The organism is Salegentibacter sp. UBA1130, from assembly GCF_002311535.1.
GTDB lineage: Bacteria > Bacteroidota > Bacteroidia > Flavobacteriales > Flavobacteriaceae > Salegentibacter > Salegentibacter agarivorans.
The window spans coordinates 1-57,671 of record NZ_DCAP01000031.1 but is presented as its reverse complement, the minus strand read 5'-3'; the positions used below and the strand labels follow the sequence as shown (position 1 = coordinate 57,671).

Sequence of the window (57,671 nt, the reverse complement as noted above, 5' to 3'; positions counted from 1 at the left end):
TTTTTAGAGGTAAGTAAACAACCTTAAAAACTTAGCTTGTAATTTTATGCAATCTATACTTTTTAAAAATCACTACTATCAATAAACTAGAAGAAGTTTTTAATACTCAAATTTCCCAACCTCACTGTTAATAGTAAGTTTCTTTTCATCTGCAGCTTCCACCCTACCAACAATTTGCGCATCTACATTAAAAGATTTAGAAATAGCGATAATCTCTTCGGCAATTTCAGGATTTACATAAAGCTCCATACGGTGGCCCATATTAAAAACCTGGTACATTTCTTTCCAGTCGGTTTTGCTTTCTTGCTGAATGAGTTTGAAAAGTGGTGGCACCTCAAACATATTGTCTTTAATAATATGCAAATTATCTATAAAGTGAAGAATTTTGGTTTGGGCACCTCCGCTGCAGTGCACCATCCCATTAATTTCATTATTACTGAATTTAGAAAGTATCTTCTTAATAATTGGTGCGTAAGTTCGGGTGGGAGAAAGCACTAATTTCCCAGCGTCTAAAGGTGAATTTTCAACTTTATCAGTTAAAGATTTAGTTCCGGAATAGATCAAATCTTCAGGAATATCGTTATCAAAACTTTCAGGATATTTTTCGGCTAAAACCTTAGAAAAAACGTCGTGGCGTGCAGAAGTAAGTCCGTTACTACCCATTCCGCCGTTATACTCCTTTTCGTAAGAAGCCTGGCCGGAAGAAGATAAACCAACAATTACATTTCCGGGTTTAATATTGGCATTATCAATTACGTCAGACTTTTTCATCCTGGCGGTTACGGTAGAATCCACAATAATAGTTCTTACGAGATCGCCAACATCGGCAGTTTCGCCACCGGTAGAATGAATCTCAACGCCGAAGTCTTTTAACTCGGTAATCAATTCTTCGGTTCCATTAATTATTGCTGAAATTACCTCACCCGGAATTTTATTTTTATTTCGCCCAATTGTGGAAGACAACATAATATTATCTACAGCGCCCACACAAAGCAGATCGTCTATATTCATAATTAGTGCATCTTGCGCAATGCCCTTCCAAACCGAAAGATCTCCGGTTTCTTTCCAATACATATAGGCCAGGGAAGATTTTGTTCCTGCACCATCGGCGTGCATAATTAGGCAATGATCTGCATACCCGGTAAGATAATCGGGCACAATCTTGCAAAATGCTTTAGGAAATAATCCTTTATCTACATTTTTAATTGCATTGTGCACATCTTCTTTACCTGCTGAAACGCCGCGCTGAGCATATCTTTTACTAACTTCCTGACTCATAATTATATTGTTGAAGCCCCAAAGATAAACAGATTAGCTTAGTCGCTGAAAGATTATAAAATAAAAAAAGCGATAGCAAAAAATCCGCTACCGCTTTCCCCCGAAAAGAAAAATCTTTATTCCCAGTCAGGCATCTTTGCATTAGAATATAATTCCTGCCTACTGGATGCTCCCCCGTTTTCAATAAGGGTTTGTTCTATAAACATTTCTGAAATCCCATCGTTAGAAGTATTTACATAAGTAACTTCGGCTTCACTTGGGGAAAACCTTGGATCTAAATCGTTTGTTCCTTCAGGTTTATCATCACTAATATCTGTACTTTGGTTAGTGTTGAAGTTATAAATAAACATCCTGGAATTAAGTTGACGATAGTCGGCACTCTCATAACCTGAAACATCCCGGGTATACAAAAGTTTTTGGTTATCTACCGATAAATTTAAACCACCCAGGGCACCATCGAATCCAGATATTACAGATTTTATAAAATTACCAGACATATCTATAGTATAAATTTCAGCATTATAACCGGTGGCATTATTTACTAACAATGCAATTCGGGTATTGTCATTACTAACATCAACCTCTGTTATAAACTTGCCGTTAGGTTCTTCATAAATTAGGCTTGTTCCGCCGCCGGTTACATTTACCCTGTATAGTTTTTCGAAATTTGGATAAACCAAACTAGCGCCATCGTTAGCCCAGGAAAAGTCTACTTTCTCGAGGTTAAAGCCGTTTACAGGAATGTTGGAAGTGATTTGCGTTTGAGCCGATCCATCTAAATTCATAGTAAAAAGATGGGTTTGATTGCCTACCGTTCTAAGGAAAGCAATTTTATTGGTACGATGATTTTTACGTGGCCTGAAACTGTTTTGACTGGCAGAAGTTAGCTGATATTCATTTCCGTTTAAATCTCGAGCAAATATTACATTATTGTTATTCATCTCCCGCACATACATAAACCTTGTTTTAGGAAATTCTAACGTATTAAAAGAATATACTTCACTTAAAACGGGATCGTTAAGGCTATCTGAAACCTTTACCTGCCAAAAATATTTATATCCATAATTTAATCCCTCAACTGTTTGTACAGTATCACGAAGTTCTGTAAACCGCATTACTTCGTTATTACGATCGTTTCTTATTTCAAGTTCGTAAGTAAGGGTATCGTTATCTGCATCCCGGGATTCCCAGGTAAAATCTACGGTGGTAGGTATTCCTTCGGCATTGTCCTGAGGTGTCAACAAAGTTGGTGCGTCGGGGTTTCTATTATTAGCATTTGCAGGTTGCATTTCAAAAATAACATTTACTTCAGCATTTGCTAAAACTTCAGCGCCTTCAAATTGGGTTAACAATCCTTCTTTCCTGGCCTGCACAGAATATTCATCTACAGGAACGTTTTCAATTATAAATTCCCCGTTCTCATCGGTAAAAACAGTAGAAGTTGCCGGTGTGGTTGAAATGCGTACATTTTCTATTGGTTCAAAATCACCCTCGGTCACTACGGTTCCGGTTATGCTTCCGCTTTGTAAAGCATCAATCGTGTCTTCACTACATCCCACTGAAATGAAAATAAATAACAGCGGAAAAATATATTTTAGATTTTTCATTATTGATTGTTTAAGTTGTTATTTCTTTCACGTTTAGTTTTACCAAGGTGAAAATTAAGACCAATGCTAAAGTTGAAATAATGGTCGTTTCGCTTACCGTGAACAAACCGGTCCAGTTCGTCGTTAAACATAAGATTATGCTCTGCGAAACCTCTTATGCCCAACTTGTCGGTAATCATATACTCAAGCCCCAGGCCGTATTGAAGTTTAAAATGCGTTGAAGACATTCCATCTGGCACCTCATCGCTATCCAAACCAAAAACAACGCCGCCTCCGGCAGATAAATAAGGCCCAAAGGTGTCGTTAGGCAAAACATTATATTGTCCATTCACATCAAGGCCTACAAACTTTTCTGAAAATGCGCCCTGATTTTTAAGATCAAAAGCATTGGCTGCCAGATTCACAGAAAGGGAAGGGAAAATATTATTGGTATAATCTACTCTTAACATTCCACCTGCTTCAGCGTTGGAGAAATCCCCGCTCATTAAAGAAGTCCCTACATTAACTCCAATAGAACTGCCGGTTTTATCTATAAACTTGCGGTCATATAAGCTTTCCATCCCAGCATCTTCTTTTTCGGTATTATAGAGAGCGATTAATTCGTTTGCTAAAGGTTGCTGATCTTCTCTGGGAGTCCATAAATTATCCTGAATTCCCTCCAAAACCAGGGCTTCTACCCCTTTTTCTATAGCTTCGGTAACCGCTAATTGTACAGGCTCGTTTCGGGTAAAGCCGGTTTCAGCTTCCATTAAACGCTGAAAACTCACATATTTAAATAAGCTGGCATCTAAAGCCTGGGAAAGTATAGTTTTAGAAATGTAAACATTCTTTAAAATTCTTCCACTGGAAGTAGAAACAGCTCTTAGATAAATAGTCACCCTGTCCTGTCTATACTGGGAAGAACCACCAACACCAAAATACCTGGCACCTAAACCACCAGTAATAATATTGGTATCGTAAGATACTATACCTCCTTCCAGAATAATTCCTGCGTAAAGCAAAGGTGGAAGTTGCGGTTCATTGGTATTAGAATTAGCTCTGTATTCCTGGCGGGTAGAACGAATTATATTTCTTTCGTTTAAAAGGTTTCCTACGTTTTCTCTTTCTATGGTAGTAAACCATTTAGAGTCTTCAAGAGCTTTAATAAGAATTGAAGTAGCTCCCTGGGTTACGGCTGTACTAAAGGTACTCCCCATTTCTGAGGGTTTATACTGGCCGGTTAAATCTCTAAAATTATAGACTCCTACTACCACCGGTTCTTCGGGTAGAGGGAGATTTTTAAGGGCGGTTGTAGCATTTGTACTCTCCCCTATTCTAGCATCCTGATAGTCTACAGGTTGGTTAAAATAAGATCCGCAAGAACAAAACAGCACCACTACCCCCACTAAAATGGAGTATTGCAAAAATTTCATAAATAGGAGGTTTATTGTGGAACTATTATTTGAGTTTGCTCGCCGGTATTGGTATCAAGAATATTGATTACCAAACCTTCGTTAGAGGGAAAAATATCTATTGCCAAACTGCCAAAAGTATATTTTCCTTCCTGTAAACCTGCTTCGCCAAATTCTTCAGTAAATAACTGCCGGCCTACCTGGCCCAGTAACTGTGAATTTAAACTTTGGGTAAATTGTTCCATTTCAGAAAGTTCCTTGCGTGCAGCATCAGGATCTTCAAAAGAATTTTGTGATTGCGCACTGCTTAAAAGCCACTGGTAGTTAAATGTATCACCACCAAATGCGGGATTTTTAGGTGTATAAACCAATTCTTGAGCAGATATTGGGAGACACCAAAAAAATAATAGAATTAAAACTAATCTTTTCATAATCGGGGGGATTAAAAAATTAATATTGTGAAATCTTTTCGCTTCGGTTTTTTAGGTATTCCATATACCTATTCACCTGTTGTAAGGCCGTAACAGCCTGTTCTTTTAAATAGTCTAATTTTGGTCTGGTAAAAAATTCATAAATCACCTTATCATCTACCTTTACCATTATTTTTGTTGTTCGGCCAAAACTTATCATTTCTTCTATTTCTATCATTTTATTACCTTCTACAGGATTTAAACTGTATTGCTGGTAAAAAAAGTCGTAGAAATCTTTTCCGGGTTTCGTTTTTGTTCTTTGAATAACCATACTGGTTAATTCAATTCCTTCGTTTCTTTTTTCATAAGAGAGTTGGTTTTCTTCTTTTTCCTCTGTTTTCTCTTCAAATACAATTCTACTGGTACCCATAACCTCATCATCTTCGTTATAAATTATTAAAAGAATAATGCTGCGTTGTTGTGGGTTAATTGAAACTGTAGTTGAAGAAAGTTCCCGGGTTTCAAAAGGCTCTAAAGTGAACCGGCCCGTTTGAGAATTTTTGGAAGAATTATTATCTCCAGATGAAGTAATTACCGATAACTCGTAGTGCAAACTATAAGTAGCCTCGGTTAAATTTTTAGAAATTCCCGTAATCTCCAGGAGATTATCCTTATTATCATTGGTTTTAATAGAAGCTTCTACTTCTGAATTAAAATTTTGAGCTTCAGCAGAAACTGAAATTAAAAATATTAGAACCAGTAAATTCAATGGTCCCGATATTATTTTTCTCAATGAAATCATTTAAAATTTCTTACAATTAAAGAGCGTGAATCACCATTCATATGAAATTTCAGATTATTTCCAATAGAATTAGAACCAAATTGTTCAAAATGATGGTTTTTCCCTTGCTGATTAAGCTCTAAACTTATTTCTTCTCCAGGACTGTTCACAAAATTGAAAGCCTTATGCCTGTCTCCATTTTGTACAATTGAAGATGAAAAGGTTGTGGCAATAACATTAGAATAAATATTATTAAAATTTCCATTTTGAATGTAAACAGATTTATTCTCCTGGGCTCTTACCGAAGTATATACCTGGTTTCTATCTCCAATTTGATTTATGAAGACTTCATTATTTACCTGTTTATTCTCCTTTTGCACACTTGCCAAAAGATTTACTACAACCTGATTTTGAATTCGATTATGAGTTAAATTATCCTGGGCAGTTAACTGGAAATTAAAACAAAGCAGTAATAAAAAAGTGCTAAAACCAATACTTCTCATAAGATGAATTTTTAAATAAAAATAACCCGGACGCCTAAAATACATCCGGGTTATTTTCTATTTATTAATTAGTTTGCTGATGGAACTAAGTTACCCTGGTTAACCATTGAAGTGTTATGGTTTCCACTCTGGTTCACTAAGCTCATATGCATGCTACCACCTTGAGTAACAGTGCTGGCATTATGATTTCCAGATTGCATAGACCAGGACATATGGCGATCTCCTTTTTGTTCTACATCACTAGTGTTGTGATCTCCAGTTTGGGTTACGTAAGAATTACTTCCCCATCCGTTTTGGTAAACATCACTCTCATTGTGGTTTCCAGATTGAAAGGTATAAGATTCATGACTTGCACCAGTTTGAAAATCGTCAGCAGAGTTATTATCCCCAGACTGCGTTTGAATAGAAACATGGTTGCTGTTTAATTGCTCGATACTAGCATCGTTGCCGTTTCCAGATTGTATTTGCATAGCCACACCATTTACAGTTCCGCTTCCTGCACCATTTGTATATGGAGAATCTTGAGAAATTACAGCTTCGTTGTGGTTACCACTTTGATATTGCCTAGAGAAATTCGCCGCTGGTCCTTGTAGACCATCATCATTCTGACCTGAAATAGCAGAGTTATGACTTCCGGTTTGAATAACAAAAGCTTCATTATACTCAGCTTTTTGATCTACATCAGCAGAGTTATGATCTCCAGATTGAGAAACAAAAGACAGGTTAGATAATCCTTGTTGATCTACATCAGATTGGTTATGATTACCAGATTGACCAACAAGACTTGAATTACTTTGAGCAAATGCAACTGCCCCAAACATTAGCGCGCTAGCGCAAAAAATCACTTTTTTCATAATAAAAAATTAAGGTTAAAAAAATATTTAAATTAAAAACTTACAATTTCACTTTGGGGCAAAACGAGTCTTCTTCATAACTATAATAAAACTATACTATAGAAATAGAATTAATGTTGGGGGCATAATGTGTAGGGAGTTAGAATTTGACGCAACCTTGGGGGGAAGGTTTAGGGGGGTGTTAAATTCTGATGCTAATATAGGATGGATTTTAGGACGAAAATATACTTTTCGATGAAGAGCTACATTTTTTGACAAGATGTGAAATGAATCTTAAAGGAATAATTATACGGGAAAACCCGTATGCACTTATTTGAATTAGTAGGAATTTTCTTATCCTCTTTATATTTTATATAATTCATTGAAAAGCAGATTCTAAATCTTTAGTTTTCAGTAGATTTATAAAAATTACAGTTATAAAAATTTTAAAAATTTAATAGGAAGAAATAAAATTATAGCCGCGCTCTAAAATCTTTAAAAAAGTTGAATTAATCGATATGGTGTGAAATTTCCTATAAAATTTATCCAAATAATAAGCTCATTTCAAAAGAAGACTAAAACACACATAAAGCACTGATTTATAATAATTTATAGTTATTTTACAAGTCCCCGATAAAAATTGAAGAAATTCTGCGCTAAAAAGCAGTTTAATACACGCTAAAATAAAAATTGTAGGAAATAACTTATAATTCTTAATAATAATAATAAAGGTAGTTTCCGGTACGGGAAAGCTCCAAAAATGCGGAAATCCTCTTAAAAACAGAAAAAGTCTTCTGTAATAGAATTAAAATAATGAAAATAGTACTCAAATTAGGTAATTAAAATTTTTAAAATTAGTTCTGAAACAAAAAAACCACGTGTTTGCACACGTGGTTTTTATAATTATATATTTAAAATTACCTGGTAAAAAGTAACTCTCTGTACTTAGTTAACGGCCATAGCTCATCATCTACCAGAAGTTCCAATTTATCACAGTGGTATCTTATTTCATCAAAATAAGGCTTTACATCATCACAATAAGCGAAGGCTCGTTTTTCAGAATCTTCTATCTTATTAGCTACTTTCCTGGCCTCTATCATAGCTTTAACTCCGCTATTGATCTTAGCAATATGTTCAGAGATCTCTTCAATGAGTTCCAGTTGCTCGTTAGAATGTTTCTTGAAGTCTTCGTTATAAATATGCTTCAGGCCTTCTACATTCTCTATAAGGATATTCTGGTAACGAACTGCAGTTGGGATAACATGATTTCTGGCAATATCTCCAAGGATTCTACCTTCAATCTGGATTCGCATCGCGTAATCTTCAAGTTCAATTTCGTGACGCGCTTCAAGTTCCACTTTGTTCATCACCTTCATTTCTTCATAAAGAGCGATTGTTTTCTCAGAAATTTGAGCTTTTAAGGCTTGTGGAGTCGTTCTATTATTACTTAAGCCACGTTTTTTAGCTTCCTTCTCCCAGGCTTCACCATAACCATCTCCTTCAAAACGAATGTTCTTAGATTGCTTGATGTATTCTCTAAGTACATTAAAGATAGCATCATCCTTCTTCATTTTCTTGCCTTTAATCAACTCATCAACTTCAGATTTAAAGTCATTTAGTTGTTTGGCCATAATGGTATTAATAACCGTCATTGGGTTAGCGCAATTTGCAGTAGAACCAACAGCTCTAAATTCAAATTTATTACCGGTAAAGGCAAAAGATGAAGTACGGTTACGATCGGTATTATCCAGTAAAATTTCCGGAATCTTACCTACTACATTAAGTTTTAGCTCGGTTTTTTCCTGCGGAGATAGTTTTCCGTCGGTTACCTTTTCTAATTCATCCAATACTTCGGTTAACTGAGATCCAATAAATGCTGAAATAATTGCGGGCGGTGCTTCGTTTGCTCCCAACCTATGATCGTTAGATGCACTTGCAATAGCTGCTCTTAACAATTCTTCGTTATCATGTACTGCTTTAATAATATTAATGAAGAAAGTTAAGAATTGAAGGTTCTTCATTGGTGTAGAACCCGGTGCTAATAAGTTTGTCCCGGTATCTGTGGCTAAAGACCAGTTGTTGTGTTTACCACTACCGTTAATACCGGCAAATGGCTTTTCGTGAAGAATTACCTTAAAGTGGTGTTTTTCGGCAATCTTACTCATAATATCCATAATTAATGAATTATGGTCTACGGCAAGGTTACCTTCTTCAAAAATTGGTGCCAGCTCAAACTGGTTTGGTGCAACCTCGTTATGACGTGTTTTCACCGGAATACCAAGTTTCATACACTCAATTTCCAGGTCTCGCATATAGGCCAATACCCTTGAAGGAATTGAACCAAAATAGTGATCGTCTAATTGTTGTCCCTTTGCAGGAGAATGTCCCAACAAAGTACGCCCTGCCAAAGAAAGGTCTGGACGCGTAGCGGCCAAAGCAGAGTCAATAAGAAAGTATTCCTGCTCCCAGCCTAAAGTAGCGGTTACTTTTGTAACATTTTTATCAAAATATTTAGCTACGGATGTTGCTGCCTGGTCTACAGCTTGTAATGCTCTTAAAAGAGGTGTTTTATAATCTAAAGCTTCACCTGTATAAGAAACAAAGATCGTTGGTATACAAAGCGTTGTTCCCCAAAGAAAAGCTGGAGAAGTAGGATCCCATGCAGTATAACCACGGGCTTCAAAAGTATTTCTAATTCCTCCACTTGGGAAACTTGAGGCATCTGGCTCTTGTTGAACCAAAGCTCCGCCACCAAATTTTTCTATTGCAGAACCATCGGCCTGAGTTTCAAAAAAGGCATCGTGTTTTTCAGCCGTTGCGCCGGTTAATGGTTGAAACCAGTGTGTATAATGGGTAGCTCCTTTTGAAATGGCCCATTCTTTCATCCCAGTAGAAATGTGGTCTGACACTCTACGGTCAATTTTCTTACCGGTTTTTATAGCTTCCATCACATTTTCGTAAGCTTCCTTGGTAAGGTATTGCTTCATGGAGGCTTCGTTGAACACATTTGTTCCAAAAAGCTCAGACCTTCTGGCCGGCTCTTTAATCTTAACCGGCTTGCGGTTAAAGGTTTCTTTTAAAGCTTCAAATCGTAAAGTTGACATATTGGTGTGTTTGATAAATTTTAAATTTCAGCTACCAAATGTATGTATTTTTACAGACACCCCGTTAAAAATCAAGCCTCTGATTTAAATTTTTATGTATTTATTAATACACCCCCTTAAAATTAACCCAAAAATGCAAGACCCGTAAAAATTACATAGCTTACGAATAAAATCACACCTTTATACCTGTTGAAAAGAAAGCGTTTTGGTAAAAAAGCTAGCGGAGCAATGGCAAAAGCAATCCCAATCATCCAGAAAATGTCGTTGGTAAGTATTTGATCTGACTGAATATAAATAGGTTGAATCATTGCGGTGATTCCCAAAACCGAAGCAATATTAAAAATATTAGATCCTATAAGATTCCCCAGGGAAAGTGCTTTTTCCTTTTTTAAAGCTGCAATAACCGATGCTGCCAGTTCTGGTACACTTGTTCCAATTGCAATCATAGTCACAGAGATTACTCTTTCACTTACTCCCAACATTGTTGCCAGGTCTACAGCACCATCTACCAGTAATTCTGAACCTCCCCAAAGTGCCACGCCTCCTATTAGTAACCAGATAATCATTTTAAAATTTGAAGTCTCTTTAAGTGAGTCGTCTATTCCCTCAACTGCAATTTCAGTTTTTCTACGAGACCTTCTTATTAATAAAATTAGAAAAACGATAAGACCTATAAATAATAAGAGACCTTCCAATCGCGAAATATGTCCACCGGTATATAAAAAGTAATAAAGTACAATAGAGAAAAGCATCATTGCCGGCCAGTTAAACCGGTAAAACTCCCTGTCTACAGAAATTGAGGTAATTATGGCGGTAATACCCAGTACCAAACCTAAATTGGCAATGTTAGAACCTATCACATTTCCCAGGGAAATATCTGAAAAACCATTTAGTGCAGCCTGTAAACTTACCAGAAGCTCGGGAGCCGATGTAGCAAACGATACCACCGTTAAACCAATTACCATTTTGGAAATATTGAACTTAAAAGATAGCGCTACAGAAGCTCTAACCAAAAATTCTCCACCTACAACCAACAAAACAAGCCCAATAAGAATAAAAACAATACTCATCTAATTTTTTTTGCGAAGATAAAATAATCCTGTGAGCTAAACTTAAAAGCATCATAAATCAAAATGAAACTACTTAATTAGTAATTAAACTATTTTTTTCGTTATATTTGAAATAACCAAACAAAATCAAAATGAAAAGATTAACTAACAAAGAGGAAGAAGTGATGCGTATTCTCTGGCAATTGGAGAAAGCATTTGTTAAAGAAATTATTCCGCACATACAGGATAAAAAATATCATTACAATACAGTCTCAACTATTGTAAGACATTTAGAAGACAAAGGCTTTGTTGGCCATACAGCTTATGGAAATACACATCAATACTATCCCGTAATTTCTAAAGAAGATTACAGAAAACATATTATGAGTCTCACCTCAAAACGTTTTTTTGATAATTCTTATAAGAGTATGGTTTCCTTTTTTGCTAAAGAAGAAAAGATTAGTGCCAGGGAACTTCGGGAAATCCTTGAAATTATAGAAAAGGAGAACAAAGAATAACTTATGGAAGCATTCTTAACCTATCTCTTTAAAAGCGCAGGATTGCTAAGTATTTTTTACCTGGCTTATATTATTTTACTAAGAAAAGAAACCAGTTTCCAGATAAATCGTAAGTTTCTGATGGGTGGAATTTCAACTTCAGCGGTTCTACCGGCAATTTATTTTACCCGGAAAGTGATAGTGGAAGCTAATAACTTTTCTTTCCACGAGTTTCCTGCAAGCACAAATATTACTTCAGAAAATATAGCATCCAATTTTGGCGCCTGGGAAGTCCTGGGTATTGCTTATTTAAGTGTTGCCCTGTTTTTCCTAACAAAAATTTTTGTGCAGCTTTTCAACATTTGGCAACTTATTAAAAAAAGCCAAATTCATAAAATAGATGGTTTTAATTTTCTTACAACCAATACTACGGTAAGTCCGTTTTCATTCTTTAAATTCATTGTTTATAATCCTGCAGCGCATTCAGAAAAAGATTTGCAAATGATTTTGCAACACGAAAAGATACACGCGGCGCAATGGCATTCTATAGATATATTAATAGCAAATCTTACTACCGCCCTACTTTGGTTTAACCCGTTAAGCTGGCTGTATAAAAAAAGCGTTGAACAAAACCTGGAATATATAGCCGACAGGGAAACGGTGGCTATTTCGGGGGCAAAAAAATCTTATCAGCAGGCTTTGGTAAAAGTTTCAATTTCAAATTTACAACCTGCACTTACCAATCATTTTTACCAGTCATTTATCAAAAAACGAATTCTTATGTTGAATAAAAAATCATCTCAAAATACCGGGCTTTGGAAACTAAGCCTTGTTTTTCCATTTGTCCTGGCTTTTATGCTCGCTTTTAATGTAAAGACCAAGGCCCAAACAAAAAAATCTGAAAATCCTGTAGAAACTGTTCAAGTAAATAAATCAGTTTCAGCTACAATTACAAAATTTTCTAAAGAGGAAGGTCTGGAAAAAATTTCTGGAATTTTTCAGAAATTCAATGTTGAACTGGAGTTTTCAGAAATTAAATATTCCAACGAACTACTTACCGGTATAAAAGTTTCCTTCTTAAACAAAGAAACCAACGAAACCGGAACTTTCTCAACCAACGATACAGAAGGAATTGAATCTTTTGAAATCTTTACAGATAAAAAAGAAACCGGTTTTAGGAAAGCCAATACCCTTTTGGAAAAAGGCGCTATATCTTCTAACGGAAGTGCTTTAGGTAAACTAGGGAAACATCCCTTATATATTATAGACAGTAAGAAATATACTTCTAAAGAATTAGACGGGAAACACCTTGATATTTCTAAGCAAGGAATAAGTATTTCTTTAGCTGAGGAAGCAAAGGCAAAATATGGAAATGAAGCCGAAGACGGAGCAATTATTGCCAATAATGCAAGAATCATCGATAATTTACAGAATGAATTAAAGAGAATTGATAAAGAGGATTCTGAAACCAAACGCGAATTCTTACAAATAGAACACGGTAGATCACCGAGTTTAATTTCCCTCCAAACTAATTTTAAGGGGAAGAAAAAAAACAAAAATAAAAAGTTACGCGAAAACTCTAAAAATCTTCAAGAAATCCCCGGCGATCCCCTTTATATATTAAACGGTGAAAAAAGTAAGAAAGAAATTGTTGAGTTAATAGATAAAGATCTTATTAAAAGTGTAAATGTTCTTAAAGGCGAAAACGCAACTTCTCTTTATGGGAAAGACGCCAAAGATGGGGCGGTGATTATTACTACCGGGGTTTTGGATAAATCTAAAAAGAAAACTGAAAAAAAGGTGATAAAAACCCAAGCTCATTCAGTCGGATTTCAAACATTCAAAAAGAAAACAGATTACGAAATAATAACCGGCAAAAGTTTAAGTTTTTCTAATTCCAAAGATATAAACGCTTTTCATAAATATGAAGAAGATAAAAAATCAGATAACTCAACAGGCTATACTGTTAAGGCCAATATTTTCACGAATGGGCATAAGCAAGCTTCGCCTCTAGTTATAATTGATGGAAAAAAGGAAAGTGCAGAGTTTAGGGAAGAAAAACTACAACCCGAAGATGTTGAAAAAATTAATGTTCTTAAAGGTACAGTTGCTTTAGAAAAATATGGAGAAGATGCCGAAGACGGGGTTATTGAAATTACTACTAAAAAAGATAAAAAATAATTTTCTTTTCATTTAAATTTGAATTTAAAGGCAGGCTAATTCCCTGCTTTTTTCTTTTACCTGATTTTCAATATCTTTGAAGTAAACCCCTTTGAGGCAAATTCAGGAAGAATTGAATATATGAATATTGAGGCAAACCTCAGCGCATTTAAATCTCGATTATCGAGTAAACCAACCAAAAATGAAAAAGAAATTTTTTAAAGCACTTTCTAAACTTAACAAGAAGGTTCTGCCCAGCTACACTAAAAAAGAACTGGATCTCAGAAAAGCCAGTAAAGTACAAATGGCAATTATTGGCTGGAAATCTTGGGTTACCAGGAATTCTTTGGACTAAAAAAAGCCCTTAAGACAATTCTTAAGAGCTTCCTGTATATATTCAAGTTTCCCCTACTTACTCATTTTTTTAGCTTTTTCTTCCAGTTTTTTTACATCAGTAGGATACGGATTTTCTTTTAAGGTTTTTGCTAAATACGCCAGGTTGTGAGCCATAAGTAACATCATATTATTGGTGAATTCGTGTTTATTCCCTTCGGCTTCAATATAACTTGGCCCGGGCCCAGCTTCACCCACATAATAGCAAAATCCGTTTACGGGAACAGTAAATCCGTGCTCAGAGAGGTCAAAAACCATACTGGAAATTGCTTTTTTAGCACCGTCTTCATTCCCATCTACCATAACTCCGGCTACCTTATTATAAGTTGGAAATTGCCCGTTTTCTTCGCTTCCCTCTTCCATTATTCCATCAAAACGTTCGGCAACCATTTTAGCCACGGCACCCCGATCTCCACGCCAAATTGGAGTAGCTAGAATTAAAATATCGGCAGCTTTTACCTTCTTTAAAATCTTAGGCCATTCATCTCCATTTTCTTCATCAGAGGTAACTCCAAATTTTACATCATGGTCTACCACACGAACAATTTCGGTAGAAACATCAAGGCCTTTAAAAACCTTTTCAGCTTCTTCAATAAAGGCTTCGGTATTAGATGTTTTGGGAGATTTTTTAAGTGTACAATTCAAAAATAAAGCTTTCAGTTTCATAATTTAGATTTTATGGTTTACTATGCAACTTATTAAAAAGGGAGACTTAAAGCAGTTAAGGCTTGGTTAAACCTACCTTAGTGTTTTGTGAGAAGCCTTATATTTATGATAAAGTATTAATTATGATGAAAAAATACCTTTTACTTAGTATTCTTTGTTTTTCGGTAATTAGCCTTAATTCTCAATCCTGGAAAACTCTTCCTGCAAATGGAGAAGCACAGGAACGCCACGAGAATGCTTTTGTACAGGCAGGAAAGCGGTTTATTTTAATTGGAGGTCGCGGTAATAAACCAATTGATATCTACGAAACCGAAAACCAAAAATGGAAAAAAGGAGCACAACCTCCCCTGGAAATTCACCATACACAGGCCGTAAGCCTGGACGGACTTGTATATATATTAGGCGCATTTACCGGTGGCTGGCCAGATGAAGATCCTATTCCTAATATTTATATTTACGACCCCTTAGAAAATTTATGGGTAAAAGGACCCGAAATTCCTGAAGACCGTAGACGTGGTGCTGCCGGCGTTGCAATAAAAGATAAAAAAATATACCTAATAAACGGAATTACTAATGGGCATACTTCCGGTTGGGTAAATTGGTTTGATGAATATGATGTTTATAAAAATAAATGGAAAATACTTCCAAATTCGCCTAATGAACGGGATCACTTTCAAGCAGTAATAACTGGGGATATACTCTTTGTTGCCGGCGGAAGGAAATCTGGAAGTGTTGAAGGAAACGGATTTGCCGGTACAGTGAAAGCCACAGATATCTACGATTTTAATGCGGGAAAATGGAAAACCATTTCTGAAATTCCTACGCCAAGAGGCGGCACGGCAGTTGGACTTTTAGATAATAAGCCTGTAATTTTGGGAGGTGAAAGTGATGCCCAGGAAAAAGCGCACAATGAAGCTGAAATCTTTAATTTTGCTGATGGAAAATGGGATAGCCTGCCTCCATTAAAACAAGGCCGGCACGGCACCCAGGCAATTACCATTAATAAGCAAATTATTATTGGTGCCGGAAGCGGAAATCGAGGTGGTGGCCCAGAGTTAAATTCGTTTGAAGTTTTTGCCAAAGACAATTCCCTTAATTTTAGTACCGATGCTATTCTGGCAGGGGAATTAAAAGCATCACAAGACAATCTTGATTTTTCAAAACAAGAAATAAAAAGTCTTAGAATTTCTCATAAAGGAGGTAACCAGGCTATTATAATTACCGAAATAAATATTAGTGATAATTTTAGTATTGTTAATAACAAAAGTCTCCCATTCATTTTAGCCCCACGTTCAGAATTTGAATTAAAAATAAAAGGAAATCAAAATCCCGGAGAACTGTTTATTAAAAGAACGGGTAAAAAAGAAGACCTTAAAGTAAGCTTGAATAAGAATAACGAGAAGTAACCCCTTAACCTCATTATAAAATGGAATAAATTTGCATCCCAAATAATATAATACCGGGAAACCTAATCAAAAATAAAGCAAGAACAAGCGTTAAAATTTGATTAAACCCTAATGAAAAATTCTTTTGAAAATTATTTTTGCATATTATGGAAAATCACTTTTTAAACTGCATAGTATTACTTAATGAGCAAAACTAAACCAGGTACTCCGGTAAAAAGACTTTGGAATTTACTAAAATTAGACAAGCGCGATGTAAGTCATATTTTATTTTATGCACTTTTCGCGGGTTTATTAAATTTGGCAGTTCCCCTGGGTATACAGGCTATTGTGAATTTAATTCAGGGAGGAAAAGTTAGTACCAGCTGGGTAATTTTAGTGATTTTAGTTACGCTCGCAGTAGGTTTGGTTGGAGTTTTTGAGTTGCTACAACTTAGACTGGCAGAAAATATTCAGCAAAAAATATTTACACGTTCCAGTTTTGAATTTTCCTACCGTTTTCCCAAAATTAAAAGTGAAGCTTTACAAAATATCTATCCGCCAGAACTGGCAAACCGTTTTTTTGATACCCTAAAAGTTCAAAAAGGAGTAAGCAAAATTTTATTAGATCTCCCGGCGGCCACAGTCCAGGTTGTTTTTGGAGTTATACTGCTCTCCCTTTATCACCCATTTTTTATTTTATATGGACTATTACTGGTATTATTAATTTATATCGTCTTTAAATTTACAGCTGCCAAAGGTTTAAAAACCAGCTTAGACGAATCTAAAAACAAATACCAGGTAGCTCACTGGATTCAGGAGGTTGCCCGAAACTTAAACAGTTTTAAAATTTCTGGCCGAAGCAAGCTGGCGCTGGATAAAAACGATAAACTTACCGAAAAATACCTGAGGGAACGGGAAGAGCATTTTGGCGTTCTTAAAATTCAGTACATTAAACTTATTATTTTTAAGGTTTTGGTAGCCGGTGGTCTCCTGGCTATTGGAGGAATGTTGGTTCTAAACCAACAAATGAATATTGGTCAATTTGTAGCCGCCGAGATCATTATTCTCTTAATTATTTCTTCCGTAGAGAAAATGATACGAGGCCTTGAGGATATTTATGACACCCTTACCTCGCTGGAGAAACTGGGACAGGTAGTAGATAAACCCTTAGAACCTTCAGAAAATCAAAATTCTGTAAACGCTTCTAATGGTATTAAACTGGAATTTAAAGATGTGGCATTTGAGCCGGAAGGTTATTCGGTTTTAAAGGGAATTAATTTTGTAGTGAACCCCGGAAAATCGCTTGTAATTACCGGGCCGGCAGGAAATGGAAGAACCAGTCTTTTAAAACTCATTTCAGGTATTTTTAGTCCTACAAAAGGTAAAATTTATGTAAACGATCTCGCCCGGCACACCCTTGTTTTAAATGAATATCGGCAATATCTAGGGACTTTATTACCCGATGAAATTCCGTTTGAAGGTAGTCTTTGGGAGAATATAACTTTTGGAGATGAATCTATTTCAGACCAGGATATAGATTGGGCTTTAGAACAGGCTGGCTTAAAAGATTTTGTAAAAGAGCAAAACAATGGTATTTATACTCAAATTCATCCTGAAGGTAGATATTTATCTTCCCTTATTTCACAAAGAATTATCCTGGCCAGGGCTATTGTAAATAAGCCTGCAATACTTATTTTAAAAGAACCTTTTACGAAATTTGAACCTCAGGAAAAGAAAAGGATATTAAAGTTTTTAACCGATCCGCAGCAAAAATGGAGCTTAATTGTAGCCAGTAATGATGATTTATGGAAAGAAATTTGTGATGAGCGCCTGGAATTAGAGGATGGTAAAATCGTTAAATCCCTGTAGATATGCTGAATATTTCTGAAGAAAAATTAAACGAGCGTATAGATATTTCTGACTCTAGATCGGGGAAATTCGTTTTTAATAGAAAACACTACACTATATTTAATAAGGTGCTAATTGGCCTTTTTTTATTATTTATAATTATTCTCTTTTTACCCTGGACACAAAATATAAGATCTAGTGGAAATGTTACCACGCTAAGCCCGGAACACCGCCCACAAACCATACAATCTCCCATCCCCGGGAAAATTGAGCAATGGTATATTAACGAAGGGGATTTTGTAAATAGAGGAGATACTATTTTAAGAATTTCAGAGGTGAGTAGTGATTATTTTGATCCTTTATTAATCAATAGAACTTCCAGCCAAATAGACGCCAAACGCCAATCGGCCGACTCCTATGACGAAAAGATAGAAGCACTTAGGCAACAATTAGAAGCGCAGCAGCAAGAACGGGAGTTAAAGCGAAGTATGGCCACTAATAAACTGGCGCAAGCCGGCTTAAAGGTTCGTAGCGACAGTATTAAACTGGAAGCAGCAAAAACCGAGGTAGAAATTGCCAAAACGCAATTTGAACGTATGCAAACCCTGCAAGAAGAAGGTTTAAAATCTTTAACCGATTTGGAAGCGAGGCGTTTAAGATTGCAGGAAGCCCAGGCCCAACTAATTGCGCAAGAAAATCAACTTTTAGCCAGCCGTAATGAAGTAATAAATGCTGAAATTGAAATAAACCGAATTTCTGCTGAATACGCTGATAAAATTTCTAAAACCAGGCAGGAAATTTTTACCACTCAAAGCAACCAATTTGGTACTCGCGCTGAAGTTGATAAACTTCAAATTCAGCTTTCAAATTACCAACAGCGTAGCAATTTATATTATATTCTTGCACCCCAGGATGGTTACGTAAATAAAGCTCTACGCGCAGGTTTAGGTGAAACTTTTTCACAAGGAGAGCAATTAGTAGGTATAATGCCTTCCAACTATCAAATGGCGGTAGAAACGTATGTTAGGCCATTAGATTTACCACTTATGCATGTGGGCGAAGAGGTTCGTATTCAGTTTGATGGTTGGCCCTCAATAATTTTTAGCGGCTGGCCCAATCTTTCTTATGGTACTTATGGTGCCGAAGTAGTTGCGGTAGAAAATTATATTTCAAAAAATGGTAAATACCGTGTTCTCCTCGCCCCTGATCCCGATGATAATCCCTGGCCGGAACAAATAGGAATTGGCAGTGGTGCGCAAACTATAGCCCTCTTAGAAAATGTTCCTATTTGGTATGAATTATGGCGAAACTTAAATGGTTTCCCCCCTAACTATTACGAACCGGGAACCGGTGACAATACTGAATCTCAAGCGGCAAAAAGTAATAATAAAAAGTAGCCAAATAAATGCGCTTTGTACACTATTTTACAATCCTATTCTTTATTTGTTCTTCGGCAGTTGCCCAAACAGACAGCCTGAGTTATACCGAATTTTTAGATATTGTAGTAAGTGAACATCCTGTAGTTAGCCAGGCAGGATTGGTAAGAAATATAGGTGATGCCGAAGTACAGGCAGCAAGAGGTGCATTTGACCCTCGCTTTGAGGTAGATTATAAAGAAAAAGAGTATAAAGGTACCGAATATTACGACCTTCTTGATGCCCAATTACAAGTACCTATGTGGTACGGATTAAAATTAAAAGGCGGATTTCAACAAAATCAGGGCGCCTATGTAAATCCGCAAAACAAAGTGCCAGAACCCGGTTTATTTCAGGCAGGCGTAGTTTTATCGGTGGGAGAAGGACTTTGGATTAATTCTAGAATGGCGGGTTTACGCAAAGCCCAGGCCTATCGGGACCAAAGCCGGGCCGAGCAGCAATTAATGATAAATGATATTCTTCTGGATGCTTCGTTTGTATATTTTGAATGGTTAAGAGCGCACCAGAAATTACAGATTTTTGAAGATTTTCTAGAGAATGCAAATGAACGCTATCGCGGAATTAGGCGCGGCGCTCAAATGGGCGAAGTTGCAGGGATAGACACCGTAGAAGCAAGCCTAAATATTCAAAAACGTAGACTCCAGGCTAACCAGGCCATTGTAGAACTCAGAAAAAAACGGCTGGAACTTTCTACCTATTTATGGGACCAAGATCAACCGCTTATTTTACAGGAACAGGTAAGACCCGTAACTACCGAAGAAGTTTTCCGTACTTTAATTTCTGAAATTCCTGAAGCAAATTTAGATACCCACCCGCAATTAGAATTTTACAGGAGAAAAATTGAAGCGCTCCAAATAGAAAAACGCTATCGCATTAATCAGTTATTACCCAAAATAGATTTGGAGTATAATTTCCTTTCAGAAGAACCCGAAAACTTTGAAACTTTTAATGCCAGTGCGTACAAAGCGGGTGTAAAATTTTCTATGCCATTATTTTTAAGAAGGGAACGTGGCGATCTTAAGATAGCCGAATTTGAGCTGCAGGATGCCAAATTAGAGCTAAACCTTAAAGACAACCAGTTACAAGCCAAAATTAATGCCCTGGAACAACAACTTCAGGCATTTTTAGAGCAAATTGAAATGACAGAACAAATGGTGGTAGATTCTAATGCATTACTTCAGGCAGAAGTGCGTAAATTCAATTTTGGAGAAAGTTCAATCTTTTTAATAAATACCCGCGAAACCCGGTTTATAGAGGCCAGGCTGGAGCAATTAGATCTTCAGGTTAAATATTTAAAAACCCAGGCAGAGTACCTGCAGGCCCTGGGGAGAAATCCTGCGCAGTAAATTTCACTGCACACGTAATTACTCCTTTAGGTTTATTCTATCCAAACATATTATTTGTAACTTTAAAATTAGATAATCAAAAAATTAAAATTATGATCAGTAAAATTTTTAACTCAGTTGCTTTTATAGGCATTTTTCTTTTTATGGTTTCTTGTGGAGAAAGTACTGATACCGTAGAATCTGGAACTTACCAGGGAACAATAGAAGAGGTTGAACCTTCTAAAGATGAGATTTACGTAAAAACAAACGATAACAAGACTTTAGAGTTGTATTTCAAGGAAACTACCGAGTTAACCCGAAATGGAAGCACTGTAGATTTTTCAGAATTGAAAGAAGGTCAAAAGGTTGAAGTTGAAGTAGAAAAAGTGGGAAAACGTTTAGATCCCATTTCTGTAAAAATTATGGAATAAAATGAATCAGTTACCTGATTTTTGGCGGACAGAGGTTTTTCATCCTCTGTCCGTTCATTTTCCTATCGCCATTTTATTAGTTGCTTTTTTGTTTAAGTTAATAGCGCTGGGCTCGGCAAAAGAAGTCTGGAAACAAGGAGGAACTATACTACTTTTATTAGGTACAATAGGAGTTTGGATTGCAATTTATACCGGTAATCTAGCCGATGGTATTGTCTCACGAAAAATTTGTGATCCCACCGTTCTTAAACAACACCAAAACCTGGCGTATATTACCGCCTGGCTTTTTACTGCCTCCCTCCTTCTTGATCTATTAAAATTTTCAAGAATTCGATTACTTACCCAAAAGAAGAATTTATTATCTATTCTTTGTATCGTTACATTATCAATAGGCTCCGGTTATCTTATGTATGTTGGGCATTTAGGCGCCACCTTAGTTTACCAACAGGGAGCAGGCGTTTATCAACCATCAGGCGATTGCGCTGAATTTAATTAATAGACTTTATTTTAATAATATCAGCTTTACCAAAACTCCCTCAAATTAAAAAGAGCTTAAGTGGGGCTGATAACAAGGAAAAGCGGAAATAAGAAATAATCAGTTTCCACATGTATTATTCCGGGATGTTCTAATTAATGAACAACGAATCATAAAAGCATTAACTAAATAAAAAAGCACCGCCCTGGCGGTGCTTTTCAGTATAAAATTTAAGCTATTTTTTAGTGTACAATAATCGCATCTGCCGTTCCATCTGGATCTCCATTTACAGTTCCATCAGTAGAGGCACTTCCTAATAATAGAACTCCGGCTGCATGTGGTGAAGCCATAGAAGTACCACTTATTGAATTATAACCACCGTCTTTCCAGGTAGAATTAACCGCAACTCCTGGAGCAGCGTAATCTACCGGCGGATTTCCGTAGTTAGAAAAAGAAGCCCAGTTATCGTTAGAATCCATTGCAGAGATCGTTACGATATTTGCTCCGTTTACTCGCGCAGGAGAACTGGTATTCGCATCAGAACTTTCATTTCCGGCTGCAAGAGCGAAAATAATTCCGTTTTGTGAAGCTGAAAGTACTGCGCTATCTAAGGCATCTGAAGTTGGACCACCAAGACTCATATTGGCAACATCGCCAGCACTTCCGTAAGCAGCAACGTGATCTACACCGGCTATTACGCCAGAGTAAGAACCACTACCACGACTATCCAAAACTTTTACAGGAATAACTGAAGCTCCCGGTGCTACCCCAACAACTCCAAAATCATTATTTAAAGCTGCGATAGTTCCAGCAACGTGTGTTCCATGACCATTACCATCATCGGTAGATTTTCCATCTCTTCCAGAGGTAAATGCATTGAATCCTCTTGAAGCATCCACATTAAGATCTGGATGATCTGTGTCTATCCCGCTATCAATTACCCACGCAACATTAGAACCAGTGTAAGAAGCTACTCCATTAACCCGGGTAATTCCGTAAGGTACATCCTGGGAAGAGTCTCCTCCCCCATCGTCTCCATCTCCCGGATCTTCATCACAGGGCCCGCCGTTTGGCGTTCCACAAGGAGGGGCAAATTGCACAATTCTATCTTCCTCGATGAAAGCAATTTCTTTTTTACCTCTTAAAGCTTCCACCTGCTGCAGGTTAAGTTTAAGGGCTGCACCATTAATTGTTTTACTATAAACAGCTAAAAGTTCAGTGTCAGGAATATTAGCTTCAGATAATACCCTTTTGGTAGTATTAGCCACTTCTTCCTGAGCTTTGGTATAACTTTCCGGATATTTTGAAGAAGCATTTCCGGTAATATCTTCATTAAAAACTACGATATACTGGCCTTCAATAATATCGGCTGAAGAAGGAGCTACCAATTCTTCATCCATAGGTTGTTCTCGTGCTTGGTCCTGAGAACATGAAACAAAAAAAGCGGCAGCTATTGCAGTTACCGCGAACGATTTAAAGTTTTTTAAATCCATAAAAATAAAATGTTTGATTAATAAAAGGTTAATAGATTCGTCTAATCTATCACTTTATCGACAATTTCCAAACTTTTATCCTAATAATTTGATAATATGATTATTTTAATTTTATAAAATTTTCAGTCTGGCCCTATTTATTTCCAGGGATTCTTAAGAGATAAAATTATTTTTTAATGTAAGTATTTTCTTACTATGAATTAAAATTTCAACAGGTTTCCAAAAACCTGATTTTCCTCATAGGACCCTAAAAAATATTCCCGTATACCCACCTGCCAACCAGACCTGTATGTAACAAAAGTTGCTTCCCACAGGTAATCCACCCACTAATTTTGTCATCTAATTAGAAATAAAATTGTTTGAGGATTGACCTCAACAACATAAAAATTGAATAATGAACAACCTACAAGACTACTTAAGAGAAATCCTGATAGAATTTCCAAAAATTTTGGCTTCTATGGTGCATCCCACAGCACCAGCTGAAGCTATTGCAATAAGCATTCACAGCATCAATTTTAAAAATAATCAATTATGAAAACCATCTTAGTATTAGGAGCCGGACAAGGCGGAATTGTCACTGCAAGAGAACTGAGCAGACACAGCGGGAATGAAGAAGATATCAATCTTGTAAAGATCCTGGTTTTCGAGAAAGAGGAAACCAACGTGTATTCGCCATCTCTCCCATGGATAATGGTTGGAAAAAGCAAACAGCAGGAGATCATAGAACGTACAGATAAACTGCAGGCTTCAGGCCTGGAAGTTATTAGAGGGGAAATAGAAAACATAGATCCAGAAAATATTGCTGTAACCGTAAAAGGGAAGCAGTATAAAGGAGATCATATGGTAGTTTCCCTGGGCGTGGAGCAGGCAGATGTTTATAACCTTGAACAATTTGGCTTTAATTTCTTTACCCTAAAAGGAGCTCAGGATTTTTATGCTGAACTAAAAAAGTTTGACGGAGGTGAAGTTGCTATTTTAGTTTCTTCCCTTCCGTTTAAAAGCCCGGCAGCGCCTTATGAAGCTGCGATGCTTATAGAAGATTTCGTAAGAAAGAACAACCTTCCTAAATCCACTAATATTTCTCTGTATACGCCTGAAGCCGGCCCAATGGAATTCGCCGGTGCTGAAGCTTCGCGGGAACTAAAGGAACTGCTGGAAAAAAAAGGGATCAAATATTTCCCAAACCACGAACTGAAAGCTGTTTCAGGAAATGTACTGGAATTCAGCAATGGAGAAACCTATGCTTATGATCTCTTGGCCTATACTCCACTGCACCAGCTACCCGGGGTGATCAAAAAGAGCGATTTAGCAGGAAATTCCGGATGGGTAGATGTGGATAACAAGACCTTGGAAACCAAATATGAAAATGTTTATGCGATAGGAGATATCACCCACGTAAAAGCTGAAACCGGATCTGTGCTTCCAAAGATCGGGGTTTTTGCAAGACAACAGGCAGCGGTAGTAGCTCATAATATTGGCAGAATACTTTCAAATCAAAAACCAGATCAAACTTTCGTGCCCGAAGGAAAATACTTTATCGAAGCGGGCGAAGGTAAAGCCAGTGAGACCGGAGGAAGGTTTTCGGCTACCGGGAAGAATGAGGTAAAGATGAAAACCCCCGCCCAGTGGGGACATTTCTCCAAATGGTGGGATGAAAAATTCTGGTTCTTCAAAAACTTTTAATCAGAGATAATATACAAACGATGAACATCAAATATATATTTACAATGTTGGCTTTACTGCCGGGGCTATGGTTACAGGCGCAGGAAACGAAGCCCATATCCTTAAGTGAAGCCGTCCAGCTGGTAAAGGAAAACAACAGGGAGATCAAGATCTCACAGCAGGAGTTCCTCGAATCCAGGGGAGATTACCGGCAAACAAATTCAATCTTTTTACCAAACGTGGCAGTTTCCCATACCGGGATGACCACTACCAATCCTTTGATGGCTTTTGGGTCTAAACTGAACCAGGAAATTGTTACACAGAGTGACTTCAATCCTGATTTTTTAAACAATCCTGAAAGGATCAACAATTTTGCCACAAAGATCGAAGTGGAGCAACCGCTTATCAATTTAGACGGGATCTACCAGCGAAAAGCGGCAAAAAAGAAAATGGACGCCACTGCTTTACAAACAGATCGAACCATAAACCATATGGTGCTGGAAGTGGAGAAAGCTTATATGCAACTGCAACTCGCACACCAGGCAGTAACAGTTTTAGAAAGCGCCCAAAAGGCAGCACTTGCCAATAAGAAACTCGCGGATGACATTTATAAACAGGGATATCTGCAAAGATCAGATGTACTTTCAGTAGAAATAAGGGTTTCTGAAGTCAATAATCAGCTTCAGTATGCAAAGAGCAATGTGATCAATGCATCAGATTATCTGGCATATCTTTTAAACGAACCAGTAAATATTATTTTCGAACCTACAGATCCTTTGGAAGTTTCAATTCCTGTTCAGGAAAATATTGAAACTGTTTCTAAAGACAGAGCAGATATTCGGGCAATGGAACTGGCGACTGAGGCTTACGGCGAAATGCTGCAGGCAGATAAAATGTTTTTTCTACCTCGTCTGAATGCCTTTGGAAGCTATGAACTTTATGATAATGAAATATTTTCTGGCGATGCCAGCGGATATCTCGCAGGCATTCAGTTGAAATGGGACTTGTTTGAAGGTTACAAGCGCTTCGGAAAACTTCAGAAAAGTAAGGCAACTTATGAAAAAGCCAGGCTGGAATATGATTCCTATGTTTCCAAAAGCGAAATGGAACGCAACAGGGCAAGCCGGGCAGTAAAGGATGCCGAAAATAAGCTGAACCTAACCCGACTTGCACTGGAACAAGCTGAAGAATCTTTGCGCATACGCTCCAACAGGTTTGAACAGGGGCTTGAAAAAACCAGCGACCTGCTTACGGCCGAAGCACAATATTCCCAAAAACAACTGGAATACGCACAAACAATCTTCGAATACAATTACGCACAGGCACATCTCGATTTTTTAATTAAATAACAGTCTTTTTATGAAAACCAAATTATATATCCTGAGTCTTTTGGGAGCAACGACCCTACTCTTTAGTTGCGGGGACTCTTCAGAAAAAAATATTACAGAAAATACTCCGGCAGTGGAAGTTACCGTAGAAACTCCTTCAGAATCTGATCAATCTTTCCTCACTTTTAGCGGAAAAATAGAAGCCGTTGAAAATGCCACTTTAAGCACCCGAAATATGGGCTATGTAACCCGCGTAAATGCAAAAGTAGGCGATAAGGTAAAAAAAGGTCAGCTGCTTATCGAGATCAATAATGCGGACCTGCAGGCAAAGCGGGCGCAGGTAAATGCAGGAATTACTGAAGCCACAGCGGCCTTTAGAAATGCAGAAAAAGATTATGAGCGATACAGTTCATTGTTTGCAGATAACAGCGCTTCCCAAAAGGAGATGGATGATATCACCGCCCGGTATGAAATGGCAAAGGCCAGGCTTGAAGGTGCCAGGCAGCAAAAAAACGAGATCAACGCGCAATTCGCTTATTCCAATATTGTCGCACCATTTAGTGGGATAGTTACTTCAAAAAATGTTGAGGTTGGGGATATGGCAAATCCCGGTATGCCGTTGCTAAACTTGGAAGTTCCGGGAAAATTTGAAGTAAGGGCAAGTGTTCCGGAATCTGAAATAGCTTCGGTTAAACAGAGAACACAAGTGGATGTACAGGTGAAATCTTCAGGAGAAACCTTAAAAGGAATAGTTTCAGAAATAAGCATTTCCGCAAAGAATTCAGGCGGGCAGTATGTGGTAAAAGTCGCATTAGACGAGACCGATGCTTCGATTTATTCGGGGATGTATGCCAGCGTTCAGTTTCCTACCACAGCTAGAGAACACCGGGACGTTGTTCTCATTCCGTCTTCAGCACTTGTGACACGTGGCGATCTCCAAGGAATTTATACTCCTAGCCAGCAAAATACAGCCATTCTAAGATGGGTGCGTCTGGGCAGAACGGTTGGGGATGAGGTGGAAGTTCTTTCAGGTCTTAATGCCGGGGAGTCTTATATCTCTTCAGCCGAAGGGAAATTATATAATGGGGCCAAACTCGAAATTCGATAAGCCTTCAGCAAAAAAACTACTAAGAAATGAAAGAAGGATTAGCAGGCAAAATTGCCAAAGGTTTTATGGATTCGAAGCTTACGGTGCTACTAATGATCGTGTTTATGGTCATTGGAGTGTACAGTTCGTTTTTGATCCCCAGGGAAGAAGAGCCCCAGATTGACGTGCCAATGGCCGATATCTTTGTTGGTTATCCAGGTGCAAGCTCCACAGAACTTGAGTCGCGGGTGATACAACCGCTGGAGAAAATGGTTTCCAATATTCCCGGGGTAGAATATATCTACTCCACTTCAATGAAGGAACAGGGAATGGTGACCGTGCAATTCCTGGTGGGCGAAGATATTGAACGCTCCTATGTAAAGCTTTATAATGAACTTATGAAGCATATGGACCAGATGCCGCTGGGCGCCACGATGCCGCTGGTAAAAACCCGCGCCATTGATGATGTACCCGTGCTGGGCCTTACTTTGTGGAGTGAAACTTATGATGATTACCAGCTTAGGCAAATTGCCAATGAGCTTACGCACGAAATAGAAAAAGTGCCCGATGTTTCCATTACTAACAAGATTGGTGGTCGTAGCAGACAAGTGCGCGTCGTGCTGGACAAAGATAAAATGGCATCCAGTGGAGTGGATTTTCTTGGGGTGGCTGAAATGATTCAGGCCAGCAACCAGCAGCTTTCCTCCGGCAGTTTCAATCAAAATGATACTGAATTTCTGGTGAACACCGGAAGTTTCCTCGAATCTGCTGAAGATGTGGAGAACCTGATCATTGGCACTCAACAGCAACAACCGGTCTATCTGTACCAGATTGCTGAAGTGATCGAAGGACCGGAATTACCCAAGGAATATGTTTCTTTTGGCTACGGAAAAGGCTCTGCAGCGGGAAGTAATTTTTCTTCGGAATATCCTGCAGTGACCATATCGGTGGCTAAGATCAAAGGGGCGGATGCTATGAAAATAGCCGATGTGATCATTGATAAGGTGGAACACCTGAAAACAAATCTTATACCTGATGATGTACACGTTGAAGTTACCCGAAACTATGGAGAAACAGCTTCTCATAAAGTGTCAGAATTACTGCTGCATTTGATCGGGGCCATTATCGCAGTTACCCTGGTGGTGATGCTGGCTATGGGCTGGCGCAGCGGACTAGTGGTTTTCCTTTCTGTCCCTGTGACTTTTGCACTTACGCTGCTTAGTTACTATTTGCTGGATTACACGCTTAATAGAATTACCCTTTTTGCTCTTGTATTTGTAACAGGAATCGTGGTAGATGATTCCATTATCATAGCCGAAAATATGCACCGGCATTTCAAGATGAAACGGCTGCCGTTCAAGCAGGCGGCGCTTTATGCCATTAACGAAGTGGGAAACCCGACTATCCTGGCCACTTTCACGGTGATTGCTTCGGTATTGCCAATGGCTTTTGTAAGTGGATTGATGGGACCTTATATGAGCCCGATGCCTATTGGAGCTTCCATTGCAATGATCCTGTCATTATTCGTAGCACTAACTATTACACCATACCTGGGGCTCATCTTTTTAAGAGAGAAAAGCAAAGGCAAAGACAGTGTTGAGAAAGAATCGGCAGAACAAATTGAGGACACTAGAATATATAAGATCTATAATAAACTGGAAAGGCCGCTTATTAACAACAAAAAGACCCGCTGGATCTTCCTGGGTACCACTATGCTGTTGTTGTTGGGCTCTGTTGCCTTGTTCTTTACCAAATCGGTCGCTGTGAAAATGCTTCCGTTTGACAACAAGAATGAATTCCAGGTGGTGATAGATATGCCCGAAGGCACAACTTTAGAGCGAACTGCGACTGTTTCCAGGGAAATTGGGCAGTACCTGTCCCAAAGACCGGAGGTGGTGAATTATCAGAGCTATGTGGGTACATCTGCACCCATAACCTTTAACGGACTAGTAAGACATTATGACCTGAGAGGTGCAAGTAATACGGCCGATATTCAGGTAAACCTGAAAGACAAGAGCGAAAGAAGTGAGCAAAGCCACGACATCGCGAAAATATTACGACCCGATATTCAGAAGATTGCGGCAAAATTTGATGCCAATGTGAAAATCGTGGAAGTACCACCGGGACCTCCTGTAATGTCAACAATTGTTGCTGAAGTCTACGGACCCGATTACGAGAAGCAAATGGAAATTGCTGATGAGATCCAGAACATATTAAAACAAACCCCAGATGTGATAGATGTGGATTGGATGGTAGAGGCAGACCAGACTGAATATCATTTTGAGATCGACAAAGAGAAAGCAATGCGCTATGGAATTGCTCCGCAGCAAATCGTTTATACAATGAATGCCGCTTTGGGGGAAAGAGCAATTGCACATTTATATGATGAAGATGCTACTCAAAGAGTGGGAATCCTTCTTGCTCTGGCAGAGCAGGAAAAATCCACTCCGGTAGATATTTCCCAGATCAAAATGGTATCACAAACCGGACAAATGGTGAGTGTGGCAGATCTTGTTCAAATCGAGGAAAAGGTGAGGGAGAAAAGCATTTTCAGAAAGAATCAAAAGCGCGTGGTGTATGTGCTGGCAGATATGGCCGGAGAGCTTGAAAGTCCTGTTTATGCCATCTTAGGAATGGAGGAGAAATTAAAAAAGATCGAACTTCCTCCCGGTTATGAGCTAGACGAGCTTTACATACAACAACCCGAAATGGAAGATGATTATACCGTAAAATGGGATGGAGAATGGCAAATTACCCTTGAGGTCTTTAGAGATCTTGGAATTGCCTTCCTGGGAGTGATCTTTATCATCTATATCCTAATTGTTGGTTGGTTCCAAAACTATCGTGCGCCAATCGTGATGATGGTAGCCATTCCGCTTTCCCTAATTGGGATCGTACTTGGGCACTGGATCATGGGAGCCTTCTTTACCGCTACCTCTTTTATAGGGATGATCGCCCTTGCAGGAATTATGGTTAGGAACTCGGTGCTGCTCATCGACTTTGTGAACCTACGCCTGGAAGACGGAATTCCGTTGAAACAAGCAGTGATAGAAGCCGGTGCTGTGCGAACTACTCCTATTCTTCTAACTGCAGGAACTGTTGTAATAGGTGCATTCGTGATACTATTTGACCCAATTTTCCAGGGGCTGGCAATCTCATTAATGGGAGGAACTATTGTCTCTACGATTCTTACGCTGCTGGTAGTGCCTTTAGTGTATTATATCATAGAGCGCAAGAAATATGAAACACGGGAGAAAAAAGAAATTGTTGTTGAAGAAAAAAACTGAGGAAGTGATGTAAGACAGTTTGGAGTTGTGGGTTGTCGGTGATGAGCGCTGGAAAAGCAATAACTGATAACTCACAACCTAAAACTGAGAACTGAATCACCATTAAACTTTGAACATTAGACCTTAAAAAAATGAAACTACTAATTGTAACAAGTGTTGCGGAATTTCAAAAAGAGATCCTCAGCATTTTTAAAAAGGCAAATATTGAAGCCTTCAGCCGTACTGAAATAGACGGTTATAAAAATACCAATTCGGTCATTGCAACCAGAAGTTGGTTTCCGGGAGAAAAAGGCGGGAACGAATCGCTTATGTTCTTCTCTTTTACCGAAAATGAAAAGATTGAACTACTGTTCCAATTGGTTTCAGAATTTAATGAGAACCTGGAAACCAATAATCCCATTAGAGCTGCCGTGGTGAACATTGAAAATTATATCTAACCTAAAATTTTTTAAAATGAAAAATCGAGTTGTACGTGGAATTGCAGGAACTTTTGTGCTTGTAAGTCTTTTATTAGCCGTTTATGTAAATATTAACTGGTTGTGGTTTACCGCTTTTGTGGGGGCAAACCTGCTTCAATCCTCCCTTACGCACTGGTGTCTTATGGATAAGATCCTGGAAAGGCTGGGAGTGACTGATGAAGTGAAGCCCGGCTAGAAGTGCTAAATAATCGAGCAGATTCCAGGAATTCAGCTTAAAAATAGTTTTAAACTGGATCTGGATTATTTTCTAAAAATAAGCTTGAGGAGAAAAAATTCTTAGGAAATTCACACAAGATTAATAATTCCTTTTTCTTCCCTCGCTAGAAAACAATTAACTTTAAGGGTAACCAAAAAATTTATATTATGAGCTATTATTTTTCAAAAGTCCTCAACGATTCATTCGATGAGGCTATAGATAAAGTGACCAAAGAATTAAAAGAAGAAGGCTTTGGTATTCTTACTGAAATAGATGTAAAAGAAACTTTCAAAAAGAAACTCGATGTAGATTTTAGAAAGTACAGAATTCTTGGAGCCTGCAACCCGAAAATGGCCCACCAGGCAATTTCTGCTGAAAGCAAGATTGGCACCATGCTACCCTGTAACGTAATTGTACAGGAAACAGAAGATGGAAAAACTGAAGTTTCTGCAGTAGATCCTGTGGCTTCTATGAGTGCCGTAGAAAACCACAAACTTGGAGATGTTGCACAAGAAGTGCGCTCTAAATTAAAAATGGTGATTGAAAGACTTTCTTAGATTTCGAGCAAGTTTCTTAAATCTTAATGTCAGGATGGTCATTATACCATCCTGATTTTTTTTGCTTTCTCTTTGTTTTTTAATCGGTTATGTAACAAAAGTGACTGTAGCAAGAAGGCATTCGTAGTAATTTTGTCTTTCAATTCTGTATTCTTCAATACAGATTAAATGATTTTCAAATAAAATATTAAAATATGAAAACAGAAGATTTAATTAAAAATAATAAGGGAACAATAGTAGATGTAAGGACCGTTAACGAATTTATGGGAGGAAGTGTTTCTACAGCCGTAAATATCCCGTTAAATGAAATTCCACTAAGGCTTGATGAGTTAAAAGAAATAGAATCTCCTTTGATTCTATGTTGTGCCTCGGGAAATAGAAGCGGACAGGCTGCAAATTATCTAAGCAGCAAGGGATTTGATTGTGTAAATGGCGGATCGTGGCTTGAAGTTAATTTTTTAACCTCAGAAACAGCCTAATTATGATTTCAAAACTTAAAGAGCTTTTAGGAATAAAACCTGCTCCTAATTATAAAGAACTCCTGCAGGAAGGCGGAATTATCGTAGATGTAAGAAGTAAAGCAGAATTCTCGGGCGGTCATATTAAAGGATCAAAAAATATTCCTTTGCAAACACTATCTGCAAATTTTGAAAAATTAAAAGATAAAAATAAGCCAATAATTACCTGTTGCGCTTCGGGGATGAGAAGTGCTTCCGCCAAAAGTGTACTAAAATCTAACGGATTCTCAAATGTGCATAACGGCGGCAGCTGGGCCGCACTAAAAGGTAAAATATAATCTTAATATGCTAAAAAGAATTGCTACCGGTTGGACCTGGATAAGAGCTGCCTATTTTTTAATAGGAACTTTTGTAATCGTGCAAAGCGCATTTGAAGGAGAATGGATTGGTATTCTTCTCGGCGCCTGGCCTGCTGCTATGGGGCTTTTTGGACTTGCCTGTGCGGGAAGAAATTGTTCTACCGGAACTTGCGAAGTAAGGTCAGAAGAATCTAATTATTAGATAATATTGTTCTAAAAGCTATCTATAGACCTGAGTTCGACGTAAGAAAAGTAGTTTTTTAGCATGAAAAAAGCAGAAATATGGTTATATTTAAGTATCTGAAAACCAAAATACTAACCTAATTTCTACTGATAAAATTACTGAAATTTTCTGTTCTATCGATGACTTTTGTAAAGTTTTTGAACCTGCACAACACTAACCAGGGGTAAAAACAAAAGAAATCGATCCTTTAAGATGTCTACCAGTGAAATATTAACCATCACTGTGCTGTTTCACCTGAGTGGTCATCGCACCTTTAAACACTTCTATTTATACTATGTTCAGGAACATTTACAAAAAGAATTTCCCCAAACAGTTTCTTACAACCGCTTTGTAGAATTGATGCAGGCCAATATGCTTCCACTGACTCTTTATATGAAAACTTGCTGTCTTGGAGAATGTACTGGAATTTCATTCGTAAATTCTACTCCCATACGAGCTTGTAAAAATAAGCGGATAAAGAATAATAAAGTATTCAAAGATATTGCCACCACTGGCAGATCAACGATGGGATGGTTTTATGGATTTAAGCTCCATATCGTTGTAAATGATAAAGGAGAATTGCTTGATTTTATTATCACCCAAGCCAATGTGGATGACCGAACACCTATCAAACAAGATAATTTTCTAAAGAAGATTTTTGGCAGTTTATATGCTGATAAAGGGAACCTCTCTAAGGAACTCACCGCGCTACTATTTGATCAGGGACTACATTTGGTGACAGGAATCAGAAATAATATGAAGAATGTACTGATGACCATGCGAGATAAAATCTTGTTACGAAAGAGGTCAATTATAGAAACCATCAACGACCAGCTCAAAAATATCTGCCAGGCTGAACATTCCAGGCACAGAAGTTTTGGGAATTTCATTACAAATCTCGTAGCCAGTCTCATAGCCTATTCTTTCCAGGAAAAAAAACCAGCGATCAAATTTGAAACTCAAACAACCAATCAAATTGCACTGTTCTATTAAATCCTTAGATCGAATTCAGGTTATAGGTAAGTTCTCTACTCTTTCAGTATTTTTCAATGCTTAAACAAAAGAGGCTGTCTGAAAAGGCAGCCTTTTTTGTTGGATTATTTTGAGGTTTTTATTATTTTCATGTAATGAAAGCTAAAGTTGTAAATCTGGCCCAGGTTATTTACCACTCATCCTATCTCTGCAAATAGAATGATTCAAAACCCCTAATCAAAATCATCAGAAAACGAATTTTGTGTACCAAGATCTGTTATGCGTATATAATCTAAAAATCCGGTACCCTTAAACAATTGTTCTATACCTACAATGTTTCCATTAGAACCTTTATACGGTTTCGAAAGAACTAATTCGTCGTTAATTATAATATTAACTGTTTGTGCTTTTACTACTACATTGAGATCGATCCAACATTTAGGATCAAAAGTTAATGATGAAAGATCCTGATCGACCCCATTTAAATCTAACTCCCCAACCTTTATCCCAGAATAACTTGAACACCCCTTTTCCATTAGTTTGAAATGGGAAAAGTCCTTTTCACACAATAAGGTTAAAACAAAATCATAACAGGATATTCCACCAGTTTCACCTGAATTCTTGAACCTTAATTCCATTTCGAAATTATCCCCATCAATCCCAAAGTCTTTAAACAATTGATTGTCTACATAGTATACGGAAGTAATATCAAATCCATTATTCATTAAATTTTCAGGAGATTGATATAAATATCCATCATTATTTATATTATTTATCTGGTTATTAAGCCATAGAATCTGCCGGTTTTCTGGATAGTAATAACTTAACCAATCTTCTGAAGTTACCAATACATTCTGACCGCTAAGAATCCGGTTCTCGCTGGTTAATTTAATATGGTAATATCCAGGAATCTGATAAGTATAATTATATAAGGATCGTTGTTTATCTAATTTCTTTATTTCCGGGCCAGTGATGGGATGGTCAAAATCAAAATCAAGATAAACACTATCAGAAGCCATATTTGCAATACTATAATTTACCGATACCGTATAAGGTACGCTGGCAATAGTATCAATGGTATTAAAAGAATAAGAACTTTTTTGTTCGTTTTTGACAAAGGCATTCATTACCCCGGTCCATTGAGGAAGGAATAATAGCATCATTAGACCCAAGGAAATGAGAAGTCCTATCTTTATCTTTTTATTCTTCCAGAAATATATTTTCCCTGGTTCACTACCATTCTCGCGATCATAGTAATTTATAAATGCTATCCAATTAGTGTGTCCTGTAAATTTAGCTAGAGCATCCTTGGTAGCGCGCTGCGGATTATAGTGTTCTTTATACTTGATTTTTCCATAAAGCCTCTTTAGGGTATGTGGACTTATTGAAATCTCAGTTTCTTTAAAGATTATTTCAGATAAGCCTATAAATTCGGATTCCTTCCACGAATCGGACTTTCCCCAGCCTAATTTTTTTTCGATCTGACTTAAACAAAATTGTATGTATTTATGGTCATTCATAGGTATTCAAAGCTATACAAAACTTTGCACAGGCTTTGAATAGCCTATATATATAAAGTTTTGTGAATAAATCCATAAGATTGATGAAGTTTTTATAAAAGTCGGTTAGGTTTTTATAAAAGTAAGGAAAATGACTAAGACTCTATAGCGTTTTTTACTTCTATTTCCCGGTATTAACTCTTAATGTAATAAACTGAAATGAAAAATCTACAACCTTGTCGATCTCTACAGATTGCTCTTATCATTTTACTATTGATAGGTACAAATCTTATTGCTCAGGTGAAAATATACCAGGGAACGGAAGTAATTCCTACATACCAGATGGGAGAAGATAAAACCAGCCCTATCTTCTATACAGGAAGAGCTGTTCAAGGGGCGCAGGGCCGAGTTTATCCGTATCCGTCCCAGACAAATTTAGGAAGTGAACTTGTAGATACCGAATATGAAATGGTCTACCTAGAAAATCAATACATCAAACTTAAAGTTTTACCGGCCTTTGGTGGTCGATTATTCTCTGCAATAGACAAAACTAACGGACATGAATTATTCCATACCAATAGCGTCATAAAACCAGACCTCATAGGTACACTTGGGGCCTGGGTTTCAGGAGGCATTGAATGGTGTTTCCCCCATCATCACCGAACTACTACGATGCTTCCCAGTGACTATAGAATGGTAAAAAATAAAGATGGTAGTGCTACTATCTGGATTGGTGAGACGGAAAAAACTATGGATCTGCGGGGCGTAGTGGGAATGACCTTACATCCTGGCCGTTCCTATATTGAAGTAGATTATCGTATTAACAATACAAATACCTTAACCCAGAACTTTCTTTTTTGGGCCAATGTGGCAATTACTGCGAACGATGACTTTCGAACTTTTTGGCCTCCCAGCCAGGAGATAGGCGTCTTTCATAACAACACTAGTTTCACACAATGGCCTGTTTCAAATCAAAATTATAATGGTATTGATTATACTCAAGGTATCGATCTAACCTGGTGGAAGAATCATCCTAATCCGGTTTCTATATTTATGTGGCAAGCTAAAGAAGGATTTCTTGGCGGATATGATTACGGTAAAAATGCCGGGACGATCCACCTGGGAGATCCTATTGAAAACGCTACTTCAAAACTCTGGCAGTTTGGCCCAGGACAGCAAGGTCAGAATGCCAGAAGAAAACTTACCGACGACGGTAAAGCCTATGTAGAATTAATGACAGGCACCTTCTCCAATAATCAACCAGATTATAGTTGGATACTTCCACACTCGGTAAAAGATGCTAAGAATTATTGGTACCCTATTCGCGATTTGGAAATCGTAAAAAATTCATCTAAAGATGCTTCAATCACGCTCCAGATGCGTAATTCTAATACAATTTTTTACGGGGCTAACACCACAAGGGTTTTTAAAAATGCTCAGTTAATTTTAAAGAATGGAAATGATACTTTGGTAAAAAGATATCTGGAAATTGCCCCGAATATTCCTTTTACAGCCACATTTAGAAGTGAGGAAGAAATAGATGAATTTAAACTTCATCTTGAACTAAAAGATAGTCAGGGTAATATTCTGGTATCCTATTCCCCATATAAACCTCAACAACCCGAATTACCCGAACCACAGGAAAAAATTAAAAAACCTGAAGAATTAAAAACGGTAGAAGAACTCTATCTCACTGGGCGATTTGTAGAACAATTCAAAAGAGCAGGAATAAACCCTGACCATTACTATCTAACCGCATTAAAAATATCACCAAATGATTACAGGGTAAATATTGCTTTAGGAATACGGCGATTGAACCAAACTAGATACCAAGAGGCACTATCCTATTTTCAACGTGCCGCGCACACACTTAAAGTGAAATACTATCAACCAAAAGAAGGAGAGCTCTACTATTATATGGGACTTGCGCAGAAAGCATTAGGACTTGACCAGAAGGCATACGAAAATTTGGGTCGAGCTACCTGGTATTATCAATGGTTGTCTTCTGCTAACTTCGAATTAGCACAACTGGAAACTAAAAAAGGAAACTATCAAAAGGCATTGGAACATATAAAGGCCGCTTATTCAACCAATACCAAAGATGGCAGAATTAATACTCTATATAGTGCCATCCTACGAAAATTAGGAAAACCGGATAAAGCAATGGAATTGATCGATGGCTTATTGGCTTATGATCCACTCGACTTCTCAGCCTTATACGAAAAAAGCATTTTACAGGGTAAGGCTTCGCTTGGTAATTGGCATAAAAATATGCAGGATGTCGAAAATAACTATATAGAAGTCGCCACCCGCTATATGAATGCAGGATTATTTAATGAAGGAATTTCTTTGTTATCTGAAATTGAAAATCCGAAGAATCCATTGATCCCTTATTATCTTTCCTGGTTTTATGCAAAATCTGGAAATATTCAAAAAACTATAAGGATGCAAAAAATGGCCAGAACCGCTTCATTAAAATTTGTATTTCCTTACAGAGCGGAAACTGAAAAAGTACTTAAAAATACGCTGAAAAGAGATAATTCTGATGCTACGGCAAATTACTTATTAGGAAACCTGCTTTATGACAAAAGACCTGAGCAGGCCATGACTTACTGGAAAAAAGCCATTGAATTGAACAGCTCTTTTTCTATGGCCTGGCGTAACCTTGCTTTTGGGACATTTTATCATCAAAAAGATCCTGAGCAGGCCATAAACTATTTAACCAAAGCAATTTCCCGGGATAATTCCCACCCTCTTTGGTTTGATGAATTATCACGATACTATGATGAGTCCAGGCGCGACTATAAGAACATCTTAGCAATTCTCAGAGACAACTTGGATGTGGTAAAAAAGGATGTTGCGGCACCCAAAGCTTATATAAAAATATTAAACCTTAATGGCGACTATGAGGAGGCTATTAACTTTCTGGAAAATTATCACTTTAGAACCTGGGAAGGCGGAAGAGAAACTTACTGGAGCTACGTGAACGCTCATACCCTTCAAGCTATGGAATTGCTGAAGAATAACCAAATCGAAATTGCAATTAATGAATTAAATAAAGCTCTTCTATATCCAGAAAATCTTGAAGTAGGAAAGCCTCTACACGATGAAAAAAATGCGATGATCTATTATTTTATGGGAGAGGCTTATCAGAAAATGGGTGAAAACAAACAGGCTCAAAGAAGTTATGAGAAAAGTATTACATCTCAAAATGGTCCAGGAATGACCGATCTACTTTATTTCCAAGGCAAAGCATTTGAGAAACTTAATCAACCCGAAAAAGCAAAACAGATTTTCGAAAACTTAATCACTAAAGGAAAAAAGCTTAGGGAAGGTGATTCAGATAACAGATCCATCGGAGTTGCACAGGCTACACTGGGAAATAATAAAACAATTTCTTATGCCTACTACCTGGAAGCACTTGGCTATAAAGGCTTAAAAAATTCAGGTAAAGCAAAGCAAGAGTTTAAAACGGCAATAAACATATATCCAAATAACCTATGGGCGAAAATAATGATGAAGCATTAACCATCAAACTATCGAGTCCTAATCATTTGTAAGCGGCATAGATTTCCAATTAGCCTATAAAAACAACAAACTACAAGATTCGAAATATTAATAATAAACTCTACTAACTAAACAATTTTAAAAAACTTATGAGAAAAATTTTAGTCATATGCGTAGCACTTCTATCGGTTCAATTCGATATGCTTGCTCAAACATCTATTGAAGTGACAGGAACGGTCACCGAAGCAGAAACAGGTATTTCCCTTCCCGGAGTCAACATCTTAGAGAAAGATACTGGAAACGGGGTGATGACTGATTTTAATGGAAAATTTTCCATTGAAGTTCCGGAAGATGCTATTCTTATAGTAAGTTATATTGGCTACGCAACAGAACAAATAGAAGTAAATGGCCAGAACCAAATCGATATTGAAATGGATATAGAAACCTCTGCTCTAGAAGATGTGGTGGTAGTTGGATATGGTACTCAGCGGAAAAAAGATCTTACAGGTTCGGTTTCCGTGGTTTCTACCGAAGATTTCGAACAACAACCTGTAACCAGAGTTGACCAAGTACTACAAGGACGTGCAGCTGGAGTACAAGTGACACAAGCAGGTGGTGCTCCCGGAGGAGAATCCCGGGTAAGAATAAGAGGGGCCAATTCTGTATTAGGAAATAATGATCCTCTATATGTTATTGATGGCTACGTTGGAGCCGATTTCAATATGGTAAATCCTAGCGATATTGAATCTATTCAAGTTTTAAAAGACGCAGCATCAACGTCGATTTATGGAAGCAGAGGTGCTAATGGTGTGGTAATTATTACCACAAAAGATGGTACTCCAGGGGAGATACAAGTTTCGTACGAAGGAAATTTTTCAGTATCTGAGGTTATACAGAAATGGGATGTTTTAGGAGCAAGCGAATTTGCTCAGGTAGTTAATCAACGTTCTGAAGCCTTAGGCATTTCACCGGTATTCACTTCTGAAGAAATCTCTGGATATGAATCGAACGGGGGTACAGATTGGCAGGATGTAATATTTAGAACTGCTATAGGACAAGAACATAAAGTGAACGTATCAGGAGGTGGTGAAAAAACCTCCTATTTGGTATCTGGAAATTACATAGATTCAAAAGGTATCATAGAAAATTCCGACTTTAAACGGTATGGGATACGATCCAATATTTCTTCTGAAATAAATGATAATTTGTCTATTGGTGTCAATATTAGCGGCACACGTCTGGAAAACCATAATACAGGATTACAAAGCGGAGCATCTAACCCGGTAGTACAAGCACTGGCCTGGGCCCCTACAACTGCCGTTTATGATGAAAATGGCAATTATATACTTTCAGACCCCGTAGGCTCATTTACCTATAGCCCTGCTGCCCTACTCTATGAAAGAAATAATGATAATCAAAGAAATATTGCCAATATCATAGCTAATGTTAATTATAAACTACCGATAGAGGGGTTATCTTTAGATTTAAATTATGCAGTCAACTACCTTAATTCCCAAGGCCAGAGCTTTGTTGGGAATGCCGCCAGCCAAAATAATCCTAGTGCAAGTCGTTCTTCAGCCGAACAAATTACATTGCAAGCTACAAATGCCTTAAACTATAATAGAACTTTGAATGAGGTTCATAAGATTAACGCGGTAGCTGTATTTGAAACTCAGGAGTTTACTAACAATTATTTTTCTTCAGCAGGAAACACCTTACTATTTCCTTCATTAGGATACTATAATTTACCTCTGGCCGAATCATATACGGTAGGTTCGGGTTTTACTAATTGGAGCTTATTATCCTATTTAGGTAGATTCAATTACACCTATAACGATAAACTATTGGCTTCGGCAGCGATACGAAGAGATGGATCTTCTAAGTTTGCGGAAGGCAATAAATTTAGCACCTTCCCTTCACTTGCATTGGGCTATGTACTTTCGGAAGAAAATTTTATCCAGAAGTTAAATGTATTCGATCAATTAAAAATACGTGGTAGCTGGGGTAAAACCGGTAGTCAGGCTATAAATCCATATGCAACTTTAAGCACTTATAATACAAATACTCCTATGGCCTTTAACAGTGGGGGCGTAAGAAGCGGAATTCAAATAGGTAATCCAGGAAACCCAAATTTAAAATGGGAAACAACCGCTCAGACGGATATTGGCCTAGAAATGCAATTCTTTAATCGAAGACTCTCTGTAGAAGTAGATTATTTTAAGAAAAATACAAAAGATTTACTTTTAAATCAGGCATTGCCCTCCTATGTAGGAGGTGGAACTCAAACCCAAAACGTAGGAGAAATTGAAAATAAAGGATTTGAATTTATTTTAAGTGCTGATATTTTAAACTCAGATTTATTTAGCTGGTCAAGTAATCTAAACGTATCAACAGTAAAAAATAAGGTTGAAAGCCTTGGAGGTATCGCATCAAGAATACCGCAGGGTACCCATGTGGGTGGAGGATTATCTACAACTAATGAATTTATGTTAATGCCTGGTGAGTCTTTAGCCTCCTATTGGGGACTCGAGTACCTGGGAACATGGAAACCAGGACAGGAAGAACAGGCAAGCAGATATAATGCGGTGCCCGGGGATTCAAGATACGAAGATATTAATGGTGACGGTACTATTACTACAGATGATTTTCAAATAATAGGTAAGGGAATTCCCACTACCTCAGCTGGTTGGAACAATACCTTCACCTATAATGGCTTTACTTTAAACTTATTTTTTCAAGGGGTCTTCGGCATAGATAAGCTAAATTATACACGAGGTGCCGCGATGACTGGAAGTGGGGATGCTAGACAATTTATTTTGTCTGACATACAGGATCGATATATCCCTGGTGTAAATGAAACTTCTGATATACCAGCTTTTAGCAATTCAAATATAATGTTTACCCAATCTAGTCGGTTTGTGGAGAAAGGAGATTATGTTCGATTAAAGAACATAAGCCTCGCTTATGATCTACCAGATTCCTTTTTGAAGGATGCAAATTTGAGCTTATATCTCAGCGCAACAAATTTACTCACTTTTACAGAGTACTCAGGTATAGATCCTGAATCCAGCAATATTGGTTCAGCTACAGATACAGCTCAAGGTATAGACTATGGAGCCTACCCTAATTCCAAAACTTATACTGTCGGACTTAATTTAACATTTTAACCAAAAAATCATTAAATGAAAAATTTTAAAATATTATATATAGCATCTTTGATCACTATTCTAACAGGATGTTCAGATTACCTTGATGAGGAAATCAATGGAGCACTAGTAGGAAAATCAGCTTTAAACAGTGAAGAAGGATTGGAGGCAGCCCTTACAGGAGCCTACAAGGGATGGGGAACCACCTGGGGCTCTGGCTTTTTACATTCAACTTCAATAGCGGCTACCATGGGGGCTGATGATGTTACCACCCATAAAGCCAGCAATAAAGCAAGTTTTAGAGAGTTTGATCAATTCAATGTTTCAGAAACCAACCAAAGAACTCAGGCTTTATACACTGGTTGTTATAAAGCTATTCAGGGAGCAAATAATATTATTGCAAATTTTCAAAATGCTACAGGAAATCAAGAGACTATAACCACCATTGCAGGCGAAGCCTATTTTGTACGAGCGGTTTCCTACTTCTGGCTGGTAAGGTTATATGGAGAAATTCCTCTTATTACCCAAGCGGAATATTCTGAAGATCTCTTGACCATAGAAAAATCTTCTCCCGAAGAAGTTTATGCCTTAATAGAGGCTGATTTAAAACTTGCCGAGGAAAAAATTCCCAATACTAAACGAGATGCTGGTCGCCCTAATAAAGGGACGGTTAAAGCTTATCTGGCCCGTGTATATTTAACCGCAGCGGGATGGCCATTAAAACAAACTGACAAGTATGCTCTTGCCGCTGCAAAAGCAAAAGAAGTAATTGATAATAAGGAAATATACGGATTTGAACTGCTCTCTAGCCTTGCCGAAGTTTTTGAAAATGATCCCGAAAAAAATGGTACCAAGGAAACTGTATTTCAGATTTCGACATTTCGAGGTAATGGCACTACAACCAATGGTAATTATGGATCTGCCGCTATGCCGGGGGAAGAATCGGGGTGGGATGATTTTTTCGCCGAATTAAATTTCTTTAATAATTTTCCTGAAGGAGTAAGAAAGGAAATTACATTTCGCACTGAATTTATTACCGGTGATGGAGAGGTGATTCCGTGGCAGGAAAGCCAAACAGAGCACCCTTACTATGAAAAATATTATATCAAGGGAGATGAAAGAACCTGGAGTTCATCAGTTCCCGAATCTATGATGCGCTATGCTCACGTACTGACTATTTACGCCGAAGCACAAGCACGAGCCACAGGCAGTCCTGATGTCTTAGCCTATGAAAGTATAAATGCTATTCGTCACAGAGCAGGCCTGGAAGATTTAAGTGGCTTGACAGGTTCCGAATTCGCAGCGGCAGTTGTGCAGGAACGGGCGTGGGAATTTGCAGCAGAAAGAACACGTTGGTTTGATTTAATTCGATTAGAAATGGTAGAGGAAGCTAATGCCAATAAACACCCGGATGATTTACAAACATTAGGAGAAATAACAAAAGAAGATTACACTTTTCCTTTACCTTTCTCTGATACATCTATAAATGAAAACCTCTAAAAAAAGTGCTATTATGTGCAACAATCATCTTAACGAAACTGGTCTATATAAAAAAGGATCTAGTTCCATTTTAAAAAATGAATGTTTTCTAATTCAATTTTTTAGTAAGAATTGGCACACGAATTTCTTTTTAACACTATTTAAATACTTGAAATGAAAAAAAAATGGATTATCCTATTTTCTACTTTCTTATGCCTTGGATGTTTGGCAAAAAAGAAAATTTCCGAACAACCTAAAACTACAGCAGCAGATTTTCAATTGGTTTGGCAAGATGACTTTAATGGCTCCGTGATTGATACAATTAAATGGAGCAGGATTACAGAAGGAGCCCCGGACTGGAAAAACTATATGACCACGGACGATCAGGTTTATGAAGTTGCAGATGGATACCTTTATCTGAAAGGACTGGTTAACACGGATACTCAAACTGATCCCAGACCTTACCTTACCGGTGGAGTTTGGACTCGAGATAAATTCAATTTTACCTACGGTAAGGTTGAAGTACGTGCTAAAATGGAATCGGCAAAGGGAAGTTGGCCGGCAATCTGGTTACTCAGCCGGAAAAATGATGATAGTTGGCCTGCTAATGGGGAAATAGATATTATGGAACATCTTAATTTTGACAACTTTATCCATTCCACAATTCACAGCAGCATCAAGAGCTCGCCGAGCACTAAAACTGTAAATGTAAATCCTGGTGAATTTAATACCTACGGAGTGGAATGGTATCCCAACAAAATAATATTTACTATTAATGAAGCTCCCACATTTACATACCATAAAGAAGCAGGTGCTGATTGGCGTCAATGGCCATTCGATCGGGACTTTCACCTTATTTTATCCCAACAATTAGGAGGAGCCTGGGTAGGTAATGTCGATTCCAGTCAGTTACCGGTTGATTTCGTGATTGATTATGTGAAGTACTACGAATATAATCCATCTCGTACTACAGCCTTAGGATCGAACTAAAATATCAATGTAAATTAAAAATGATAGTAGATGCTCATAACTTAATTGCCTGGAGTCTTTTAACCAAAGCCAGTTTAATAAGGAAGTTATGGACTAAATTTTACCCTTCCACCATATGGCAACTTTAATTCTAGAAATTTCGATAGGAATTTAGATTCCAATTTACTTTGGTTTAGGTAGCGAAGCTTTATGAGTTACCAATCTGGCAAATTAATGATTTTAATACTATTTCAATTTGATAATCATCGTACCTATTAAGCCTTAGAAGGGTCGCTATCGACAAAATACCCTCATAGAATAATGAGCTTAATCTGGCAAAGGTTTTTTTATAACTAATTATTAACCAAAATTTAAAAAGATGAGAAAAAAATGGATTATTCTATTTTCTACTATCCTATGTCTTGGATGTGACAGGGATGAAATGGATAGTACCGAACAATTAGCGAGTAAAACTGCTCACTTAACAGCATCAGCAAATTTCCAATTGTTTTGGGAAGATGATTTTGATGGCTCCGTGCTTGATACCACCAAATGGAGCAGGATTACAGAAGGGACTCCCGATTGGAGAAATTATATGACCACAGACGATCAGGTGTATGAAGTATCGGATGGCTATCTTTATCTGAAAGGATTGGTTAACACGGATACTCAAACTGATCCCAGACCATATCTTACCGGTGGAGTTTGGACCAGAGATAAATTCAATTTCACCTACGGCAAGGTGGAAGTACGTGCTAAAATGGAATCAGCCCAGGGAAGTTGGCCAGCAATCTGGTTACTTGGTAGTACAAGTGAATATGGAGGATGGCCTGATTACGGCGAAATAGATATTATGGAACACCTCAATTTTGACAATTTTATCCATTCCACTATTCATAGTAACACCAAGAGCTCGCCGAGCACTAAAACTGTAAATGTAAACCCTGGTGAATTTAATACCTACGGAGTGGAATGGTATCCCAACAAAATAGTGTTTACTATAAACGGAACCCCCACATTTACATACCATAAAGAAGCAGGTGCTGATTGGCGGCAATGGCCATTCGATCGGGACTTTCACCTTATTTTATCTCAACAACTGGGAGGAGCCTGGGTAGGTAATGTCGATTCCAGTCAATTACCGGTCGATTTCGTAATTGATTATGTGAAATACTACGAATACATCCCTGCTCCTAGTCCCCCTTCGGGTTCAGATCAGTATATAAAAATACAGATGAATGGTAGTACTACAAATAACTGGAGTCATTTAACTGAGGTTACCTTAATAAATGATGGTACTCAATATACACTTCCGGCAGGCCATAATGCACCGGCAGTTTTAGGAGATGGGATAGGTGTGAATGGTTCAAATACTAATTATTATGGGTTAGATTCTGATGGCAAATTAATTATAAACCTAGGGCAAGGTTATGAATTTGATGCTGTGAAATTAGGAGTGTATAATGGTGATATTCGTATTTATGAGGACGTAGAAGTATCTGTTTCAGCAGATGGAAACCAATATGAAGATGCGGTAATAAAAGATATCGAAAATTTTAATACTTTCAGTTTTACGGGTTACAAGTATATAAAGATCCAAATGAATGGCAGTACGGTTAATATGTGGAGTCATTTAACAGAGGTTACCCTCATTAATGAAGAAACTGAATTTGTTCTGCCTGCCGGACATAACGCTCCCTCCATATTAGCAGATGGTGTCGGGATAAATGGTGGCAGTTCCGGTTACTATGGATTAGATTCCACAGGAACACTCATTATTGATCTGGGACAGGAAATCTCTTTTGATGCTATAAAATTAGGTGCCTTTAACGGGGATAATCGAACTTATCAAGATGTTGAAGTATCCCTGTCGAATGATGGAGTAACTTATAATTCTATAGGAATGCAAGATGTAAAAGATTATAGAGTGTTCTACTAATTTCTATAATTACTGTATAAAGATCTATTAATTACCATGAAGCTGCCACATTCAAGGCAGCCTCGTGGTTTTTCTGGTTCTATTCGCTTTCCTGCCTTATCTTTTAAGAAAGTTTGAAGCTCTAGGAATATAGTTAACCTATTTTCTTCCAAATACTTTCTATACTTGTGTATTGCAAGTTGAACGTTAAAATACAAGTACATATCTTTACAGGTCTTTCACTCTGAAGTACATATCTGGAGCAAATTTTGTCATACTTTTTTCACCCTATTATTAGCATTCTTACCACAAAAGAAGCGGACTTCACTATAATTTTGACTTTGGGCATCTCATCATTCGGTCAGGTGAATTAGAGTCCCTTAAGCTTAAAAAAATCTTCAAAAGACATACCTTCTTCTATCTTTAATTTTTTTCTTAGTCTGTGCCGGGCCACTTTAATAGAGTTCAGGGAAATACCAAATAATGTAGCAATTTGTTGAGAAGGAAAATTTAATTTAATCAGTGCACACAGACGCAATTCTCTATCAGTAAGAGAAGGGTTCTCCTTTTTTAAGCTGGGTATAAAACTGGGATGTACCTGTTTAAATATGGAGTAGAATTGTTTCCATTCGGTATCGATTGCTAAACTATCGTCTATTTTTCCTACGATTTGATCGAAAAATTTTTTAAGCTCAATATGCTTTTTTCCTTCCGCAATGAAATCTTCTTTTATTTCAACTAGTAGGTTATTTTTATGAACGGTTCTCAAGGTACTATTAGTAAGTTCTTCAGTTTTAAATTTCAATTCATCACTCAACCTTTTTTGCTTGAGTTGCTCATTTTGTCTTTCCGTTTCCAATAATTCCAATTCATTTTTATAGGCCTTATCCTTTTCTTTTTCTACTTCCCGGGTTCTAATAGCAACAATCTTTTTAAAATCATCACGCTGTTTTTTAATATTTCTATTACGCCAGTTGGTAAGAAAAAATATACTCAAGCCTAATAACAATATTGAGATTACTTGCACTTCCCGGCGTTGCCAAAAAGCAGGTAACACCAAAAACTCAATATTTGCCTTATGAATGGAGGGTTCCTCTGTACCCTTTTTAGTTGTCACATGTAAATTATATGCTCCGGGTGCAAGATTGGAAAAAGTTATGGAATTAAGTTTGTTTAAAGCTTGCCACTCATTATTTAAGCCTTCTAACTTATAAAAATACTCTGTGTCCTCAAGATCGAAATAATTGGAACTCGAAAAATTAACGGTGAAAAGGCTAAAATCCGCATGGAGTTTTAAAATATCCGATCCTTGCTTATCCCAAAAACCGGAAGGTTCTATTTCTCTAGAATCTTCTTCTTCAACTATTTTAAAACCCGTAAAAAAAACACGTGGTTGAGATATTTCCTGATGTAGGCTTTCCGGTTCAAAGTATGATAAACCTTCATTTCCCGCGAAATAAATACGACCCGAATTACTTAAACTCGCCTCCCCTCCACGAAAGGGAGTAATCCCATCCTGTATTCCAAAATTACTAATCGTGTCATTATTAATTCGGCTTAACCCCAGGTTGGTACTAAGCCAAATATTTTTTTGATGATCTATTAGAATGCCGCGGACTATTTTTCCGTATAAGCCTTTCTGCACCCCTATTCGTTCAAATTTTTTATCTCTTCGGGAATACCTGTTTAATCCAAAACCATAGGTTCCTACATAAACCGATAAATCCGGGCCTTCCTGAATTGAGAGTATGTGGTTTCCACTTAAGCTTGTATTGTCCTTATTAGAAGTATAAAAACTTTCTAACCACTCACCTTCTGCAGATAGAATATTTAACCCATTTTCAGTACCTACCCAAATTTCCCCTTTTGCATCCTTATAAAGGCTGGTTATTCTATTATTACTTAGACCTTCGCAGGTATGGGTATTGAGTCGTTTTATAATGTTAAGCTGCTCATTGTATATTACAATTCCATTTGTAGTTCCTACCCAAATATGTCCATCTGATCCTTTTTCAATAGCGTAAATACCACTTAAATTCTCTTTTCCTGTGAAACTTATAAATTTTTGCTCTTTGGTATCATAAATATTCAAGCCTTCTCTTAAAGAGCCTATCCAAATACGCTCTTTTTCATCCTCTATGATGGAAAGAATAATATCGCCCGATAGATCCTTGTCGTTATTTTTGTCATCAATAAAAATATCAACCTCACCTGTTTGTGGATTATACTTTCGTAAGCCATTTCTCCCCGCTGTGATCCACAGATTAGCCTGAGAATCTTCAAGAATTCGGGAGCCTTGTTTATCTGTTTCAAAAGCTAATTTATGCGGAGAAACATTATATACACTCATACGATCCTTAAAGTAGCTAATGCCACCGTGAACGGTACCCGCAAATATTACGTTATGCATCCCCCTACCAAAACATAATATAGAATTATCCGACAATCCCCATTCACCATCTTCCTGTTTAAAATAGGTGAATTTATCCTTTATCGGCTCATACAAATTAATCCCACCTCCATCAGTTCCTATAAAAACCCGCTCATTATTACCCTCATATAATCCCAGAACTATATTGTTATTAATACTTTCTCCTCTTTTAGCCTTAGCTGTATAGTGACTTAGTTCTTTGGACTCCAAATTATATCTATAAAGGCCATTACCTAAGCTAGCTATCCATACCTGACTTTGACTATCAACTAAAATATCACTAATGGGATAATAATTTTCTATTTCTTGTAAAGGATGCAGTGCTTTTGATCGTGGATCAAAACTCCAGACTTCACCGTTACTTGTACCCAGCCATATCTTCCCAAACCTATCCTGTGAAAGGGAAATAATATCCGCATTGGGAAAGCTCGGGTTCAACCGGCAGGCATTAAAGCTATAATTCTTTTTACCTTCCTGAATAAAATAAAATTTTCCTGTACTTCCCCCAATCCAGAAATCTTGAGAATTGGAAATGGAAATGCTAAAAATCTTCTGGTTAAAGATAGTATCAGTGACTTTCTTATCCACGGGACGATAAAGCTCAAATCGGTCTTTTTCCTTATTATAGTTGTATAAACCTCTATCGGTTCCAACCAAGATATTATTTTCTCCTTTTACCTGTAACTTATAAATAGTAATGCTGTTAGCTAAAGGATACAATCTTACCTTATCTCCGTCGTATCTATTGACACCAAATTTTGTAGCAGCCCAAATAATTCCATGTTGATCCTGCATCACCTGATTTATTCTGTTATCAGAAAAACCATCACTCATATCTAAATGCTCAAACTGCAAAACGGGTTCTTGCCCATAAGTTACTATCGACACAAAAATAAATATGGTTTGAAAAAAAATACTCTTAAAAAAGTGTGAAGTGAAACTATTAAATAACAGAATTTCCAGCCTTGTAAATGGATAAAATAACATATATCTATGATTATCAGTATTTTATTCGTATTCGCTAACTCAAAAGTAATGTTAATGTAACCCAAATGTATACCCACAAAATACAAATTTATTTAACATATCTATAAATTCGTCTCCACATAATATTAACCCGAAAACGATATAGTCTGAAGTTTCTTAAAAACCGAAACTTTTTTAAAATGCAATTTTAACGAAACTTAAATTTTAATCCTTAAAAATTAACACAAACAATATGCAAGCAAAATTACTTACTACTAATTAATTTTCAACAGGTTGAAAAATAGGAGATTTTACTAACTAAATACCAATAAATTTTTATAAGATGAAAAGATTTTTGACTTTTTGCACGATCTTATTATCGTGTCAATCAATTTTAATAGCACAGGAGTCTATTACCGTTTCGGGAAAAGTAACCGAAATGGAATCAGGGATACCGGTACCCAGTGCTAATATTATAGAAAAGGGAACTTCTAACGGGGTTATGACCAACTTCGATGGAGAGTTCAGTATCGAAGTACCATCTAATGCCATTCTAAGTATTTCCTATATTGGTTACGCTACTAAGGAAGTTCCTGTAGATGGAAATGCTACGCTGAACATACAACTGGAAACAGAAGAATCGGCACTTGAAGAAGTTGTAGTGGTTGGATATGGTACGCAGAAAAAAGCGAATCTTACAGGTGCTGTTACTACAGTTGATTCCGAAGTTCTTCAATCCAGACCTGTACCCAATGTTAGTCAAATGCTACAAGGGGTAGTGCCTGGGTTAAATTTTCAAACTTCGGGCCTGGGAGGCGAGCTAAATTCAGGTCTTAACTTTAACATTAGGGGTTCCGGTACTATTGGATCCGGGTCTAACTCAGCTCCCCTGGTTTTAGTAGATGGTATGGAAGCAGACCTTGATGCTATTAACCCCCAAATAATTGAATCCATTACTGTATTAAAAGATGCAGCTGCTTCTGCAGTATATGGTTCCAGAGCTGCATTTGGAGTCATACTGATTACCACCAAAGATGGTAAACCTGGTGCCCCGAGAATCAATTACAACAACAATTTCCGCTTCACCTCACCTCTTCACGTTCCCAATATGATGGACTCACATACCTTTGCCTTATATTGGAATGAAGCCGCTAACAATTCTGGACAAGCACCTCCTTTTTCACAGGAAGTTATTGATAGAATAGTACAGTATCAAAACGGTGAAATAGATTACGGAACTGTACCAAATGCTACTGGAGACAGGTTTCAGTATTACACGGGTTCTAATGCAAATACAGATTGGTTTGACGAGCTTTATAAGGATTTTTCCTTTTCTCAAGAGCATAATATAAGTCTTAGCGGAGGTACCGATAAAACAACATATTACACATCAGCGAGATTTATGGATCAGAATGGTTTACTAGCCTATGGCGAAGATACCTTTGATGATTATGATTTTACAGGAAAACTAAATACAGAAATAACTGATTGGATCAGTTTCAATTATAGCACAAGATTTTCTAGAAAAAATTATAACAAGTCCACTCAGCAAAGCGGATTGTTTTATCACAACATTGCTCGAAGATGGCCTACCGTACCTGTTAGGGACCCAAATGGGAATTTTGGAGATGCCTCTGGAGAGATTGTCCAGCTAGAACAAGGAGGACGCACAGATAATCTTACCGATAGATTATTTATGCAGGGACAATTTACAATTACTCCTGTAGAAGGGTGGAATATTTATGCCATTGGTAACTATAAACTTACCAACAACAACAATCACGAAAACGTTCTTCCTGCCTATGCTTACGATGTCGCAGGAGATCCTTTTCCTGTATCAGTAGGATGGAACTCCCCTGGATACAGCTCTGTTTACGAATATCACCGGAAAGAAGATTATTATAGCACAAACCTCTATACTGATTATAGCTTTAATATAAATGAAGCTCATAATTTTAAAGTAATGGCCGGTTATAATTCTGAAGTAACCAAGTACAGAACAATTGGTGCTTCCAGAAGTGGTTTAATAACTCCAGACCTCCCCACAATAAATACGGCTACAGATGAAAGTAGAGCGACGGAAGGACAGTATCAGCACTGGGCTGTGGCAGGATATTTCGGGAGGTTAAATTATAATTTTAAAGAGAAATACCTATTAGAACTTAATGCCAGATATGACGGTTCCTCACGATTTATTGATGATAAACGCTGGAATTTATTTCCCTCTATATCCGCAGGATGGAACATAGCCGAAGAAGACTTTTGGAATTTGGATGCTATAAATTTATTTAAATTAAGAGGTTCTTATGGTGAATTGGGGAATCAAAATACGAGTAATTGGTATCCTTTTTATCAATCCATGCCAATTGGTACGGCGAATGGAAACTGGCTCTTAAATGGAGAGAGACCCAACACATCAGGAGCTCCCGGCTTAGTTAGTTCACAACTTACATGGGAAAGAGTAACGAGCTGGAACCTGGGATTGGATTTAGCTTTACTTAAAAATAGATTAAACCTAAGTTTAGAGTATTTCAATCGAAAAACCTTGGATATGGTAGGGCCCGCACCAGAACTGCCTGCTATTCTGGGAACAGCAGTACCGCGAATTAATAACGCTGATATGGAATCTACTGGGTTTGAAGCAGAAATTAATTGGAGAGATCAAATCGGAGATTTTAATTACAGTATAAGAGGAACTTTTTCAGATTCTCAACAGAAAGTTCTTAACTACCCCAACCCTACTAATAGTATTTCAGATTGGTACGATGGTAGAATCATGGGTGAGATTTGGGGGTATACCACTCTAGGTATTGCCCAAACAGATGAAGAAATGCAGAACCACTTAGAAAATACCAGTCAAAACCAACTAGGTAGTAATTGGGAAGCAGGTGATATTATGTATGCTGATTTGAACGGTGATGGTGAAGTTAACTCAGGAAATGGAACATTGGAAGATACCGGTGATTTATCGGTAATAGGCAATTCTACGCCACGATATAGGTTTGGAATTGATTTAAGTGGTGATTACAAAAACTTTGATTTCCGGATATTCCTACAGGGTTTCGGAAAAAGGGATTATATGCCAAACGGTCCTTATTTCTGGGGAGCAAACGGAGGAATGTGGCAATCTGCAGGATTTGATGAGCATATGGATTTCTTCAGAGACGAGGATTCCCAGATGGTTCAGGCAGGTATCGCAGAGGTGAATCGCGAGGCTTATTATCCCCGCCCTTTATTTGGTAGTGGCAAAAATCAGCAAACACAAACACGATATATTCAAGATGCTTCTTATTTAAGAGTAAAAAATGTGCAGCTGGGTTATTCCTTTGAAGCATTTCAAAAATCAAGAGTTAGGTTCTACATTTCAGGTGAAAACCTACTCACCTTTACGGATATGATAGATATTTTCGACCCAGAATCTATAGGACTGGGAGGGTGGAATGATGGAAAAACTTATCCTTACTCCCAGGTATTTTCCGTTGGTCTTAATATTAATTTCTAAAAAATTAAAAATAAATAATTATGAAGTCAATAAAATCAATTTTTGTCTGCCTGGCATTAATGCTCCTGGCGGGTTGTGAAGCTGATGAATTTTTGGATAGAGAACCTCTATCTGATGTTACCCCGAAAGACTATTTGAATAGAGAAGCAGACCTGGCAGCCTATACTATTGCAAGATATAATTTTCCAACCCATGGCGGTTGGAATATAGGAACATTTAGCATGGATAACCATACGGATAATCAAGCAACATCAGGTCACAGTAATATTTGGGCACCTGGTGAATGGAGAGTTTCACAGTCAGGTGGAAGCTGGAATTTTGGAAATATCCGTCAGTTAAACTATTTTTTAGAAACCGTTCTTCCAAGGTGGGAAGCAGGAGATATTGAAGGTAGTCCCGAATATGTTGAACACTATATAGGTGAGGCTTATTTCCTCCGCGCTTACGAGTATTTTCAAAAAATTCAGGAATTAGGTGATTTTCCCATAGTGACAAATACCCTTGAAGACGATATGGAACAATTAATTGCAGAATCTGAGCGAAGACCTAGAAATGAAGTAGCACGTTTTGTACTTTCAGATCTTGAGCATGCGATTGAATTACTTCAAGATGTACCACCAAACGGTAAAAACAGAATTTCAAAATACGCGGCCCTTTTATTAAAATCAAGAGTAGCTCTCCATGAAGGAAGTTGGCTCACCTACCATAAAGGTACCCCTTTTGTACCCGGAGGACCAGATTGGCCGGGTGCGGGAGTTATAAGTGATTTTAATATAGACATTGATACAGAAATTGATTTTTTCCTGACCGAGGCCATGGAAGCATCCGCACAGGTGGCAGATAATATTTCTTTGGCACAAAATATTCCAGGTGAAGATATTGGTTATGATTCGTCGGGCAACCCATACTTTACAATGTTTGGTTCCGAAAATTTAGAATCATATGACGAAGTTTTACTATGGAGAGACTACGACCCAACCCTTGGTATAAGCCATAACGTTAACCACTATATTAACCAGAATGGTGGAAACTCGGGATACACACGCAGTTTTGTTGACAATTTTCTGATGGATAACGGTCTACCTATTTATGCGTCTGGTTCAGGTTATGCTGGTGATGATTTTATTCAAGATGTTAAAGAAAACCGAGACCAAAGACTTCAACTTTTTATGAAAGCCCCGGGAGAACTACGACTTACAGATGCTGTAGATTCTGATGGAAGTCCTCTTCTTATTGGAATACCTGATATTATAGGTTTACAAGAAACAAAAGACGTGACCGGTTATTCTGTAAAAAAAGGACTTTCTTACCTGGAAAGTAATGTAGAAGGCAATAGTGGCTCAACTGGTAGTATCGTATTTCGTGCTGCTGAAGCCTACCTTAATTATATTGAAGCTTCCTATTTGATGGAGGGAAGTATAAATGAAAAAGCCGGGCAATATTGGGGAGCCATTAGATCTAGAGCAGGGATAGAGCCTGATTACGAAATAACTGTTTCTGCAACTGATATGGCTAAAGAAGCTGAAAATGATTTTGCGGCTTATTCTGCTGGAGAATTACTAAATGATCCCGTATTATACAATATTAGAAGGGAAAGACGAAGCGAATTAATGGCAGAAGGAATGCGACTTTTTGATCTAAAGCGCTGGAGAGCACTGGATCAGTTAAAGAGTGAGCCTCATATTATCGAAGGCTTTAAAGTTTGGGGACCCATGGAGGAGTGGTATGAGGATGAAGACGGAAATTCTTTGTTGATAGAACCCGGCCAGGGGGGTGTACCAAATGTTTCGAGTAGTGAAGAAAGTAATTACTTAATGCCTTATCGAATAAATACTGGTTCCGGTAATCCCGTAAGCGATGGATTCTCCTGGGCTTTTGCACATTATTTGAATCCTATTGCTACAGAACATTTCCTTATCACAGGTCCTCAGGGGTCAACAGATCCTTCCAGCTCTATAATTTATCAAAATCCCGGATGGTCTACACAGGCAGGTACCGGGGCTGAATTCTAATTATTCTTATCCTATTGGATTTAAAAGGATTATGGAGAATGTAGGCAACCAATACGCTAATTCTTAAGCATTTTAATAATCTACTTTTAATCCATTTGAAAAGTACAATTCAGAACAAGTAGAAGATTTTTTGAATAGCCATAAAAGACAGGTATGAAATAGTAACCTGTCTTTTTATTACCAGTATTTTATAAAAAATATTAAACATATATAACTCAAAATTTATATAAATTGAATGATAGAACTGCAACGTATTTTTAAACTATATAGATGAAAATTTATCTAAAATCTTATATATATCTTTTAATATTTAATTCCCTGGGGCTTATTCCCTTACAAGTGAAAAGCCAAAATATCACCTCTCCCAATATCGTACTAATTTATGCGGATGATCTTGGATACGGAGATATTAGCAGTTATGGAGGAGATATTCCTACTCCGCATATAGACAACTTAGCTAAAAATGGTTTAAAATTCACCAACGCCTATGCAGCTGCAGCAACTTGCACGCCTTCCCGATATGCCATGCTTACCGGGGAATATGCCTGGAGAAAGCAGGGTACAGGAGTGGCGCCAGGTGATGCTACGAGTCTTATATTGCCCGGAAGCACTACTTTGCCGGGAGTTTTGCAAAAAGCTGGCTATAAAACTGCGGTAGTAGGAAAATGGCATCTTGGCTTGGGAAAAAAGGCGCCGGTTAATTGGAACAAAGATATTAAACCGGGCCCTTTGGAAATAGGGTTTGATTATGCATACCTCCTACCCGCTACAGGTGATAGGGTACCAACCGTTTTTGTAGAAAACCACCGTGTAGTAAACCTGGACCCTGAAGATCCAATAACTGTAAGCTATCGCAAAAACTTGGATGAGGGTCCTACCGGAAGTAAAAACCCAGAACAATTAAAAATGATGTATTCCCATGGACACAACCAAAGTATCACCAACGGGATAAGCCGAATTGGTTATATGAGCGGCGGGGAAAAAGCCTTATGGCAGGATGAAGATATCGCCGATGTTCTTATAAATAAATCGGTTGGGTTTATAGAAGAGAACAAAGACTCTCCATTTTTCCTCTATCTGGCCACCCATGATATTCATGTACCCCGTGTACCCCATAAGCGTTTTGCCGGCACTACCGGAAAAGGTGCGCGTGGTGATGTAATTGTGCAATTGGATTATACGGTAGGCACAGTTCAAAAAAAGCTCAAAGAATTAGGTTTAGAAGAAAACACCCTCTTAATTTTCACCAGTGATAACGGTCCCGTCTTAGATGATGGTTATGTCGATGGCGCTGCAGAAAGATTAGCAGAACACGATCCCTTCGCAAACTTTCGTGGTGGAAAATACAGCACCTTCGAGGCCGGCACAAGAGTACCCTTTCTAGTGCAATGGAAAGGTAAAGTAAAATCCAATCAGGAATCTACTGCATTGATGAGCCAGGTAGATTTCTTAAGGTCCTTTGCCACTTTTACAGGACAAAATCTTCCTAAAGATATAGCTATAGACAGTCAAAACCACTGGAACACTCTAATTGGAGAACAAGCTAAAGGTAGAAAGTCCGTGGTTCAACAAGCGATTAGAAATGTCCTGTCTTATATTGAGGGGAATTATAAATATATAGAACCTCATTCTGGACCTTCAATGGTGCCCTGGGGTGTAGAAATAGAAACGGGTTTTAATCAAGAGCCACAGCTTTATAACCTTAAAAAAGACCCGGGTGAAACAGAAAACCTGGCTTCAAAAATGCCAGAAAAAACAAAAGAAATGGCAGCAGCCCTCAATAAAATTAGAGATTCTAAAGTATTAGGCACAAGCACAACTGACTGACAACCCGGAAATATAAATCTTACAAAATGCTGGTAACCCATTTCCGAACCTTTATTTCCTAGCATTAAATAAGCGAAAATCTAAATTAAGTTATATGTTAAATTACAAAACATTCCTTTGCTCGCTATGTATAGTAGCAGCTTTATTCTCCTGTAAAAATCAAGAGGAACAGAAAAAGACAGAAAACCAACAGCCAAATATTGTATTTATGATGTCTGACGATCACGCCTATCAAGCAATAAGTGCGTATAGTGATAAGCTAATCAATACACCAAATATTGACAGGCTGGCCAGTGAAGGGGTTCTTTTTAACAATGCCTCGGTAACCAATTCTATTTGCGCCCCATCGCGAGCTGTTATTTTAACTGGTAAGCACAGTCATTTAAATGGGAAAATTGACAACCTTAGTAAGTTTGATACTACTAATATAACTTTCCCGCAAATCTTACAGGATGCCGGTTACCAAACCGCAATGTTTGGAAAATTACACTTTGGAAACAATCCAAAAGGTTTTGATGAATTTAAAATCTTACCCGGCCAGGGAAGTTATTATAACCCACGCTTTATAACCAAAGACGGAGATACCGTAATAGATGGTTATGTTACCGATATAATTACAGATCTCACCATAAACTGGTTGGAAGAAGAACGCGATAAAGAAAAACCATTCTTATTAATGTATTTACATAAAGCTCCACACCGGGCCTGGTTACCAGCAGAAAGACATTACAAAGAATTCACG

Annotated in this window: 42 protein-coding genes and 1 pseudogene; 30 read left to right on the top strand and 13 right to left on the bottom strand. The window is 37.6% G+C overall.

The window, feature by feature from the left end; translation table 11 throughout:
- Positions 1 to 99: 99 nt before the first annotated feature.
- The 9 genes from B4F31_RS11925 to B4F31_RS11885 all read right to left on the bottom strand — a co-directional run bounded on the left by B4F31_RS11925 (position 100) and on the right by B4F31_RS11885 (position 10,977).
- On the bottom strand, positions 100 to 1,278 hold the full coding sequence (locus tag B4F31_RS11925) for an AIR synthase related protein (RefSeq protein ID WP_286761380.1): 1,179 nt from the start codon (positions 1,276 to 1,278) through the stop codon (positions 100 to 102).
- Between the two features lie 116 nt (positions 1,279 to 1,394).
- Complete coding sequence (locus B4F31_RS11920) at positions 1,395 to 2,885, bottom strand: carboxypeptidase regulatory-like domain-containing protein (RefSeq protein WP_286761379.1); 1,491 nt, start codon at positions 2,883 to 2,885, stop codon at positions 1,395 to 1,397.
- Positions 2,885 to 4,297 (bottom strand): CsgG/HfaB family protein, encoded by a 1,413-nt coding sequence (locus B4F31_RS11915; RefSeq protein WP_286761378.1) that lies wholly within the window; start codon positions 4,295 to 4,297, stop codon positions 2,885 to 2,887. Before B4F31_RS11915 ends, B4F31_RS11920 begins: the two co-directional genes overlap by 1 nt.
- A gap of 11 nt (positions 4,298 to 4,308) precedes the next feature.
- A complete protein-coding gene (locus B4F31_RS11910) occupies positions 4,309 to 4,707 on the bottom strand; it encodes a curli production assembly/transport component CsgF (protein ID WP_075326136.1) in 399 nt (132 codons plus the stop codon).
- Positions 4,708 to 4,726: 19 nt separating this feature from the next.
- The gene (gene csgH, locus B4F31_RS11905) at positions 4,727 to 5,479 is read right to left on the bottom strand and encodes a curli-like amyloid fiber formation chaperone CsgH (protein WP_177195729.1); all 753 of its coding nucleotides are present in this window, start codon (positions 5,477 to 5,479) and stop codon (positions 4,727 to 4,729) included.
- 5 nt (positions 5,480 to 5,484) lie between these two features.
- A complete protein-coding gene (locus B4F31_RS11900; protein WP_286761377.1) occupies positions 5,485 to 5,970 on the bottom strand; it encodes a hypothetical protein in 486 nt (161 codons plus the stop codon).
- Positions 5,971 to 6,038: 68 nt separating this feature from the next.
- Positions 6,039 to 6,824 (bottom strand): hypothetical protein, encoded by a 786-nt coding sequence (locus B4F31_RS11895; RefSeq protein WP_286761376.1) that lies wholly within the window; start codon positions 6,822 to 6,824, stop codon positions 6,039 to 6,041.
- A gap of 896 nt (positions 6,825 to 7,720) precedes the next feature.
- Entirely contained in the window at positions 7,721 to 9,907 is a 2,187-nt protein-coding gene (locus tag B4F31_RS11890) for a glutamine synthetase III (protein WP_075326132.1), read from the bottom strand.
- A 122-nt stretch (positions 9,908 to 10,029) separates the two neighbouring features.
- A complete protein-coding gene (locus tag B4F31_RS11885; protein WP_075326131.1) occupies positions 10,030 to 10,977 on the bottom strand; it encodes a calcium/sodium antiporter in 948 nt (315 codons plus the stop codon).
- A 131-nt stretch (positions 10,978 to 11,108) separates the two neighbouring features.
- On the opposite strand from B4F31_RS11885, the gene B4F31_RS11880 reads away from it, so the two are divergent.
- The 3 genes from B4F31_RS11880 to B4F31_RS11870 all read left to right on the top strand — a co-directional run bounded on the left by B4F31_RS11880 (position 11,109) and on the right by B4F31_RS11870 (position 13,968).
- Entirely contained in the window at positions 11,109 to 11,474 is a 366-nt protein-coding gene (locus B4F31_RS11880) for a BlaI/MecI/CopY family transcriptional regulator (protein ID WP_286761375.1), read from the top strand.
- A 3-nt stretch (positions 11,475 to 11,477) separates the two neighbouring features.
- A complete protein-coding gene (locus tag B4F31_RS11875; RefSeq protein ID WP_286761374.1) occupies positions 11,478 to 13,634 on the top strand; it encodes a M56 family metallopeptidase in 2,157 nt (718 codons plus the stop codon).
- Positions 13,635 to 13,815: 181 nt separating this feature from the next.
- Complete coding sequence (locus B4F31_RS11870; RefSeq protein ID WP_075326128.1) at positions 13,816 to 13,968, top strand: SsrA-binding protein; 153 nt, start codon at positions 13,816 to 13,818, stop codon at positions 13,966 to 13,968.
- Positions 13,969 to 14,021: 53 nt separating this feature from the next.
- On the opposite strand, the gene B4F31_RS11865 is transcribed toward B4F31_RS11870, so the two are convergent.
- The gene (locus B4F31_RS11865; protein WP_286761373.1) at positions 14,022 to 14,672 is read right to left on the bottom strand and encodes a flavodoxin family protein; all 651 of its coding nucleotides are present in this window, start codon (positions 14,670 to 14,672) and stop codon (positions 14,022 to 14,024) included.
- Between the two features lie 122 nt (positions 14,673 to 14,794).
- Between B4F31_RS11865 and B4F31_RS11860 the strand changes: the two genes are divergently transcribed.
- From B4F31_RS11860 to B4F31_RS11835, 6 genes are all read left to right on the top strand, one after another.
- Positions 14,795 to 16,078: a Kelch repeat-containing protein gene (locus tag B4F31_RS11860; protein ID WP_286761372.1), complete on the top strand. Its 1,284-nt coding sequence runs from the start codon at positions 14,795 to 14,797 to the stop codon at positions 16,076 to 16,078.
- Positions 16,079 to 16,261: 183 nt separating this feature from the next.
- Positions 16,262 to 17,926 (top strand): peptidase domain-containing ABC transporter, encoded by a 1,665-nt coding sequence (locus tag B4F31_RS11855; protein WP_075326125.1) that lies wholly within the window; start codon positions 16,262 to 16,264, stop codon positions 17,924 to 17,926.
- A gap of 2 nt (positions 17,927 to 17,928) precedes the next feature.
- The gene (locus B4F31_RS11850) at positions 17,929 to 19,302 is read left to right on the top strand and encodes an HlyD family secretion protein (protein WP_075326124.1); all 1,374 of its coding nucleotides are present in this window, start codon (positions 17,929 to 17,931) and stop codon (positions 19,300 to 19,302) included.
- A gap of 8 nt (positions 19,303 to 19,310) precedes the next feature.
- On the top strand, positions 19,311 to 20,687 hold the full coding sequence (locus B4F31_RS11845; protein ID WP_093305342.1) for a TolC family protein: 1,377 nt from the start codon (positions 19,311 to 19,313) through the stop codon (positions 20,685 to 20,687).
- A gap of 92 nt (positions 20,688 to 20,779) precedes the next feature.
- Positions 20,780 to 21,097, top strand: coding sequence for a hypothetical protein (locus tag B4F31_RS11840; protein ID WP_093305340.1), 318 nt, complete (start codon positions 20,780 to 20,782; stop codon positions 21,095 to 21,097).
- Position 21,098: 1 nt separating this feature from the next.
- On the top strand, positions 21,099 to 21,593 hold the full coding sequence (locus tag B4F31_RS11835; RefSeq protein ID WP_093305338.1) for a DUF2231 domain-containing protein: 495 nt from the start codon (positions 21,099 to 21,101) through the stop codon (positions 21,591 to 21,593).
- 221 nt (positions 21,594 to 21,814) lie between these two features.
- Here the strand turns inward: B4F31_RS11835 and B4F31_RS11830 are convergent, their stop codons facing one another.
- On the bottom strand, positions 21,815 to 23,065 hold the full coding sequence (locus tag B4F31_RS11830; RefSeq protein WP_075326120.1) for a S8 family peptidase: 1,251 nt from the start codon (positions 23,063 to 23,065) through the stop codon (positions 21,815 to 21,817).
- 394 nt (positions 23,066 to 23,459) lie between these two features.
- Here B4F31_RS11830 and B4F31_RS11825 point away from each other — a divergent pair, with 394 nt between their 5' ends.
- From B4F31_RS11825 to B4F31_RS11770, 12 genes and pseudogenes are all read left to right on the top strand, one after another.
- Positions 23,460 to 23,600 (top strand): hypothetical protein, encoded by a 141-nt coding sequence (locus B4F31_RS11825; RefSeq protein WP_156858136.1) that lies wholly within the window; start codon positions 23,460 to 23,462, stop codon positions 23,598 to 23,600.
- Positions 23,597 to 24,748 (top strand): NAD(P)/FAD-dependent oxidoreductase, encoded by a 1,152-nt coding sequence (locus B4F31_RS11820; protein ID WP_286761371.1) that lies wholly within the window; start codon positions 23,597 to 23,599, stop codon positions 24,746 to 24,748. The genes B4F31_RS11825 and B4F31_RS11820 overlap by 4 nt, the downstream gene beginning before the upstream one ends.
- 20 nt (positions 24,749 to 24,768) lie before the next feature.
- The gene (locus tag B4F31_RS11815; protein ID WP_286761370.1) at positions 24,769 to 26,076 is read left to right on the top strand and encodes a TolC family protein; all 1,308 of its coding nucleotides are present in this window, start codon (positions 24,769 to 24,771) and stop codon (positions 26,074 to 26,076) included.
- A 10-nt stretch (positions 26,077 to 26,086) separates the two neighbouring features.
- Entirely contained in the window at positions 26,087 to 27,163 is a 1,077-nt protein-coding gene (locus tag B4F31_RS11810) for an efflux RND transporter periplasmic adaptor subunit (protein WP_286761369.1), read from the top strand.
- 26 nt (positions 27,164 to 27,189) lie between these two features.
- On the top strand, positions 27,190 to 30,429 hold the full coding sequence (locus B4F31_RS11805) for an efflux RND transporter permease subunit (RefSeq protein ID WP_286761368.1): 3,240 nt from the start codon (positions 27,190 to 27,192) through the stop codon (positions 30,427 to 30,429).
- Positions 30,430 to 30,560: 131 nt separating this feature from the next.
- Positions 30,561 to 30,866: a hypothetical protein gene (locus tag B4F31_RS11800; RefSeq protein ID WP_093305329.1), complete on the top strand. Its 306-nt coding sequence runs from the start codon at positions 30,561 to 30,563 to the stop codon at positions 30,864 to 30,866.
- A 16-nt stretch (positions 30,867 to 30,882) separates the two neighbouring features.
- On the top strand, positions 30,883 to 31,083 hold the full coding sequence (locus B4F31_RS11795; protein WP_286761367.1) for a YgaP family membrane protein: 201 nt from the start codon (positions 30,883 to 30,885) through the stop codon (positions 31,081 to 31,083).
- 188 nt (positions 31,084 to 31,271) lie between these two features.
- Positions 31,272 to 31,661 (top strand): DUF302 domain-containing protein, encoded by a 390-nt coding sequence (locus B4F31_RS11790; protein WP_093305327.1) that lies wholly within the window; start codon positions 31,272 to 31,274, stop codon positions 31,659 to 31,661.
- Between the two features lie 194 nt (positions 31,662 to 31,855).
- The gene (locus tag B4F31_RS11785; RefSeq protein WP_093305325.1) at positions 31,856 to 32,140 is read left to right on the top strand and encodes a rhodanese-like domain-containing protein; all 285 of its coding nucleotides are present in this window, start codon (positions 31,856 to 31,858) and stop codon (positions 32,138 to 32,140) included.
- A gap of 2 nt (positions 32,141 to 32,142) precedes the next feature.
- A complete protein-coding gene (locus B4F31_RS11780; RefSeq protein ID WP_093305324.1) occupies positions 32,143 to 32,457 on the top strand; it encodes a rhodanese-like domain-containing protein in 315 nt (104 codons plus the stop codon).
- Between the two features lie 7 nt (positions 32,458 to 32,464).
- Complete coding sequence (locus B4F31_RS11775; RefSeq protein ID WP_093305322.1) at positions 32,465 to 32,680, top strand: hypothetical protein; 216 nt, start codon at positions 32,465 to 32,467, stop codon at positions 32,678 to 32,680.
- Positions 32,681 to 32,801: 121 nt separating this feature from the next.
- Positions 32,802 to 33,694, top strand: a pseudogene (locus B4F31_RS11770) (IS982 family transposase).
- A gap of 212 nt (positions 33,695 to 33,906) precedes the next feature.
- On the opposite strand, the gene B4F31_RS11765 reads toward B4F31_RS11770, so the two are convergent.
- A complete protein-coding gene (locus tag B4F31_RS11765; protein WP_093305320.1) occupies positions 33,907 to 35,193 on the bottom strand; it encodes a hypothetical protein in 1,287 nt (428 codons plus the stop codon).
- Between the two features lie 198 nt (positions 35,194 to 35,391).
- Here B4F31_RS11765 and B4F31_RS11760 point away from each other — a divergent pair, with 198 nt between their 5' ends.
- The 5 genes from B4F31_RS11760 (at position 35,392) to B4F31_RS11740 (ending at position 46,212) form a co-directional block, all read left to right on the top strand.
- Positions 35,392 to 38,700 carry a DUF5107 domain-containing protein gene (locus tag B4F31_RS11760; protein ID WP_286761366.1) on the top strand — a complete coding sequence of 1,103 codons (3,309 nt, stop codon included), beginning with the start codon at positions 35,392 to 35,394 and terminating at the stop codon, positions 38,698 to 38,700.
- Positions 38,701 to 38,828: 128 nt separating this feature from the next.
- Positions 38,829 to 41,846, top strand: coding sequence for a SusC/RagA family TonB-linked outer membrane protein (locus tag B4F31_RS11755; protein ID WP_093305316.1), 3,018 nt, complete (start codon positions 38,829 to 38,831; stop codon positions 41,844 to 41,846).
- A gap of 15 nt (positions 41,847 to 41,861) precedes the next feature.
- On the top strand, positions 41,862 to 43,325 hold the full coding sequence (locus B4F31_RS11750; protein WP_093305314.1) for a RagB/SusD family nutrient uptake outer membrane protein: 1,464 nt from the start codon (positions 41,862 to 41,864) through the stop codon (positions 43,323 to 43,325).
- A gap of 348 nt (positions 43,326 to 43,673) precedes the next feature.
- On the top strand, positions 43,674 to 44,294 hold the full coding sequence (locus tag B4F31_RS11745; RefSeq protein WP_286761365.1) for a glycoside hydrolase family 16 protein: 621 nt from the start codon (positions 43,674 to 43,676) through the stop codon (positions 44,292 to 44,294).
- A 358-nt stretch (positions 44,295 to 44,652) separates the two neighbouring features.
- Positions 44,653 to 46,212: a glycoside hydrolase family 16 protein gene (locus B4F31_RS11740; RefSeq protein ID WP_093305310.1), complete on the top strand. Its 1,560-nt coding sequence runs from the start codon at positions 44,653 to 44,655 to the stop codon at positions 46,210 to 46,212.
- A 349-nt stretch (positions 46,213 to 46,561) separates the two neighbouring features.
- On the opposite strand, the gene B4F31_RS11735 is transcribed toward B4F31_RS11740, so the two are convergent.
- Positions 46,562 to 49,510 (bottom strand): ligand-binding sensor domain-containing protein, encoded by a 2,949-nt coding sequence (locus B4F31_RS11735; protein WP_286761364.1) that lies wholly within the window; start codon positions 49,508 to 49,510, stop codon positions 46,562 to 46,564.
- A gap of 421 nt (positions 49,511 to 49,931) precedes the next feature.
- On the opposite strand from B4F31_RS11735, the gene B4F31_RS11730 reads away from it, so the two are divergent.
- The 4 genes from B4F31_RS11730 to B4F31_RS11715 all read left to right on the top strand — a co-directional run.
- Entirely contained in the window at positions 49,932 to 53,090 is a 3,159-nt protein-coding gene (locus B4F31_RS11730) for a SusC/RagA family TonB-linked outer membrane protein (RefSeq protein ID WP_286761363.1), read from the top strand.
- 20 nt (positions 53,091 to 53,110) lie between these two features.
- Positions 53,111 to 55,102, top strand: a complete 1,992-nt coding sequence (locus B4F31_RS11725) for a RagB/SusD family nutrient uptake outer membrane protein (protein WP_286761362.1) — start codon at positions 53,111 to 53,113, stop codon at positions 55,100 to 55,102.
- A gap of 270 nt (positions 55,103 to 55,372) precedes the next feature.
- Complete coding sequence (locus B4F31_RS11720; protein ID WP_286761361.1) at positions 55,373 to 56,929, top strand: sulfatase family protein; 1,557 nt, start codon at positions 55,373 to 55,375, stop codon at positions 56,927 to 56,929.
- 94 nt (positions 56,930 to 57,023) lie between these two features.
- The coding region (locus B4F31_RS11715) for a sulfatase-like hydrolase/transferase (RefSeq protein WP_286761360.1) at positions 57,024 to 57,671 on the top strand (648 nt) is incomplete at its 3' end.

Coding starts and splice junctions, on each gene's coding strand:
- B4F31_RS11925 (WP_286761380.1), bottom strand. CDS start 1,278: ATGAGTCAGGAAGTTAGTAAAAGATATGCTCAGCGCGGCGTTTCAGCA.
- B4F31_RS11920 (WP_286761379.1), bottom strand. CDS start 2,885: ATGAAAAATCTAAAATATATTTTTCCGCTGTTATTTATTTTCATTTCA.
- B4F31_RS11915 (WP_286761378.1), bottom strand. CDS start 4,297: ATGAAATTTTTGCAATACTCCATTTTAGTGGGGGTAGTGGTGCTGTTT.
- B4F31_RS11910 (WP_075326136.1), bottom strand. CDS start 4,707: ATGAAAAGATTAGTTTTAATTCTATTATTTTTTTGGTGTCTCCCAATA.
- B4F31_RS11900 (WP_286761377.1), bottom strand. CDS start 5,970: ATGAGAAGTATTGGTTTTAGCACTTTTTTATTACTGCTTTGTTTTAAT.
- B4F31_RS11895 (WP_286761376.1), bottom strand. CDS start 6,824: ATGAAAAAAGTGATTTTTTGCGCTAGCGCGCTAATGTTTGGGGCAGTT.
- B4F31_RS11890 (WP_075326132.1), bottom strand. CDS start 9,907: ATGTCAACTTTACGATTTGAAGCTTTAAAAGAAACCTTTAACCGCAAG.
- B4F31_RS11885 (WP_075326131.1), bottom strand. CDS start 10,977: ATGAGTATTGTTTTTATTCTTATTGGGCTTGTTTTGTTGGTTGTAGGT.
- B4F31_RS11880 (WP_286761375.1), top strand. CDS start 11,109: ATGAAAAGATTAACTAACAAAGAGGAAGAAGTGATGCGTATTCTCTGG.
- B4F31_RS11875 (WP_286761374.1), top strand. CDS start 11,478: ATGGAAGCATTCTTAACCTATCTCTTTAAAAGCGCAGGATTGCTAAGT.
- B4F31_RS11870 (WP_075326128.1), top strand. CDS start 13,816: ATGAAAAAGAAATTTTTTAAAGCACTTTCTAAACTTAACAAGAAGGTT.
- B4F31_RS11865 (WP_286761373.1), bottom strand. CDS start 14,672: ATGAAACTGAAAGCTTTATTTTTGAATTGTACACTTAAAAAATCTCCC.
- B4F31_RS11860 (WP_286761372.1), top strand. CDS start 14,795: ATGATGAAAAAATACCTTTTACTTAGTATTCTTTGTTTTTCGGTAATT.
- B4F31_RS11855 (WP_075326125.1), top strand. CDS start 16,262: ATGAGCAAAACTAAACCAGGTACTCCGGTAAAAAGACTTTGGAATTTA.
- B4F31_RS11850 (WP_075326124.1), top strand. CDS start 17,929: ATGCTGAATATTTCTGAAGAAAAATTAAACGAGCGTATAGATATTTCT.
- B4F31_RS11845 (WP_093305342.1), top strand. CDS start 19,311: ATGCGCTTTGTACACTATTTTACAATCCTATTCTTTATTTGTTCTTCG.
- B4F31_RS11840 (WP_093305340.1), top strand. CDS start 20,780: ATGATCAGTAAAATTTTTAACTCAGTTGCTTTTATAGGCATTTTTCTT.
- B4F31_RS11835 (WP_093305338.1), top strand. CDS start 21,099: ATGAATCAGTTACCTGATTTTTGGCGGACAGAGGTTTTTCATCCTCTG.
- B4F31_RS11830 (WP_075326120.1), bottom strand. CDS start 23,065: ATGGATTTAAAAAACTTTAAATCGTTCGCGGTAACTGCAATAGCTGCC.
- B4F31_RS11825 (WP_156858136.1), top strand. CDS start 23,460: ATGAACAACCTACAAGACTACTTAAGAGAAATCCTGATAGAATTTCCA.
- B4F31_RS11820 (WP_286761371.1), top strand. CDS start 23,597: ATGAAAACCATCTTAGTATTAGGAGCCGGACAAGGCGGAATTGTCACT.
- B4F31_RS11815 (WP_286761370.1), top strand. CDS start 24,769: ATGAACATCAAATATATATTTACAATGTTGGCTTTACTGCCGGGGCTA.
- B4F31_RS11810 (WP_286761369.1), top strand. CDS start 26,087: ATGAAAACCAAATTATATATCCTGAGTCTTTTGGGAGCAACGACCCTA.
- B4F31_RS11805 (WP_286761368.1), top strand. CDS start 27,190: ATGAAAGAAGGATTAGCAGGCAAAATTGCCAAAGGTTTTATGGATTCG.
- B4F31_RS11800 (WP_093305329.1), top strand. CDS start 30,561: ATGAAACTACTAATTGTAACAAGTGTTGCGGAATTTCAAAAAGAGATC.
- B4F31_RS11795 (WP_286761367.1), top strand. CDS start 30,883: ATGAAAAATCGAGTTGTACGTGGAATTGCAGGAACTTTTGTGCTTGTA.
- B4F31_RS11790 (WP_093305327.1), top strand. CDS start 31,272: ATGAGCTATTATTTTTCAAAAGTCCTCAACGATTCATTCGATGAGGCT.
- B4F31_RS11785 (WP_093305325.1), top strand. CDS start 31,856: ATGAAAACAGAAGATTTAATTAAAAATAATAAGGGAACAATAGTAGAT.
- B4F31_RS11780 (WP_093305324.1), top strand. CDS start 32,143: ATGATTTCAAAACTTAAAGAGCTTTTAGGAATAAAACCTGCTCCTAAT.
- B4F31_RS11775 (WP_093305322.1), top strand. CDS start 32,465: ATGCTAAAAAGAATTGCTACCGGTTGGACCTGGATAAGAGCTGCCTAT.
- B4F31_RS11765 (WP_093305320.1), bottom strand. CDS start 35,193: ATGAATGACCATAAATACATACAATTTTGTTTAAGTCAGATCGAAAAA.
- B4F31_RS11760 (WP_286761366.1), top strand. CDS start 35,392: ATGAAAAATCTACAACCTTGTCGATCTCTACAGATTGCTCTTATCATT.
- B4F31_RS11755 (WP_093305316.1), top strand. CDS start 38,829: ATGAGAAAAATTTTAGTCATATGCGTAGCACTTCTATCGGTTCAATTC.
- B4F31_RS11750 (WP_093305314.1), top strand. CDS start 41,862: ATGAAAAATTTTAAAATATTATATATAGCATCTTTGATCACTATTCTA.
- B4F31_RS11745 (WP_286761365.1), top strand. CDS start 43,674: ATGACCACGGACGATCAGGTTTATGAAGTTGCAGATGGATACCTTTAT.
- B4F31_RS11740 (WP_093305310.1), top strand. CDS start 44,653: ATGAGAAAAAAATGGATTATTCTATTTTCTACTATCCTATGTCTTGGA.
- B4F31_RS11730 (WP_286761363.1), top strand. CDS start 49,932: ATGAAAAGATTTTTGACTTTTTGCACGATCTTATTATCGTGTCAATCA.
- B4F31_RS11725 (WP_286761362.1), top strand. CDS start 53,111: ATGAAGTCAATAAAATCAATTTTTGTCTGCCTGGCATTAATGCTCCTG.
- B4F31_RS11720 (WP_286761361.1), top strand. CDS start 55,373: ATGAAAATTTATCTAAAATCTTATATATATCTTTTAATATTTAATTCC.